General features: G+C 65.5%; 51 protein-coding genes and 1 tRNA gene (1 of these 52 cut by a window edge). 35 read left to right on the top strand and 17 right to left on the bottom strand.

Annotated features, from left to right (window positions below):
• The 4 genes from A9J21_RS04925 to A9J21_RS04910 form a co-directional block, all read left to right on the top strand.
• A protein-coding gene (locus A9J21_RS04925; RefSeq protein WP_066732465.1) for a molybdopterin-dependent oxidoreductase crosses the window boundary here: on the top strand, positions 1-1798 show its 3' portion. It extends 308 nt beyond the left edge of the window; the window shows 1798 of its 2106 coding nt (coding positions 309-2106); the start codon falls outside the window, past its left edge; the stop codon is at positions 1796-1798.
• Positions 1795-2937 (top strand): aminopeptidase, encoded by a 1143-nt coding sequence (locus tag A9J21_RS04920; RefSeq protein WP_066732464.1) that lies wholly within the window; start codon positions 1795-1797, stop codon positions 2935-2937. Before A9J21_RS04925 ends, A9J21_RS04920 begins: the two co-directional genes overlap by 4 nt.
• Positions 2938-2988: 51 nt before the next feature.
• Complete coding sequence (locus tag A9J21_RS04915; RefSeq protein WP_197497457.1) at positions 2989-3657, top strand: TetR/AcrR family transcriptional regulator; 669 nt, start codon at positions 2989-2991, stop codon at positions 3655-3657.
• A gap of 194 nt (positions 3658-3851) precedes the next feature.
• Positions 3852-5534 (top strand): long-chain fatty acid--CoA ligase, encoded by a 1683-nt coding sequence (locus tag A9J21_RS04910; protein ID WP_066732460.1) that lies wholly within the window; start codon positions 3852-3854, stop codon positions 5532-5534.
• A 24-nt stretch (positions 5535-5558) separates the two neighbouring features.
• On the opposite strand, the gene A9J21_RS04905 is transcribed toward A9J21_RS04910, so the two are convergent.
• The 4 genes from A9J21_RS04905 to A9J21_RS04890 all read right to left on the bottom strand — a co-directional run bounded on the left by A9J21_RS04905 (position 5559) and on the right by A9J21_RS04890 (position 8993).
• Positions 5559-6032, bottom strand: coding sequence for a hypothetical protein (locus tag A9J21_RS04905; RefSeq protein ID WP_066732458.1), 474 nt, complete (start codon positions 6030-6032; stop codon positions 5559-5561).
• Positions 6029-6538 (bottom strand): MarR family winged helix-turn-helix transcriptional regulator, encoded by a 510-nt coding sequence (locus tag A9J21_RS04900; protein ID WP_066732457.1) that lies wholly within the window; start codon positions 6536-6538, stop codon positions 6029-6031. The genes A9J21_RS04905 and A9J21_RS04900 overlap by 4 nt, the downstream gene beginning before the upstream one ends.
• A gap of 92 nt (positions 6539-6630) precedes the next feature.
• A complete protein-coding gene (locus A9J21_RS04895; RefSeq protein WP_066732451.1) occupies positions 6631-7632 on the bottom strand; it encodes a tripartite tricarboxylate transporter substrate binding protein in 1002 nt (333 codons plus the stop codon).
• Positions 7633-7808: 176 nt separating this feature from the next.
• Entirely contained in the window at positions 7809-8993 is a 1185-nt protein-coding gene (locus A9J21_RS04890) for a porin (RefSeq protein WP_066732449.1), read from the bottom strand.
• A gap of 340 nt (positions 8994-9333) precedes the next feature.
• Between A9J21_RS04890 and coq7 the strand changes: the two genes are divergently transcribed.
• From coq7 to lpxC, 18 genes are all read left to right on the top strand, one after another.
• Entirely contained in the window at positions 9334-9957 is a 624-nt protein-coding gene (coq7, locus tag A9J21_RS04885; protein WP_066732447.1) for a 2-polyprenyl-3-methyl-6-methoxy-1,4-benzoquinone monooxygenase, read from the top strand.
• Between the two features lie 532 nt (positions 9958-10489).
• Complete coding sequence (mraZ, locus tag A9J21_RS04880) at positions 10490-10918, top strand: division/cell wall cluster transcriptional repressor MraZ (RefSeq protein WP_066732445.1); 429 nt, start codon at positions 10490-10492, stop codon at positions 10916-10918.
• A 7-nt stretch (positions 10919-10925) separates the two neighbouring features.
• Entirely contained in the window at positions 10926-11903 is a 978-nt protein-coding gene (rsmH, locus tag A9J21_RS04875; RefSeq protein WP_066732443.1) for a 16S rRNA (cytosine(1402)-N(4))-methyltransferase RsmH, read from the top strand.
• Positions 11900-12217: a cell division protein FtsL gene (ftsL, locus tag A9J21_RS04870; RefSeq protein ID WP_066732441.1), complete on the top strand. Its 318-nt coding sequence runs from the start codon at positions 11900-11902 to the stop codon at positions 12215-12217. Before rsmH ends, ftsL begins: the two co-directional genes overlap by 4 nt.
• Positions 12214-14031 (top strand): penicillin-binding protein 2, encoded by a 1818-nt coding sequence (locus tag A9J21_RS04865; protein WP_066732440.1) that lies wholly within the window; start codon positions 12214-12216, stop codon positions 14029-14031. The genes ftsL and A9J21_RS04865 overlap by 4 nt, the downstream gene beginning before the upstream one ends.
• Positions 14028-15575: a UDP-N-acetylmuramoyl-L-alanyl-D-glutamate--2,6-diaminopimelate ligase gene (locus A9J21_RS04860; protein ID WP_066732439.1), complete on the top strand. Its 1548-nt coding sequence runs from the start codon at positions 14028-14030 to the stop codon at positions 15573-15575. The genes A9J21_RS04865 and A9J21_RS04860 overlap by 4 nt, the downstream gene beginning before the upstream one ends.
• Complete coding sequence (murF, locus tag A9J21_RS04855; RefSeq protein ID WP_066732437.1) at positions 15572-16972, top strand: UDP-N-acetylmuramoyl-tripeptide--D-alanyl-D-alanine ligase; 1401 nt, start codon at positions 15572-15574, stop codon at positions 16970-16972. Before A9J21_RS04860 ends, murF begins: the two co-directional genes overlap by 4 nt.
• 12 nt (positions 16973-16984) lie before the next feature.
• Entirely contained in the window at positions 16985-18154 is a 1170-nt protein-coding gene (mraY, locus tag A9J21_RS04850) for a phospho-N-acetylmuramoyl-pentapeptide-transferase (protein WP_066732432.1), read from the top strand.
• Positions 18155-18202: 48 nt separating this feature from the next.
• Positions 18203-19714 carry a UDP-N-acetylmuramoyl-L-alanine--D-glutamate ligase gene (murD, locus tag A9J21_RS04845; RefSeq protein ID WP_066732430.1) on the top strand — a complete coding sequence of 504 codons (1512 nt, stop codon included), beginning with the start codon at positions 18203-18205 and terminating at the stop codon, positions 19712-19714.
• A complete protein-coding gene (gene ftsW / locus A9J21_RS04840; protein WP_066732428.1) occupies positions 19711-20952 on the top strand; it encodes a putative lipid II flippase FtsW in 1242 nt (413 codons plus the stop codon). The genes murD and ftsW overlap by 4 nt, the downstream gene beginning before the upstream one ends.
• Positions 20953-20980: 28 nt before the next feature.
• On the top strand, positions 20981-22051 hold the full coding sequence (gene murG, locus A9J21_RS04835; RefSeq protein ID WP_066732427.1) for an undecaprenyldiphospho-muramoylpentapeptide beta-N-acetylglucosaminyltransferase: 1071 nt from the start codon (positions 20981-20983) through the stop codon (positions 22049-22051).
• 10 nt (positions 22052-22061) lie between these two features.
• On the top strand, positions 22062-23477 hold the full coding sequence (gene murC, locus A9J21_RS04830) for a UDP-N-acetylmuramate--L-alanine ligase (protein WP_066732421.1): 1416 nt from the start codon (positions 22062-22064) through the stop codon (positions 23475-23477).
• Positions 23474-24457 (top strand): D-alanine--D-alanine ligase, encoded by a 984-nt coding sequence (locus A9J21_RS04825; protein ID WP_066732419.1) that lies wholly within the window; start codon positions 23474-23476, stop codon positions 24455-24457. The genes murC and A9J21_RS04825 overlap by 4 nt, the downstream gene beginning before the upstream one ends.
• 38 nt (positions 24458-24495) lie before the next feature.
• A complete protein-coding gene (locus tag A9J21_RS04820; protein ID WP_066732417.1) occupies positions 24496-25398 on the top strand; it encodes a cell division protein FtsQ/DivIB in 903 nt (300 codons plus the stop codon).
• Positions 25395-26627, top strand: coding sequence for a cell division protein FtsA (ftsA, locus tag A9J21_RS04815; protein WP_061955279.1), 1233 nt, complete (start codon positions 25395-25397; stop codon positions 26625-26627). The genes A9J21_RS04820 and ftsA overlap by 4 nt, the downstream gene beginning before the upstream one ends.
• A 197-nt stretch (positions 26628-26824) precedes the next feature.
• Complete coding sequence (gene ftsZ, locus A9J21_RS04810; protein WP_066732415.1) at positions 26825-28015, top strand: cell division protein FtsZ; 1191 nt, start codon at positions 26825-26827, stop codon at positions 28013-28015.
• A 398-nt stretch (positions 28016-28413) separates the two neighbouring features.
• A complete protein-coding gene (locus A9J21_RS04805) occupies positions 28414-28920 on the top strand; it encodes a peroxiredoxin (protein WP_066732413.1) in 507 nt (168 codons plus the stop codon).
• A 154-nt stretch (positions 28921-29074) separates the two neighbouring features.
• Positions 29075-29992, top strand: coding sequence for a UDP-3-O-acyl-N-acetylglucosamine deacetylase (gene lpxC / locus A9J21_RS04800; protein ID WP_066732409.1), 918 nt, complete (start codon positions 29075-29077; stop codon positions 29990-29992).
• Between the two features lie 74 nt (positions 29993-30066).
• Here lpxC and A9J21_RS04795 read toward each other — a convergent pair whose 3' ends face one another.
• The 3 genes from A9J21_RS04795 to A9J21_RS04785 form a co-directional block, all read right to left on the bottom strand.
• Positions 30067-30747, bottom strand: a complete 681-nt coding sequence (locus A9J21_RS04795) for a hypothetical protein (RefSeq protein ID WP_197497456.1) — start codon at positions 30745-30747, stop codon at positions 30067-30069.
• Positions 30748-30804: 57 nt separating this feature from the next.
• Complete coding sequence (locus tag A9J21_RS04790; RefSeq protein ID WP_066732406.1) at positions 30805-31977, bottom strand: M20 aminoacylase family protein; 1173 nt, start codon at positions 31975-31977, stop codon at positions 30805-30807.
• A gap of 253 nt (positions 31978-32230) precedes the next feature.
• The gene (locus A9J21_RS04785) at positions 32231-32734 is read right to left on the bottom strand and encodes a DciA family protein (RefSeq protein ID WP_066732404.1); all 504 of its coding nucleotides are present in this window, start codon (positions 32732-32734) and stop codon (positions 32231-32233) included.
• A gap of 106 nt (positions 32735-32840) precedes the next feature.
• On the opposite strand from A9J21_RS04785, the gene A9J21_RS04780 reads away from it, so the two are divergent.
• The 5 genes from A9J21_RS04780 to A9J21_RS04760 all read left to right on the top strand — a co-directional run bounded on the left by A9J21_RS04780 (position 32841) and on the right by A9J21_RS04760 (position 39595).
• The gene (locus A9J21_RS04780) at positions 32841-33785 is read left to right on the top strand and encodes a M23 family metallopeptidase (RefSeq protein ID WP_066732402.1); all 945 of its coding nucleotides are present in this window, start codon (positions 32841-32843) and stop codon (positions 33783-33785) included.
• Between the two features lie 243 nt (positions 33786-34028).
• Positions 34029-36821, top strand: coding sequence for a preprotein translocase subunit SecA (secA, locus tag A9J21_RS04775; RefSeq protein WP_066732400.1), 2793 nt, complete (start codon positions 34029-34031; stop codon positions 36819-36821).
• 137 nt (positions 36822-36958) lie between these two features.
• Entirely contained in the window at positions 36959-38185 is a 1227-nt protein-coding gene (gene argJ, locus A9J21_RS04770; RefSeq protein ID WP_066732517.1) for a bifunctional glutamate N-acetyltransferase/amino-acid acetyltransferase ArgJ, read from the top strand.
• Positions 38186-38254: 69 nt separating this feature from the next.
• Positions 38255-39145: an ATP-binding protein gene (locus A9J21_RS04765; protein WP_066732398.1), complete on the top strand. Its 891-nt coding sequence runs from the start codon at positions 38255-38257 to the stop codon at positions 39143-39145.
• 6 nt (positions 39146-39151) lie between these two features.
• The gene (locus A9J21_RS04760; RefSeq protein WP_066732394.1) at positions 39152-39595 is read left to right on the top strand and encodes an NUDIX domain-containing protein; all 444 of its coding nucleotides are present in this window, start codon (positions 39152-39154) and stop codon (positions 39593-39595) included.
• Between the two features lie 40 nt (positions 39596-39635).
• Here the strand turns inward: A9J21_RS04760 and A9J21_RS04755 are convergent, their stop codons facing one another.
• From A9J21_RS04755 to ispB, 8 genes are all read right to left on the bottom strand, one after another.
• The gene (locus A9J21_RS04755) at positions 39636-39827 is read right to left on the bottom strand and encodes a DNA gyrase inhibitor YacG (RefSeq protein ID WP_066732392.1); all 192 of its coding nucleotides are present in this window, start codon (positions 39825-39827) and stop codon (positions 39636-39638) included.
• A gap of 8 nt (positions 39828-39835) precedes the next feature.
• Positions 39836-40594: a cell division protein ZapD gene (zapD, locus tag A9J21_RS04750; RefSeq protein WP_066732390.1), complete on the bottom strand. Its 759-nt coding sequence runs from the start codon at positions 40592-40594 to the stop codon at positions 39836-39838.
• A 259-nt stretch (positions 40595-40853) separates the two neighbouring features.
• Complete coding sequence (gene coaE / locus A9J21_RS04745) at positions 40854-41477, bottom strand: dephospho-CoA kinase (RefSeq protein ID WP_066732388.1); 624 nt, start codon at positions 41475-41477, stop codon at positions 40854-40856.
• 88 nt (positions 41478-41565) lie between these two features.
• Positions 41566-42459, bottom strand: coding sequence for an A24 family peptidase (locus A9J21_RS04740; protein ID WP_066732386.1), 894 nt, complete (start codon positions 42457-42459; stop codon positions 41566-41568).
• Between the two features lie 15 nt (positions 42460-42474).
• A complete protein-coding gene (locus A9J21_RS04735; protein ID WP_066732384.1) occupies positions 42475-43740 on the bottom strand; it encodes a type II secretion system F family protein in 1266 nt (421 codons plus the stop codon).
• 137 nt (positions 43741-43877) lie between these two features.
• Positions 43878-45599 carry a type IV-A pilus assembly ATPase PilB gene (pilB, locus tag A9J21_RS04730; protein ID WP_066732382.1) on the bottom strand — a complete coding sequence of 574 codons (1722 nt, stop codon included), beginning with the start codon at positions 45597-45599 and terminating at the stop codon, positions 43878-43880.
• A gap of 328 nt (positions 45600-45927) precedes the next feature.
• Positions 45928-46004, bottom strand: a tRNA-Pro gene (locus A9J21_RS04725).
• 106 nt (positions 46005-46110) lie between these two features.
• Positions 46111-47040: an octaprenyl diphosphate synthase gene (gene ispB, locus A9J21_RS04720; RefSeq protein WP_066732380.1), complete on the bottom strand. Its 930-nt coding sequence runs from the start codon at positions 47038-47040 to the stop codon at positions 46111-46113.
• A gap of 507 nt (positions 47041-47547) precedes the next feature.
• On the opposite strand from ispB, the gene rplU reads away from it, so the two are divergent.
• From rplU to proB, 4 genes are all read left to right on the top strand, one after another.
• Complete coding sequence (rplU, locus tag A9J21_RS04715; protein WP_008647259.1) at positions 47548-47859, top strand: 50S ribosomal protein L21; 312 nt, start codon at positions 47548-47550, stop codon at positions 47857-47859.
• Positions 47860-47910: 51 nt separating this feature from the next.
• The gene (gene rpmA / locus A9J21_RS04710; RefSeq protein ID WP_066732378.1) at positions 47911-48171 is read left to right on the top strand and encodes a 50S ribosomal protein L27; all 261 of its coding nucleotides are present in this window, start codon (positions 47911-47913) and stop codon (positions 48169-48171) included.
• A gap of 204 nt (positions 48172-48375) precedes the next feature.
• Positions 48376-49473, top strand: coding sequence for a GTPase ObgE (gene obgE, locus A9J21_RS04705; protein ID WP_066732376.1), 1098 nt, complete (start codon positions 48376-48378; stop codon positions 49471-49473).
• 50 nt (positions 49474-49523) lie between these two features.
• On the top strand, positions 49524-50642 hold the full coding sequence (proB, locus tag A9J21_RS04700) for a glutamate 5-kinase (protein WP_066732374.1): 1119 nt from the start codon (positions 49524-49526) through the stop codon (positions 50640-50642).
• Between the two features lie 71 nt (positions 50643-50713).
• Here the strand turns inward: proB and A9J21_RS04695 are convergent, their stop codons facing one another.
• Positions 50714-51292 carry a CNP1-like family protein gene (locus A9J21_RS04695; RefSeq protein WP_066732370.1) on the bottom strand — a complete coding sequence of 193 codons (579 nt, stop codon included), beginning with the start codon at positions 51290-51292 and terminating at the stop codon, positions 50714-50716.
• Positions 51289-51990, bottom strand: coding sequence for an RNA pyrophosphohydrolase (locus tag A9J21_RS04690; protein ID WP_066732368.1), 702 nt, complete (start codon positions 51988-51990; stop codon positions 51289-51291). Before A9J21_RS04690 ends, A9J21_RS04695 begins: the two co-directional genes overlap by 4 nt.
• Before the next feature lie 196 nt (positions 51991-52186).
• On the opposite strand from A9J21_RS04690, the gene A9J21_RS04685 reads away from it, so the two are divergent.
• The 4 genes from A9J21_RS04685 to A9J21_RS04670 are packed head-to-tail and all read left to right on the top strand — an operon-like array spanning position 52187 to position 56440.
• The gene (locus A9J21_RS04685; RefSeq protein ID WP_066732366.1) at positions 52187-53908 is read left to right on the top strand and encodes a proline--tRNA ligase; all 1722 of its coding nucleotides are present in this window, start codon (positions 52187-52189) and stop codon (positions 53906-53908) included.
• A gap of 17 nt (positions 53909-53925) precedes the next feature.
• Complete coding sequence (locus A9J21_RS04680; protein ID WP_066732364.1) at positions 53926-54687, top strand: lytic transglycosylase domain-containing protein; 762 nt, start codon at positions 53926-53928, stop codon at positions 54685-54687.
• Entirely contained in the window at positions 54684-55619 is a 936-nt protein-coding gene (locus A9J21_RS04675) for a 2OG-Fe(II) oxygenase (RefSeq protein WP_066732362.1), read from the top strand. The genes A9J21_RS04680 and A9J21_RS04675 overlap by 4 nt, the downstream gene beginning before the upstream one ends.
• Complete coding sequence (locus A9J21_RS04670) at positions 55583-56440, top strand: AraC family transcriptional regulator (RefSeq protein ID WP_066732360.1); 858 nt, start codon at positions 55583-55585, stop codon at positions 56438-56440. The genes A9J21_RS04675 and A9J21_RS04670 overlap by 37 nt, the downstream gene beginning before the upstream one ends.
• Positions 56441-56459 lie beyond the last annotated feature (19 nt).

Here is a 56459-nt window from a genome sequence, read left to right as displayed (position 1 = left end):
GATCGTGCCGTACAGCTACGCCGGCACGATGGGCCTGGTGCAGGGCGAAAGCATGGCCGCGCGGTTCTTCCACAAGCTCGGTGCGTCGCTGCTGGATCGCACGATCTGTGCCAGTGCCGGCGCCACGGCGCTGCGGTACACCTATGGCGCCAGCGTCGGCATGGACATGGAGCACGTGGTCGATGCCAGGCTGGTGATCATCTGGGGCGGCAACCCGATTGCGTCGAACCTGCATTTCTGGACCCGCGCGCAGGAAGCCAAGCGCCGCGGCGCCACGCTGGTGGCGATCGATCCGTACCGCTCGCTGACAGCCGAGAAGTGCCATCGCCATATCGCGCCGATGCCGGGCACCGACGGCGCGCTGGCGCTGGCGATGATCCACATCCTGATCCGCGACAACCTGCTGGATCACGACTACATCGCGCAGCACACGGTCGGTTTCGACGCGCTGCGCGAGCGCGCGATGGACTATCCGCCGGCCCGCGCGGCCGAGGTCTGCGGCGTGCCGGTGGAAGACATCGAGTGGCTGGCCGGCCTGTATGGCCAGCTGGCGGTCAAGGAACGCCAGCCCGTGGCGATCCGCCTGAACTATGGCGTGCAGCGCGTGCGCGGCGGCGGCCAGGCCGTGCGCGCCGTGGCGTGCCTGCCGTCGCTGGTCGGCGCCTGGCGCCAGCCGGCGGGCGGCCTGCAGCTGTCCACGTCGGGATTTTTCCCGGTCGATACGGCTTCGCTGCAGCGCCCGGACCTGCTGCCCGGCTGGCCCAGCCTGCCGCGCACCGTGAACATGAGCACGATCGGCGATGCGCTGCTGGACGACGGCACGCGCGGCAACGGCCCGAAGATCGAGGCCGTGGTGGTCTACAACAGCAACCCGGTGGCCGTGGCACCCGAATCGGCCAGGGTGGCGCAGGGCTTTGCGCGCGAAGACCTGTTCACAGTGGTGCTGGAGCACTTCCGCACCGATACGGCTGACTATGCCGATATCGTGCTGCCAGCCACCACGCAGCTCGAACACGTGGACGTGCACAAGACCTACGGCCACGTCTATTTCATGGCCAACAACCAGGCCGTGGCGCCGCTGGGCCAGGCATTGCCGAACACCGAGATCTTCCGCCGGCTGGCCGCGCGCATGGGGTTTGCCGAGCCGTGCTTTGCCGATACCGACGAGGAAATCGCCAGCCAGGCCATCCTGCGCGACGACAAGCGGGCCGAGGGCATCAGCTGGGACACGCTGAAGGCGCGCGGCTGGCAGCGGCTCAATATCGATGCCGCGCCGTTCGCCAACGGTGGCTTCCCGACGCCCTCGGGAAAATGCGAGTTCTATTCGGAAGCCATGGCGCGCGACGGGCTCGATCCGCTGCCAGCCTATGTGGCGCCTTACGAGACCCCGTCGTCGGCGCCGGAACTGGCGGCACGGTATCCGCTTGCCATGATCTCGCCCCCGGCCCGGAATTTCCTGAACAGCTCGTTCGTCAACGTAGACAGCCTGCGCAACACCGAAGGCGAGCCGCACCTGGATATCCATCCGGTGGACGCTGCCGCGCGCAACATCGCCCATGGCGACCTGGTCCGTGCCTACAACGACCGTGGCAGCATGCAGGCGCGCGCCCGCGTGACCGATCGCGCCAAGCAGGGCCTGGTGGTTGGCCTGTCGATCTGGTGGAAGAAGCTCGCCCCGGATGGCAAGAACGCCAACGAACTGACCAGCCAGCAGCTGACCGACCTGGGCCGCGCGCCGGTCTTCTATGACTGCCTCGTGGAAGTGGAGGCGGTGCGGGCCGAGGCCCTGGCATCATGAACCGGTGGCCGGCCCGCCGGCGTCTGGCGGGCATCCTCGCGATGCTCGCCCTGGCGGTGCTGGCGGCCGGCTGCGACACGGTCGGCTATTACTATCAGTCGATCGGCGGCCACCTGGGCGTGATGGCATCGGCGCAGTCGCTGGACGATGCCATCGCCACTGCCAACGGTGCCAATGACCAGAAGCTGGCGCAGCGGCTGGAACTGGCGCGCCGCATCCGCGATTACGCATCGCGCGAACTGAAACTCCCCGACAACGGCAGCTATCGCCGTTACGCCAATTTGCACCGGCCCTATGTGGTGTGGAGCGTGTTCGCCACGCCCGAACTGTCGCTGGACTTGCGCAAGTGGTGCTTCCCGATCGTTGGCTGCATTACGTACCGGGGCTACTACAGCGAGAACGATGCCGATCACTATGCCCAGGGATTGCGTCGCGACGGGTTTGAAGCCTACGTGGCAGGCATCCCGGCCTATTCGACGCTCGGCTATTTCGACGATCCGCTACTCAATACCTTTGTCTACCAGCCCGAGGGCGAACTGGCCCGGCTGATCTTCCACGAGCTGGCACACCAGGTGGTGTACGTGCGCAACGACACCGCCTTCAACGAGTCGTTTGCCACGGCCGTGGAAGTGGCCGGCGTGGAGCACTGGCTGGCGCAGGAAGGATCGGCCGACGCGCGCGCCAGCTACAAGATCTATGACGGCCGGCGGCGCCAGTTCCGCGCGATGCTGCTCAGCACCCGCGACAAGCTCGTGGCGCTGTACAAGTCGCCGCTCGACGACGAAGCCAAGCGCCAGGGCAAGGCGCGCATTTTCGGCGAACTGCGACAGGAGTACGCGGCGCTGAAGGTCGAATGGGCCGGCTATACCGGCTACGACCGCTGGTTCGACCAGCCGTTGACCAATGCCCACCTGGCCGCCGTGGCCACGTACCAGCAATGGGTGCCGGCCTTTACCGCGCTGCTGGGGCAGTGCGGCGGCGACTGGGAGCGCTTCTACGCCGCCGCGCGCAAGATCGGCGACCTGCCGCCGGCCGAGCGCGACGCAGTGCTGCGCAAGCTGGCGCCGCCGGCCACCGAAGTCACGCCACTGACCGCGCGTGGCAACACCGGCGCCGTGGCCGATACGCCAAAACCCTGACGCGGGAGTTTCCCGATGGTGGCACGCGCCCCGCATGCGAAAATGGCGGCCATGTCTCATGCCCCCAAGAAAACCGGCAATCTGCCGCGCGCAACCGCCGCCGCCACGCTGAGCGACGACGGTCCCGCGCGCTCGCACGTGGCCGAACGCCAGGAAATGCGCCGCCGCCAGATCCTGGATACTGCCGCGCAGCTTTTCTACACGAAAGGCTATCCGGGCATGACGATGAACGACCTGTGCCGGGCGCTGGGCGTGACCAAGCCGGCGGTCTACTATTACTTCGCCGACAAGTACGAGATCTTCGACATCCTGTGCCGCGAATCGGCGCAGACCTGCCTGCCGGTGATTCGGGAAACGGCCAACCCGGCGCTGCCGGTGCGCGAGCGCCTGCACGCCTGCCTGCTGGAAATGGCGCGCCGCTGCGTCAGGTGCCATGTGGCGGCGGCGTTGAGCTTCCGCGACAACCAGTACCTGAAAGACGATACGGTGGAGTGGCTCAACAGCATGGCCCGCGAGTTCTACCGTGACCTGTACGTGCTGCTGGAGGAAGGGCGCGCCGCGGGCGTGTTCGCGTTTGGCGATGCACGCGTGACGGCCCATTCCATGGGCGGCGTCATCGGCTTCATGTACACATGGCATGAGCCGGGGCGCATGGACCCGGAGGCGCTGGCCCACGAGCTGGCGCAGAACATGATGAAGCTGGTGCTGCCGCCGGCTTGATCGGCGGCAGGGCTTGCGGTTTTCTCCGCCAGTTTCATCAGGGTATTCCCTCGATCCCCCAAGGGGTGGCGCATAATTCACGATTTCGACGGTCCAATTCGTGGAGGACTTCGTCTAACGGGTTGTCTTCACATGGGACACGCGTTTAGCATTCCCAAAAAATCGAACGACCATTCAGAAATTCAGGAGACGGTATGGAAAAGCTGTGGCTGAAAAACTATCCGGCAGGCGTACCGGCAGAGATCGACGCCAGCCAGTTCCGTTCGCTGGCCCAGTTGCTCGAGCATTCGTTCCGTACCTACGCCGACCGTCGCGCGTTCATCTGCATGGACCGCGCCATCACCTATGGCGAACTGGACCAGCTGTCGCGCCAGTTCGCGGCCTGGCTGCAGTCGCGCGGCCTGCGCCCCGGCGCACGCGTGGCCATCATGATGCCGAACGTGCTGCAGTACCCGGTGGTGCTGGCCGCCGTGCTGCGCGCCGGCTACGTGGTAGTCAACGTGAATCCGCTGTACACGCCGCGCGAGCTGGAGCACCAGCTCAAGGACAGCGGCGCCGAAGCCATCGTCATCCTTGAGAACTTCGCGGCCACGCTGCAGGCCGTACTGCCGGCCACGCCGGTCAAGCACGTGGTGGTAGCCAGCATGGGCGACATGCTGGGCGGCCTGAAGGGCAGCATCGTCAATTTCGTGGTGCGCAACGTCAAGAAGATGGTGCCGGCCTGGGAACTGCCCAACTGCGTGCGCTTCAACGACGTGCTGGCCGAAGGGCGCAGGATGGAACTGAAGCCCGTGAGCACGGGCCCGGATGACATCGCGTTCCTGCAGTACACGGGCGGTACCACGGGGGTGTCGAAGGGTGCCACGCTGCTGCACCGGAATATCGTGGCGAACGTGCTGCAGTCCGAGGCCTGGATGCAGCCGGCGCTTGCCAAGGGCGCCCATATCGACCAGGTGGTGACGATCACCGCGCTGCCGCTGTACCACATCTTCGCGCTGACGGTCTGCTGCCTGCTGGGCATGCGCAGCGGCGGCCTGAGCATCCTGATTCCGAATCCGCGCGATATCCCGGGCTTTATCAAGGAACTGCAGAAGTACAAGTTCCACATGTTCCCGGCCGTGAACACGCTTTACAACGCGCTGCTGAATCATCCGGATTTCGGCAAGGTCGACTGCTCGGGCCTGCGCGTCGCCAATGGCGGCGGCATGGCCGTGCAGGAAGCCGTGGCGAAGAACTGGCTCGCCAAGACGGGCTGCCCGATCATCGAGGGCTACGGTCTGTCGGAAACCTCGCCGTCGGCCACCTGCAACCCGACCGATTCCGACGCGTTCTCGGGCACCATCGGGCTGCCGCTGCCTTCCACCGAAGTGTCGATCCGCGACGACGACGGCAATGAACTGCCGCTGGGCCAGCCGGGCGAGATCTGCCTGCGCGGCCCGCAGGTGATGGCCGGCTACTGGAACCGCCCGGACGAGACCGCCAAGGTCATGACCCCGGACGGCTTCTTCAAGACCGGCGACATCGGCGTGATGGACGAGCGTGGCTACACGAAGATCGTCGACCGCAAGAAGGACATGATCCTGGTGTCGGGCTTCAACGTGTATCCGAACGAGGTGGAAGGCGTGGTCGCCGAATGCCCGGGCGTGCTCGAAGTGGCGGCGGTTGGCGTGCCCGACCAGCATTCGGGCGAGGTGGTGAAGCTGTTCGTGGTCAAGAAGGATCCGGCCCTCTCGGAAGCCGACGTGATCGCGTTCTGCAAGGACCGCCTGACCGGCTACAAGCGCCCGAAGTACGTCGAATTCCGCACCGAGCTGCCGAAGACCAACGTCGGCAAGATCCTGCGGCGCGAGCTGCGCGACAGCCGCAAGGCTGCCTGAGCGCTCAGGGCCGGGCGCCCGTCGTCAGCACTCGTTCGACGGCGCCATCTGCGGCTGGGTCGATCCATCGGGATAGATCAGCCGCACGCATGTGCCGGGTTCCAGCCCCGGCGCGGCCGGGCCGTTCACCTGGGCCACCGTGCCATCGGTGGTCCGGACCTTGTACTGATACAGGTCCATCTGCACGGGCGGAGGCGGCGGATTGAGCAGCCGCGACAGGTCTATCGAGAACCCCACGCCGACACCGCCACCACCACCCCCACCGCCAGCGGCCACGCCGCCCACTCCCATCCCGTAGCCGCCGTAGCTGCTGCCTTGCGGCACATCCACGCGTGACAGGAAGGTTTTCTCGGTCACATGGCCGAGCTTGATCGTGGCGTTGACCGGCGTGATCTGCGGGCCGGCCGGTGTGCTGCTGCATCCCGCGCCAAGCGTAGCCAGCGCGGCCGCGCACAGTGCGGGCACCCAACGGATTGCGGGAATTGCGATACGGGTCATGGCGTGGTCGTCAGGCTGGACTTGAGGCGGCCCAGTAGTCGGAAGAGGGCGCGCCGATCGGTTTCGGCAAGTCCGGAAAACATTTGTTCCACCCACATCTCGTGCGCGCGCGCCATGTGCGAGAACGCCTCGCGCCCCGCTGGCGTCAGGCGGATCAGATAGGCCCGGCGGTCCGTGGGCAGTGCCTCGCGCGTGACCAGGCCTTCCTCCTGCAGTTGGTCGGTGATGCCCGTGACATTGCCGCCGGTCACCATCATGCGGCGCGACAGTTCACCCATCTTGAGCCCTTCCGGGTGGCGGTCCAGCTGCGACATCAGGTCGAAGCGGGGCAGCGTCACCGCAAAGTCCTGGCGCAGGCGCGAGCGGATATCGCCCTCGATCAGCGTCGTGCAGGTCAGCAGGCGCAGCCAGAGCCGCAGCGCCTCGTGGTCCGATTCGCCGGCACTGGTTTCCAGGTCAACCGGGGTGTCATCGGCGGCGCTGCTGGCGGCGGAAGGAATGGGCATCGGGATCGGGGCAGCTCGAACATTTGATGCCTCAAGTATATGCGCTGCCCGGCGATCTCCCTATTGCCCGTAATTGCGGACGGCGGTGCCGGTCAGTCGACCTTGGCGCCCGAATCCTTGACGACCTTGGCCCATTTGACGGTCTCCGACCGGATCAGCGCGGCGAACTGCTCGGGCGTGTTGCCCACCGGGTCGGCGCCCTGTGCCATCAGCCGTTCGCGGACGGCCGGCGTGTTCAGGCTCTTCGCCACTTCCTGCTGGATGCGATGGATGATCTCCGGCGGCGTGCCGGCCGGCGCCAGCAGGCCAAACCACGAGCTGGCCTCGAAGTTGGGCAGGTTGGCCGCCTGTGCCACAGTGGGCACGCCGGGCAGGGCCGGCGATGGCTTGGCACTGGTCACGGCCAGCGCCTTGAGCTTGCCCGCCTTGATCAGCTGCATCGACGAGGGCAGGTTGTCGAACATCACCTGCATCGTGCCGCCGGACAGGTCGGTCAGGGCAGGGCCGCTGCCGCGGTACGGGAAGTGGACCATGAAGGTCTTGGTCTGCGTCTTGAACAGTTCGCCGGCCAGGTGGATCGACGTGCCATTGCCGCTCGATGCCATGTTGAGCTTGCCCGGATTGGCGCGCGCATAGGCAATCAGGTCGTTGACGCTATTGATCTTGTTCTGCTGCGCGAAGGCGGGATTGACCACCAGCACATTGGGCACCGCTGCCACCAGTGTGATCGGCGCGAAGTCCTTGATCGGGTCGAATGGCAGCTTGCCGTAGAGCGACTGGTTGATGCCGTGCGTGCCAACCGTGCCCATCAGCAGCGTATAGCCATCGGGGGCCGACTTCGCCACGATGTCCGAGCCGATGTTGCCGCCCGCGCCGGGTTTGTTGTCGACCACCACGTTCCAGCCCGGCAGCTTCGACAGTTCGGCCGATACCGCCCGCGCCATGATGTCGGTGGTGCCACCGGCCGGGAAGGGCACGACCAGCCGGATCGGGCGGGCCGGATAGGCATCGTTGGCCGTGGCCGTGGCGGCGGCCAGCGGGCCCAGGGCAACCGACAGGAGCAGGGCGAGGGTGCGCCGGCGAGGTTGATGCATGGCAATGTCTCCAGGTAAGGCGGCCGGGTGTTCCGGTCTGCAGGCCATTCTAGTCGGGCGCGCGCCACTTCGCGGATGAGGTGAAACCCGTTGAGACATTCGCGGCGGGCCATGAAAAAAGGCGCCCGGAGGCGCCTTGAAGAAAAGGAACAATGTCGAACTGCGTGAAGCTTCGATCAGAACTTGTGGCGGATACCCACTGCCACGCCAACCTGGCTGGTCTTGCCTTGTTCCAGCGGGTAGCCGTTGGCAAAGCTCACTGCCGAGGTATCGAAGTTCAGGCCCGAATTCTTCACGTAGCCGGCCGTCAGGTAGACGTCGGTGCGCTTCGAGAAGTTGTAGTCGGCCACGAAGCTGATCTGCCACGGGTTCTTGGGGTTGTCGGCCAGGAAGGCCGACGACGCGCGCATCGTCTTCACGTCGTCGTAGAAGTACGCCAGCGTCAGGCCCAGCGGCGCGGTCACCTGGTAGTTCACGCCGAACCAGTAGTAGTTGTCGCGCAGCAGCTCGGCGCCGGTGTTGTCGGTCGTGCGACCGTAGCGGTAGCCGGCCATCAGCTTGGCAGGGCCGACCGTGTAGCTACCGGCGGCACCCACCTTGCGCGAACGGCCAGGCTGGCCGATCGTGATCGTCGGGCGCCATTCGTCGTACGCCAGCGTCAGGCCCAGCGGGCCGCTCATGTACAGCACGCCGGCACCACCGCCCGCATTGTTGTTGAAGTTGCCCGGCGATTCGCCAGCGCCCGAGGCAGCCAGCGGCACCGGACCGATCGCGGCCACGCCCGTGCCGAAGCTCCAGTGCGCCTCGGCGGTTACCGGGCCGAACACGGCCGTGTACTTGACGGTGTTGTCCGAACGGAAGTTGGTGCCCAGCTGGGCCACCACCGGTTCGTAGATCGTTGCGTAGCCGGTCGGCGAGAAGTTCGCGAACATGTCGAACATGGTCGTGTACTGACGGCCCATGGTCAGACGGCCGTAGCTGTCGCTCTGCAGCCCCAGGAACGCCTGACGACCGAACAGGCGACCGCCTTGCTGCGATGCGCCGTTGTCGAGGCCGAAGCCGCTTTCCAGTACGAACAGTGCCTTCAGGCCGCCGCCCAGGTCTTCAGTGCCGCGCAGACCCCAGCGCGAGCCGGACAGGCCGCCACCGGTCTGCAGGCCCACACGGCTGCCGCCGCCGGGCAGCGAGGGCGGACGGCCATTCGGGCCCCACGTTGCGGGATTGGTGTTGAAGCCGGGTGCCAGGTTGTTGTTATATTCGATTGGCAGGTCGACGACGCCGTACAGGGTCACGCTGGTTTGCGCATTTGCAGCCGTGGCAAAAGCGCTCATCGCGGCAAGCGCGAGTAGCGATTTTTTCATGCTGGGTGATCTCCACTTAAGAATTATTAGTTGAAGCTATGCGGAAGGACCTCCTGTCAGCCCTCTTCATCCTTCCGTGCTTGACTTCCTTGGAAGCTGCCGACCACTCTAGCAAAGTCACTATTTTTTTGACCCTGTGGTAAACGTCTTGTCTGGTTTTCACAACTCAGGGTTATTGGGGACCCGGGCTTAGCGAAATCGCTTCATTGCAGGTGAATGCGCAAACCTGCACAAAATCGCACGGGTACAATGCGGGAAATCCCGGTGCGCCATCGAGGTAATGCTCTACTTGTCAGTGGGGCACGCGCGTATGGCGCCCGCAGACCTTCCATTGACACCTATGGATACGTTGATCCAAGAATTCGATGTCGCGCTGCGCGCGATTGCCGGCGCGACCCGCGCGGGCCGCGACAATCCCGCTGACCGGCTGACGCCCGATACGGAGCAGATGAGCGCAGAGGAACGCCGCCACGTGGCCGGACTCATGCGCATCAACCATGTGGGCGAGGTCTGCGCGCAGGCCCTGTACCAGGCGCAGAAGCTGACGGCGCGCAGCGCGCCGGTGCGCGCGCAGATGGATGCCGCGGCCCGCGAAGAGGAAGACCACCTGGCCTGGTGCGCCGAGCGCCTGCGCGAACTGGGCTCGCGGCCGAGCCTGCTCAACCCGCTCTGGTACGCCGGCGCCTTTGCCATTGGCGTGGTGGCCGGCCGGGCAGGCGACCGTATCAGCCTGGGCTTCGTGGCCGAGACCGAACGCCAGGTCGAGCATCACCTGACCGGGCACCTGGACCGCCTGCCGCCCGCCGATGGCCGCTCGCGCGCCATCCTTGAACAGATGCGCGACGACGAGATCCGCCACGGCGATGCCGCGCGCGATGCCGGCGGCGTGCCGCTGCCCGGCCCGGTGCGCGCACTGATGCGCGCCGCTTCGAAGATCATGACCACCACTGCCTATCGTATCTAGCGCCAGACGATCTGGCGCCGGCGACGAGGGCGCATTGCAAATGGCGACGGGCGTGCACGCATCGTTGCCATTTTCATTTTCGGACAACGGTTGATCGCTGCCTCTCACAGCTGTGGAAAACTGCCGCCAGCCCTTGTTTGGGCGGGGCTGGCGGCAAAACGTTGTATCCTTCCCGACGGCGTGGAACTGAATGCGATTCCCGCCATCGGCAGTCCTCCCTCAGATAGTTCTCAGGTGGTTTCTCTGCTTTCTTCCCCAAGTGCTTCATTTCATTAAGGATTCACTGTTGCGGTGCGTGAAGTTGACGCGCTAAGTCTTTGTTCTGATTAAAAAAACCCTGTTTTTTGCCCCATGACGAGCCTTGACCCGCCAAAATGCTTCCTCTAAAGTGGGAAATAGTGTGAGGAAGTGTATTTTTGTGTGAAATACCGCCCTGTCTCTGCGATGATTCGCATCTGACCGGACGGTTGCGGACAAGGACGAATCGACCTGCCAATGGCTGAAAAAGCCGGCGGTTACCGGGGGAAAGAGCTTGTTTCAGGGAGCATCGGCACTATCGCTCGATGCCAAGGGCCGGATGTCCATTCCGGCCAGGCACCGCGAAGCGCTGCAAACGCAGGCCGAGGGCCGGGTAACGCTGACCAAGCACCCGGATGGCTGCCTGTTGCTCTTTCCAAGACCCGAATGGGAGATTTTCCGCGGCCGCATCGCGGCGCTGCCAATGGATGCCCACTGGTGGAAGCGGATCTTTCTCGGTAACGCCGCCGACGTGGATATGGACGGCGCGGGCCGTGTGCTGATTGCACCGGAACTGCGCAGTGCAGCCATGCTCGACAAGGAAGTGATGCTGCTCGGCATGGGCAGCCATTTCGAAGTCTGGGATGCCGCAACGTATGCCGCCAAGGAACAGGCGGCGATGGCGCAAGGCATGCCGGACGCATTGAAGAATTTCTCTTTCTGAAGAGGTCATGACCCCTACCGAAACGCCGGGGACCACCGCCCTGCGCCATCGCACCGTGTTGCTGGACGAGGCCGTCGACGCGCTCGTCTGGCGGCCCGACGGCGCCTACGTGGACGGCACCTTCGGAAGAGGCGGTCACAGCCGTGCCGTGCTGGCGCGGCTGGGGCCGGCCGGCAGCCTGGTCGCGTTCGACAAGGATCCGGCAGCAATCGCAGAAGCGGGCACCATCAAGGATGCCCGCTTCTCCATTGAGCATGCGAGCTTTGCGGAGATGGGCGAACGGCTGGCCGGCCGCCCGCCCGTGGCTGGCGTGCTGCTCGACCTGGGCATCAGCTCGCCCCAGATCGACGAGGCGGCGAGGGGATTTTCCTTTCGTTTCGAGGGCCCGCTGGACATGCGCATGGACACCACGCGCGGCGTCACTGCCGCCGAGTGGCTTGCACAGGCGGACGAGCAGGACATTGCCAGGGTGATACGAGACTATGGGGAAGAACGGTTTGCTGTACAGATTGCAAAGGCGATTGTTGCTCGCCGGAGCGAACCCGGCGATGGCGGACCAGTCGCCACTACTTCAGAGCTTGCCGCGCTCGTGGCGAAAACCGTCAAGACACGTGAGAAGGGTCAGGACCCTGCGACCCGCACCTTTCAAGCTCTACGGATTCACGTCAATCAAGAGCTTGCGGACCTCGAAAGAGGCCTGAAGGCGGCGTACGAGCTGCTGCAGGTCGGAGGCCGCCTCGTGGTGATCAGCTTTCACTCGCTCGAGGACCGCATCGTCAAGCGGTTCATGCAGGCGCACGCCCATCCGGATCGCGATGCCGACCCGGCGCTGCGCCGTGCACCGCTGCGTGCGGCCGACCTGCCGCAGCCGACGATGAAGCTGCTGGGCCGCTTCAAGCCCGGCGCCCAGGAAGTGTCCGATAACCCGCGGGCTCGCTCGGCCGTGATGCGCGTGGCGGAGAAACTCGGAGGCCAGTCGGCATGAACCGTCTGACCTTCTTCCTGCTGGCCGCGCTGATGCTGTGCGCGCTGTCGCTCGTGAGCGCGCAGCATCAGGCCCGCACGCTGTTTGTGGCGCTGGAGCGCGCACAGTCAGAGGAAAAGCAGCTCGACATCGACTGGTCGCGCCTGCAGTACCAGCAGAGTTCGCTCAGCAAGAGCGCACGCATTGCCGATTCGGCGCGTGCGCAGCTCAAGATGGCGCCGGCCATGGCCGGACGTACCCAATACCTGCAGGGCGTGGTGCTGCCTGATACCCCGCCCGACGCCCAGCAACCCGCTGGGGGAGCCGCCAAATGAGCCTGGCCCGCCCGAGCCTGAACCGCGCCCGCGCCGGCAACAAGTCGCGTGGCGAAGCCGCGCGTCCGCGCACCGGACAGTTCTCGGCCAGCCCGGTGCTGGGCTTGCGCCTGCCGATGTGGCGCTCGAAGTTCGTGGTGTTCCTGATGTTCGCCGCGTTCCTGGCGCTGGCCGCGCGCGCGATGTGGATCCAGGGCCCGGGCAACCAGTTCTACGAGATGGAGGGCAAGAAGCGCTTCCAGCGTACGCTGGAGCTGCCCGCCACGCGCGGCAAGATCCTGGACCGGAATGGCCTGGTGCTGGCCACCAGCCTGCCGGTCAAGGCGATCTGGGCGGTGCCCGAGGACGTGCCCGATCTCGATCCGCAGCGCATGCGCCAGCTGGCCAAGCTGCTGGACATGTCCGAGAAGGACCTGCGCGCCAAATTCAACGAAGACAAGAGCTTTGTCTACCTGAAGCGCCAGGTGCTGCCCGATGCCGCCGACAAGATCGCCGCGCTGAAGATCGAAGGCGTGCACCAGACCCGCGAGTACAAGCGCTTCTACCCGGAAGGCGAGGCGATGGCGCACATCGTCGGCTTCACCAACGTCGAGGACAAGGGCCAGGAAGGCGTGGAACTGGCCCGCGAAGGCGTGCTGGCCGGCAGCCCCGGCGCACGCCAGGTGATCAAGGACCGCCTGGGCCGCGTGGTGGAGGATGTCGGCATCCTGAAGACGCCGCGCGACGGCCAGGACATGCAGCTGTCGATCGACGCCAAGATCCAGTACCTGGCCTACAACGAGGTGAAGGCGGTGGTGGAGCGCAACAAGGCCAAGGCCGCCAGCGCCGTGGTGCTCGACGCCCAGACCGGCGAGGTGCTGGCGCTGGCCAACTGGCCCACGTACAACCCCAACGACCGCAGCCGCCTGTCGGGCGAGCAGCTGCGTAACCGCGTGCTGACCGACACCTTCGAGCCGGGCTCGATGATGAAGCCGATCACCATCGGCCTGGCGCTGCAGCTGGGCCGCGTGACGCCGGCCACGACGGTGGTCACGACCGGCAAGTTCAATTTCGAAGGCGCCACGATCTCCGATACCCACAACTACGGCACGCTCACGGTGGGCGGCGTGATCCAGAAGTCGAGCAACATCGGCACGACCAAGATCGCGATGATGATGAAGCCGCAGGAGATGTGGGACATGTTCACCAGCGTCGGCCTGGGCCAGGCGCCGAAGCTCGGCTTCCCGGGCGCGGTGGCCGGCCGCGTGCGGCCGTGGAAGAGCTGGCGCCCGATCGAGCAGGCCACCATGTCCTACGGCTACGGCCTGTCGGTGTCGCTGTTCCAGGTGGCGCATGCCTATACGATCTTTGCTCACGACGGCGAGCTGATCCCGGTGTCGATGTTCAAGACCAATGGCCCCGTGACCGGCGAACGCATCCTGACGCCGCAGATCGCGCGTGAAGTGCGGGGCATGCTGGAAACCGTGACCGCCCCGGGCGGTACCGCGCCGGAAGCCCAGGTGATGGGCTATCGCGTGGGCGGCAAGACCGGTACCGCGTACAAGCACGTGGGCCGCGGCTATGACCGCAGCAAGTACCGCGCGTCGTTCATCGGCCTGGCGCCGATGTCCAACCCGCGCGTGATCGTGGCGGTCAGCGTCGACGAACCGACCGCCGGCAGCCACTACGGCGGTGCCGTGGCGGGCCCGGTCTTCTCGGCAATCACCGGCGGCGCGCTGCGCTCGCTGAATGTGCAGCCCGATTCGCCGATCCGGCAGCTGATGGTCACCGACAAGGTCCAGGAAAGCGAACCACCCTGGAGCGCCACGCCATGACGGCCAAGCCGCTGCTCCCGATCGAGGTGTCCACTCAGGCCAGCAACGCGCTGGCCTGGCTGCATTCGCACGCGCCAGCCGGTGCAAGGCTGACCGGCGACACCCGCCGCCTGCAGCCGGGCGATGTGTTCTTTGCCTATGTGCTGGGCAACGAGCGCCTGGCGACCGATGGCCGTCCGCATATCGACAAGGCCATCGCCGCCGGTGCGTCGGCCGTGATCTACGAGGCCGATGGCTTCGACTGGCCGCACGGCGACACCGTCCCGCACCTGCCCATGTCGCAACTGCACTGGCTGGCCGGCCCGATCGCGGCCGGCTGGTATGGCATCGGCGCGCGCAACCTGGCGGTGACCGGCATTACCGGCACCAACGGCAAGACATCGTGCGCGCAGTGGCTGGCGCGCCTGCTGCAGGCGGCCGGTACCCCGTGCGCGACGATCGGCACGCTGGGCACGGGCTTCCCCGATGCACTCCGGATCACCGGTTTCACCACGCCCGACGCCGTGCAGCTCCAGGCCAGCCTGGCGGAGCTGAGCGATGCCGGTGCGCGCGCCATCGCCATGGAAGTGTCGTCGCACGGCCTGGAGCAGGGCCGCGTGGCCGGCACCGGGTTTGGCGTGGCGGTGCTGACCAACCTGACGCAGGACCACCTCGACTACCACGGCACGATGGCCGAGTACGAGGCGGCCAAGGCCATGCTGTTCCAATGGGACGGCCTGCGCACCGCAGTGATCAACCGCGACGACGCCATGGGCGGCCGCCTGCTGGCGGGCAATGCTGCCGCCGTCAGCGCGCCACAGGTGATCGAATATGGCATCGATGGCAAGGCCGGCGCCACGGCGGCACGCGGCCAGTGGCTGCGCGCGACCGATGTGCGGGCCACGGCCTCGGGCACGGCGTTCCATGTCGATGGCAGCTTCGGCAGTGCCGATGTGACCACGCCGATGATCGGCGCCTTCAACGTCAGCAACCTGCTGGCCGTGCTGGGCGCCGCACTGGCGCAGGGCGTGGCCTGGGATGCCGCCATTGCCGCACTACGCAGCCTGACGCCGGTCGATGGCCGCGTGGAACTGTTCGGCGGCCACGACGCGCCGCTGGCCGTGGTCGACTACGCCCACACACCCGACGCGCTGGTGCAGACGCTGACCGCGCTGCGCCCGGTGGCCGATGCCCGCCAGGGCCGGCTCTGGTGCGTGTTCGGCTGCGGCGGCGACCGCGACGCCACCAAGCGCCCGCTGATGGGCGGCGTGGCCGAGCGCCTGGCCGACGATGTGGTGCTGACCAGCGACAACCCGCGCAGCGAAGATCCGCTCGACATCCTCGAGCAGATCGCCGACGGCATGCAGGACCGCAGCCGCGTGCGGCTGATCGAAGACCGCGCCGCGGCCATTCTTTACGCAATCAAGCACGCCGCCCCGGCCGACGTGGTGCTCGTGGCCGGCAAGGGTCATGAAGCCACGCAGGAGATCCAGGGCCGCAAGCGGCCGTTCTCGGACCGCGAACATGTACGCCTGACCCTGGGCACGCGGGGGGTGTCGGCATGAACGGACACCAGATGACGAATTTGCAGCAAGCCGCCGGCTGGATGGCCGGCGCACGTATTTCCGGCGATGCCACGCGCACGTTTGCGCGCGTGCATACCGACAGCCGTACCGTACAGCCGGGCGATCTGTTCGTGGCGCTCAAGGGCGACCGCTTCGACGCCCATGACTTCCTGCCCGATGTGGTGGCGCGCGGCGCCGCCGCCGTGCTGGTGAGCCGCGAGATCGACCTCGACGTGCCGGCGCTGATCGTGCCGGACACGCGCATCGGCCTGGGCGAACTCGGTGCCGGCTGGCGCCGCCAGTTCACGCCGCCGACGGTGGCCGTGACCGGCAGCAACGGCAAGACCACGGTCAAGGAAATGATTGCGGCAATCTTTGTCGCGGCCGTGGGCGAGGACGACCGGCTGGCGACGGGCGGCAACCTGAACAACGATATCGGCCTGCCGCTGACGGTGCTGCGCCTGCGCGCGCACCACAAGCTGGCGGTGCTGGAACTGGGCATGAACCACCCGGGCGAGACGGTCTACCTGGCCGGCATCGCCCAGCCGACCGTGGCCGTGATCACCAACGCCCAGCGCGAGCACCAGGAGTTCATGGTCAGCGTGGAAGCGGTGGCGCACGAGCACGCCAGCGCCATCGCCGCGCTGCCGGCCGATGGCGTGGCCGTGTTCCCGGTGGATGCCGAAAGCGGCGGCGAACATGCCGCGAACTGGCGCCAGGCTGCTGGCAAGCGCCGCGTGCTGGCGTTCGGCACCGATGCATCGGCCGATGTGCGCGCGACGGTGACGCTCGAAGACGGCGTGCAGGTGCTGCACGTGACGGCGCCAGGACAGACCTTCGACCTGCGGCTGCAGCTGCTGGGCGCGCACAACGTGCGCAACGCGCTGGCGGCAACGGCATGCGCGCTGGCGGCCGGCGTGGCGGTGGACGCGATCCAGCGCGGCATCGCGGGCTTCTCGGCCGTGAAGGGCCGCCTGCAGGTCAAGCACACGCCGGCCGGCACGGTGGTCATCGACGATACGTACAACGCGAATCCCGATTCCATGCGCGCCGCCATCGACGTGCTGGCCGGGTTTGCGGCCCCGCGCTTGCTGGTGCTGGGCGACATGGGCGAAGTGGGCGACCAGGGTCCGGCGTTCCACACCGAGATCGGCGCCTACGCACGTGAGCGCGGCATCGAGACGATGTGGACGCTGGGCGAGCTGGCCCCGCATGCCGTGCAGGCATACGGCCCGGGCGCGCGCCATTTTGCCGGTGCGGAAGACCTGGTGCAGGCACTGAAGGAAGACAGGGAGGGCGTGGTGGCTGGTGCAGCCGCCGTGCTCGTGAAGGGATCGCGCTTCATGCGCATGGAACGGATGGTCGATGCGCTTGTCGCATCACCTTCCGCTCACTAAGAAAGAAAGACGATGTTATTGGCACTGGCCCAGTGGCTGCAAAACGATTACAGCTTCCTGCGGGTCGTTAACTACCTGACCTTCCGCGCGGTGATGGCCAACCTCACCGCGCTGGTGATCGGCCTCGGTTTCGGGCCGTGGGTCATCCGTCGCCTGACCGAACTGAAGATCGGCCAGGCCGTGCGTACCATCGGCCCGCAGACGCACCTGGTGAAATCCGGCACGCCCACCATGGGCGGCGTGCTGGTGCTGATCTCGATCTGCGTGTCGACGCTGCTGTGGTGCGACTGGGGCAACCGCTTTATCTGGGTGGTGCTGCTGGTTACGCTGGGCTACGGCGCGGTGGGCTGGGTCGACGACTACCGCAAGGTGGTGTATCGCGACCCGCGCGGCATGTCGAGCCGCGAGAAATTCTTCTGGCAGACGCTGATCGGCCTGGTAGCCGCCGTGTATCTGGCGTTCTCGGTGACCGAGGCCAGCAACGTGCGGGTCTGGAGCCTGTTCCTGAGCTGGATCGAAGGCGGCATGTTCGCCGACGTGCCGTACAAGACCAACCTGATCGTCCCGTTCTTCAAGGAAATCAGCTACCCGCTGGGCGTCACCGGCTTCATCGTGCTGACGTACCTGGTGATCGTGGGCTCCAGCAATGCGGTGAACCTGACCGATGGCCTGGACGGCCTGGTGATCATGCCCGTGGTGCTGGTGGGCGGCGGCCTGGGCGTGTTCGCCTATGTGATGGGCAACGCGGTCTACAGCAAGTACCTGCTGTTCCCGCATATCCCGGGGGCCGGCGAACTGCTGATCTTCTGCTCGGCGATGGCCGGTGCGGGCCTGGCCTTCCTCTGGTTCAACGCGCACCCGGCGCGCGTGTTCATGGGCGATGTCGGCGCGCTGGCTCTGGGCGGCGCGCTGGGCACCATCGCCGTGATCGTGCGCCAGGAAATCGTGCTGTTCGTGATGGGCGGCATCTTCGTGGTGGAAACGCTGTCGGTGATGCTGCAGGTCACGTGGTTCAAGTTCACCAAGAAGCGCTATGGCGAAGGCCGGCGCCTGTTCCGCATGGCGCCGCTGCACCACCACTTCGAACTGAGTGGCTGGAAAGAGACGCAGGTCACCGTGCGGTTCTGGATCATCACGATGCTGCTGGTGCTGATCGGTCTGTCGACGCTGAAGCTGCGCTGAGACGTCCCCGAAAAACTGAAGCTCTCTATATAAAGACAGGAAATCGAAGTGTTCGGCGTGTTGCAGAAACCTCATGTGCTGGTACTTGGCCTCGGTGAATCGGGGCTGGCCATGTCACGCTGGTGCGGCCTGAACGGCTGCCGCGTGCGCGTGGCCGACACACGCGAGGCACCCGCCAACCTTGCCTTCCTGCAGGCCGAGCTGACCGCGGCGCAGTTCGTGGGCGGCCCGTTCGCCGAAAGCCTGCTCGACGATATCGGCCTGGTGGCGATCAGCCCGGGCCTGTCACCGCTGGAAGCCGGAACGAAGGCGCTGCTCGATGCCGCCCAGGCGCGCGGCATCCCGGTCTGGGGCGAGATCGAGCTGTTCGCCCAGGCGCTGGGTTACCTGGAAGCCACGTCGGACTATGCGCCGCGCGTGCTGGCCATCACCGGCACCAACGGCAAGACCACGACCACGGCACTGACCGGCCGCCTGATCGAACGCGCGGGCAAGACGGTGGGTGTGGCCGGCAACATCAGCCCGTCGGCGCTGGACAAGCTGTCGGCCTGCATCGCCAGCGCCACGCTGCCCGATGTCTGGGTGCTGGAGCTGTCGAGCTTCCAGCTGGAATACACGTTCTCGCTGGCGCCGCACGCGGCGACGGTACTCAATGTCACGCAGGACCACCTGGACTGGCACGGCAGCATGGAAGCCTACGCCGCCGCCAAGGCCCGCATCTTCGGCCCGGCCGGCAAGGGCTGCGTGCAGGTGCTGAACCGCCAGGACAAGCTGACGCTGGACATGGCCCGCCCGGGTGCCAAGCCGGTGACCTTCGGCACCGACCTGCCGGAAACCGCGGGCAGCTACGGTGTGCTGCGCGACGGCGGCATGCCGTGGCTGATCGTGGCCGAGCCCGATCAGGAAGCCGATGCGGAGCAAAAGCCGCGCCGCCGCAAGAAGGACGGGGTGGCCGAGGAAGCCGTGCCGGTGCGCCACAAGCGCCTGATGCCGGCCGACGCCCTGCATATCCGCGGCCTGCACAACGCCACCAACGCCATGGCGGCGCTGGCGCTGTGCCGCGCCATCGACCTGCCGCTGAACGCACTGCTGCATGGCCTGCGCGAGTATCGCGGCGAGCCGCACCGCGTGGAGTGGGTTGCCACCATTGATGAGGTCGAGTACTTCGACGACAGCAAGGGCACCAATGTGGGCGCCACCGTGGCCGCGCTGAACGGGCTGGACAAGCGCGTGGTGCTGATCGCCGGTGGCGAAGGCAAGGGCCAGGACTTCTCGCCCCTGGCCGCGCCGGTGACGCAATATGCACGCGCCGTGGTGCTGATCGGCAAGGACGCCGGCGCCATCCGCGACGCGCTGGCTGCCACAGGTACGCAGATCGTTGACGCCGCCTCGCTGGAAGAGGCCGTCGAGAAATCGGCGGGGCTGGCCGAGTCGGGCGATGTCGTATTGCTGTCGCCAGCCTGTGCCAGCCTCGACATGTTCCGCAATTACGTGCATCGCGCGCAGGTGTTCCGCGGCGCGGTGGAAGAACTGGCCCTGTCCCGGGGGATCATGCCATGAGCGACTCGCAGGTCAAGCGCAGCGGATTCATTGGCGCCACCATCGGCAGTGCCTGGGGTGGCCTGCGTGACGCGGTGTCGGGCGTCAAGCCGACCCGTTCGCGCATGATGGAGTACGACCAGCCCCTGCTCTGGGTGGCTATCGTGCTGCTGACGTTCGGCCTGGTGATGGTCTATTCGGCATCGATCGCGCTGCCCGACTCACCGCGCTACGCCAACTACCGCGAGGTGCATTTCCTGGTGCGCCATGCGTTCGCGCTGTTCATCGGCCTGTCGGTGGGGCTGGCGGCGTTCCAGGTGCCGGTCAAGGTGTGGGACAAGTACGCGCCCAAGCTGTTCATCATCGCGCTGGTGCTGCTGGTGCTGGTGCTGGTGCCGTTTGTGGGCAAGGGCGTGAACGGTGCGCGGCGCTGGATTCCACTGGGCGTCATGAACTTCCAGCCGTCGGAACTGATGAAGCTGGCCGTGGTGCTGTACGCGGCCAACTACACGGTGCGCAAGCAGGAATGGATGCAGACGGTCAGCAAGGGCTTCCTGCCGATGGGCGTGGCCGTGGTGGTGGTGGGCATGCTGCTGCTGCTGGAGCCCGACATGGGCGCGTTCCTGGTGATCGCGGCCGTCGCCATGGGCATCCTGTTCCTGGGCGGCATCAACGGCAAGCTGTTTGCCGGGCTGGTGGGCGTGGCCGTTGGTGCGTTCGCGCTGCTGATCACGGCATCGCCGTGGCGGCGCGAGCGGATCTTTGCCTACCTGAACCCGTGGGAGGAGAGCAACGCGCTGGGCAAGGCGTATCAGCTCACGCACTCGCTGATCGCCTTTGGCCGTGGCGAATGGACCGGCGTGGGGCTGGGCGGCAGCATCGAGAAGCTGCACTACCTGCCCGAAGCGCATACCGACTTCATCCTGGCGGTGATCGGCGAGGAATTCGGCTTTATCGGCGTGCTGGTGATGATCGTGCTGTTCTACTGGCTGGTGCGCCGGTGCTTCAACATTGGCCGCACGGCGCTGCAGCTCGACCGCACGTTTGCCGGGCTGGTGGCGAAGGGCATCGGCGTCTGGGTCGGCTGGCAGACCTTCATCAACATGGGTGTGAACCTGGGCCTGCTGCCCACCAAGGGGCTGACGCTGCCGCTGGTGAGCTACGGCGGTTCGGGCATCTTGATGAACTGCGTGGCGCTGGCGATTGTCCTGCGGATTGATTATGAGAATCGCGTTCTGATGCGCGGAGGAAAGGTATGACCGCGTATCGCATCGCCAGGGGTATCGCATGACCGACCGCACCCTTCTCGTCATGGCTGGCGGCACCGGGGGCCACGTGTTCCCGGGGCTGGCGGTCGCGCGCGCCTTGCGCGACGAGGGCTGGCGTGTGGTCTGGCTGGGCAATCGCTCGGGCATGGAAGCCACGCTGGTGCCCCGGCACGACATCCCGATGGAGTACATCCAGTTTGGCGGGCTGCGCGGCAAGGGGCTGCTGACCAAGCTGCTGCTGCCGCTGAACCTGCTGCGCGCGTTCTGGCAAAGCATCGGCGCGCTGCGCCGCGTGAAGCCCGACGTGGTGCTGGGCATGGGCGGCTACATCACGTTCCCGGCCGGGATGATGGCGTCGCTGCTGGGTCGGCCGCTGGTGCTGCACGAGCAGAACTCCATCGCCGGACTGGCGAACAAGGTGCTGGCCAAGGTGGCGGATCGCGTGCTGTGCGCGTTCCCGGACGCGTTGCCGGACAGCGAATGGACCGGCAACCCGGTGCGCGCGGAACTGGCGGCGATCCCGGAACCGGAGTCGCGCTACGACCATCGCACCGGCCCGCTGCGCATCCTGGTGGTGGGCGGCAGCCTGGGCGCGGCGGCGCTGAACGACGTCGTGCCGAAGGCGCTGGCCTTGCTGCCAGAGGCCACCCGGCCGACGGTGAGGCACCAGGCCGGGGCCAAACAGATCGACCAGCTGCGCGCGAACTACGTGGCGGCGGGCGTGGCGGGCGAGACCGTGCCATTTATCGACGACATGGCGGCGGCCTATGCCGACGCCGACCTGGTCATCTGCCGCGCTGGCGCGATGACGGTCTCGGAAGTGGCGGCCGCCGGCGTGGCCGCGCTGTTCGTGCCGTTCCCGCACGCGGTGGACGACCACCAGACCACCAACGCCAGGTTCCTGTCGAAGCAGGGCGCGGCGTTGCTGGTGCAACAGAACGCATTGACCGCGGAGGGCCTGGCACAAACGATCGCCGGGCTGGACCGCGGCCAGTTGAAGGACATGGCGCGCGCTGCGCGCAGCCTGGCCAAGCCTGAGGCAACCCGGCGAGTCGCCGAGATCTGCCGTCAGATGGCAGGCGAAAAATGAAACGGAAGCAATGAAGCATATCGTCAAGAACATCCACTTCGTAGGAATCGGCGGGGCCGGCATGAGCGGCATCGCGGAGGTCCTGCTGAACCTGGGCTACAAGGTCTCGGGCTCCGACATGGGCAGCAACGCTGCCACGCGGCGCCTGGCCTCGCTCGGCGCGCGCGTGTGCCACGGCCATGATGCCGCCAACGTGGAAGGCGCCAATGCCGTGGTCGTGTCGACGGCCGTGACCAACGACAACCCCGAAGTGCTGGCCGCCCGCGCCAAGCGCATTCCCGTGGTGCCGCGCGCCGTGATGCTGGCCGAACTGATGCGCCTGAAGCAGGGCGTCGCCATTGCCGGGACGCACGGCAAGACCACCACCACCAGCCTGGTGGCGTCGGTGCTGGCCGAGGGCGGGCTCGATCCGACCTTCGTGATCGGCGGCCGCCTGAATTCGGCCGGCGCCAACGCGCGCCTGGGCACCGGTGACTTCATCGTGGCCGAGGCCGACGAGTCGGACGCATCGTTCCTGAACCTGTTCCCGGTGATGGAAGTCATCACCAATATCGACGCCGACCACATGGACACGTACGGGCACGACTTTGCCCGTCTGAAGCAGGCGTTTGTGGAATTTACCCAGCGCCTGCCGTTCTACGGCATTGCCGTGCTGTGCGTGGATGACCCGAACGTGCGCGAGATCATGCCGTTCGTATCCAAGCCCGTGGTGCGCTACGGCTTTGCCGAGGACGCCCAGATCCGCGCCATCAACGCCCGCGCGGTGGACGGCCAGATGCATTTCACGGTGCTGCGCCAGCTCAATGGCCACGCCGAACCGCCGCTGGACGTGGTGCTGAACCTGCCCGGCCTGCACAACGTGCAGAACGCGCTGGCCGCCATCGCCATCGCCACCGAACTGGAGGTGCCGGACGCCGCCATCGTCAAGGCGCTGCGCGAATTCCACGGGGTGGGCCGCCGCTTCCAGCGCTACGGCGAGGTTGCCACGCCCGACGGCGCCGGCACGTTCACGCTGGTGGACGACTATGGTCACCACCCGGTGGAAATGGCCGCCACGCTGGCCGCCGCACGCGGCGCGTTCCCGGATCGCAGGCTGGTGCTGGCCTTCCAGCCGCACCGGTTCACGCGGACGCGCGACTGCTTCGAGGATTTCGTGAAGGTGCTTGGCACCGTTGATGCGCTGCTGCTGGCCGAGGTGTATGCCGCCGGCGAGGCGCCCATCGTGGCCGCCGACGGCCGTGCACTGACCCGCGCGCTGCGGGTTGCCAACAAGGTGGAACCCGTTTTTGTGGAACAGATCGAAGACATGCCCCAGTCGATCCTGGATGCAGTGCGACCTGGCGATGTGGTCGTAACCATGGGTGCCGGCACGATCGGTGGCGTACCGGGACAGCTGGTGTCGCACCAGGCGGGAGGTCAGCAATGAGCTTCGTGGCCCATCCCAATATCGATCCGAAGTCGCTGGGCAAGGTTGGCGTGCTGCTGGGCGGCCGTTCGGCCGAGCGCGAGATCTCGCTGATGTCCGGCAACGGCGTGCTGGCGGCACTGAAGTCGCGCGGCGTGGACGCCCATGCCTTCGATCCTGCCCTGCAGTCCGTGGCCGAGCTGGCAGCCGCCGGGTTCGACCGCGTCTTTATCGCGCTGCACGGCCGTTACGGCGAGGACGGCACGATGCAGGGCCTGCTGGAGCAGCTGGGCGTGCCTTACACGGGCAGCGGCGTGCTGGCGTCGGCGCTGGCCATGGACAAGCAGGCCACCAAGCGCCTGTGGATGACGCACGGCCTGGCCACCCCGCGCTTTGCGATGTTGTACGCCAATACCGATTTCGACGCCGTGGTGCGGGATCTGGGCCTGCCGCTGATCGTCAAGCCGGCGCGCGAAGGGTCGTCGATCGGCCTGACCAAGGTCACCGAAGCCGGCCAGATGCGCGAGGCGTTCGAGAAGGCGGCGGGGCTCGATGCGGACGTTATCGCCGAGACTTTCATCGATGGCGACGAGCTGACCTGCCCTGTGGTGGGAGAGGGCGCAACGGCCGAAGCGCTGCCTGTTATCAAGATTGTCGCGCCCGAGTCGAACTACGACTATCAAAATAAGTACTTTACTGACGTTACCCAATACCTGTGCCCGTCAACTTTGCCGGAAGCGCTGGAGAACGAAGTACGGGCTTTGGCCGTCGAAGCGTTTCGCGTGCTGGGTTGCCGTGGCTGGGCCCGCGCCGACGTGATGCTGACCCGCGACGGCCGCCCGCACCTGCTCGAAATGAACACGTCGCCCGGCATGACCGGCCATTCGCTCGTGCCGATGGCGGCGCGGGCGGCTGGCATCAGCTACGAGGATTTCGTGATGCAGGTGCTGGCCGCCGCCACGCTGGACCTGCATCCGAACGAGCACTGGAAACCCGAATAACCGCAACACCAACCGGCTGACTGCCCGACCAAACGACCATGTGGCACAACGCGCGCCTGCTCAACCTGATCGCCTCAGCGCTCTATGCGCTGGTGGCGCTCATGGCGCTTGGCGCCGGCCTGCTGTGGCTGGCGCAACGGCCCGTGTTCGCCATCACCCACGTGGAACTGACGTCGCTGGACGGCAGCCAGCTGCGCCACGTGAACGCGCCGAGCGTACGGGCCAACGCGCTGAACAAGCTGTCGGGCAACTTCTTCACGCTGGACCTGAACGCCGCGCGCCAGGCATTCGAGTCCGTGCCCTGGGTGCGCCATGCCAGCGTGCGCCGCGAATGGCCGAACGGGCTGGCGGTTCAGGTGGAAGAGCACGAGGCGCTGGGCACGTGGGGCGGATCGGACAGCGGCCGGCTGATCAATACCTACGGCGAGGTCTTCGTGGCCAACACGGCCGAAGCCGAGGAAGACGCGCAGCTGCTGGCGCTGGACGGCCCGCCGGACAGCGAGGAAGACGTGGTCGAGAAACTGGAGACCATGCGCGAGTGGTTCAAGCCGCTCAAGGTAGAACCGCTGGCGGTGGCCCTGTCCGGCCGCTATGCCTGGCGGGCGAAGTTGTCCAACGGCCTGGTGATCGAGTTCGGGCGCGAGCAGAACGACGAGGATCGCGCCTCGATGGAAGCGCGGGTCAAGCGCTTCGTGGCGTCGTGGCCGCAGTTGACCCAGCAGTGGGGCAAGCAGATCGAGTACGCCGACCTGCGCTATCCCAACGGTTTTGCCATCCGCACAGCCAGCGTGCGCTTCCTGACCGATGCGCAGGCGCAGGCCGCGGCCAAGGCAGCGGCCAAGGCGGCAGCGGGTGCGGCAGGTTCCCAGGCGGCTTCGGCCGGTAACACCAACAACAATCCGACGCGACTCAAGAGTAAGAACGCGGAGAAAACTCGATGAGCAAGGAATACAAGGACCTTCTGGTCGGTCTCGACATCGGCACCTCGAAGGTGGCGGCCGTGGTGGCGGAACTGCGCCCCGACGGCAGCTATGAGGTCATCGGGATGGGCCAGTCAGAGTCCAAGGGTTTGAAGAAGGGGGTCGTGGTCAACATCGAGGCCACCGTGCAGTCGATCCAGCGGGCGCTGGAAGAGGCCGAGCTGATGGCCGATTGCAAGATTGCGGAGGTGTTCACGGGCATTGCCGGCAGCCATATCCGCAGCTTCAACTCCAGCGGCATGGTGGCAATCAAGGACAAGGAGGTCACGCAGACGGACGTGGCCCGCGTGATCGAGACCGCCAAGGCGGTGAACATCCCGACCGACCAGCAGATCCTGCATATCCTGACGCAGGAATTCATCATCGACGGCCAGGAAGACGTGCGCGAGCCCATCGGCATGAGCGGCATCCGCCTGGAAGTGAAGGTGCATATCGTCACGGGCGCGGTCAGCGCGGCGCAGAACATCGTCAAGTGCGTGCGCCGCTGTGGCCTGGAAGTGCATGACCTGATCCTGCAGCCGCTGGCGTCGAGCCTGGCGGTGCTGACCGAAGACGAAAAGGAACTCGGCGTGGTGCTGGTGGATATCGGCGGCGGCACCACCGATATCGCCATCTTCAGCGAAGGCGCGATCCGCCATACGGCCGTGATCCCCATCGCTGGCGACCAGATCACCAACGACATCGCCATGGCGCTGCGCACGCCGACGCCCGATGCCGAGGACATCAAGATGCAGTACGGCATTGCCAAGCAGGCGATTGCCGACCCCGAAGACATGATCGAGGTGCCCGGCGTGGGCGATCGCGGCACGCGCACGCTGAGCCGCCAGGCGCTGGCCGCCGTGATCGAGCCGCGGATCGAGGAACTCTATTCGCTGGTGCACCAGGTGGTGCGCGAATCCGGCTATGAGGAACTGCTGTCGTCGGGGGTGGTGATCACCGGCGGCACGGCGATGATGCCGGGCATGGTCGAGCTGGGCGAGGACATTTTCCTGAAGCCGGTGCGCGTGGGCGTGCCCGAATACCGCGGCAACCTGCACGAGGTGGTGAAGAGTCCGCGCTATTCGACCGTTATGGGTCTGCTGCAGGAAGGTTGCGTGCAGCGCATGCGTGGCCGCAAGGTGGCCGTGCAGAGCGGCCAGGTGAAACAGGTGTGGACGCGCATGAAGGAATGGTTTGTTGGCAACTTCTGAGCCGCAAGCGTGTCAGGACTTTTTTAAGTGTGACGATCTTGTTGCAGTCAGCCGAACGGATCGTGACACGTTGAGCAGGTCAAGCAGTTTTTGTTGGTTTATTGGCTAGTAGTTCTTTGATGGTTTCTTGTTCAGGAACCAAGGGTTGCGGCGGGGAGGCCGCAGCGTTTGGGGACTGATTTTTCTCGGAGGCAGTGATGGACTTTGACATGATCGAAACGGAGATTCAGGACGGCACCATCATCAAGGTGGTGGGCGTGGGCGGCGCGGGCGGCAATGCCGTGCAGCACATGATCAGCCGTGGCGTGCAGGGCGTGGAATTCATCTGCATGAACACCGATGCCCAGGCGTTGAAGCGTTCGACCGCTTCGCGCGTGCTGCAGCTTGGCAATTCCGGGCTGGGCGCTGGCGCCAAGCCTGAAGTGGGCCGTAACTGTGCCGAGCAGGCGCGCGAGCAGATCGCCGACTCGCTGCGTGGCGCCCACATGGTCTTCATCACTGCCGGCATGGGCGGCGGTACCGGTACCGGTGCCGCGCCGATCGTGGCGCAGGTGGCCAAGGAAATGGGCATCCTGACCGTGGGCGTGGTCAGCAAGCCGTTCGACTTCGAAGGCGCACGTCGCGCCAAGGTGGCCGAACATGGCTCGGGCGAGCTGGAATCGTCGGTGGACTCGCTGATCGTTGTCCTCAACGAGAAGCTGTTCGAGGTGATGGGCGACGACGCCGAGATGGACAAGTGCTTCCAGTGCGCCGATGACGTGCTGCACAACGCCGTGGCCGGTATCGCCGAAATCATCAATGTCGATGGTCTGGTGAACGTCGACTTCGAAGACGTGAAGACGGTGATGGGCGAGCAGGGCAAGGCCATGATGGGCACGGCAACCGTGTCCGGCGTGGATCGCGCCCGCCTGGCCGCCGAGCAGGCTGTTGCCAGCCCGCTGCTGGAAGGCGTGGACCTGTCCGGCGCGCGTGGCGTGCTGGTCAACATCACGGCCAGCCGTTCGCTGAAGCTGTCGGAAACCAAGGAAGTCATGAACACGATCCGCAGCTACGCCGCGGAAGATGCGACCGTGATCTTCGGTACGGTGTACGACGACTCGATGAGCGATGCCCTGCGCGTGACCGTGGTGGCGACGGGCCTGGGCCGTTCGGCCAAGAAGCAGCAGCCGATGACGCTGCTGAAGACCGGCACGGACAACATCCCGGTGCAGATGATGGCGGGCCTGACGGCTGCGCCGGCCCATGCATCGCCGGACTACAGCAACCTGGATACCCCGGCGGTGTGGCGCAGCTCGCGTGAGTCGGCATCGGCCCACGTGGCGGCGCTGCAAGAAAAGGGTGTGGATACGTACGACATCCCGGCCTTCCTGCGCAAGCAGGCGGACTAAGTTGGGAACCGGCAGGGCAGCGGCAACCGCCGCGCGCCTGACAGGCTGCCAGAGGTCCGTCACGCATCGCCTGGGCGCTCCCTATCCGCCCGGCGTTTGCCTGGACTGACGCAACCCGTCAGCGCGTGCGGCTGCGCCGCGCCACGCCGCATGTTGTCCGTCGCATCCCGTTGCCGGGCAGGCAGGCCATCGGCCGCCTCCCCGGACTGGTTTCCCGCCCCCGGCGGCGGGATGTCTCCGTCCGCGCGGCGCGTTTACCCAACGCGCCGCGCGGCGTTTTGAATCCCAGGTATTTCCTGCTGCACCCGCATGCCGCGCCGCTTGGTGGCGGCGGCATCCGCCCCTATGATGCAGGCAGGTTTTCGATCCACAGCAGACACGCTAGAGGACTGTTCAAAATGATCGCCGTTGGCCAGCGCGTCCCCGACGCCACGTTGTACGAATTCTTTGAAACCGAGACCGGCGGCTGCGCGCTCGGCCCCAATGCCTTCCCGGTGGCCGATCTCGTCAAGGGCAAGAAGATCGTGGTGTTCGGCCTGCCCGGCGCGTTCACGCCTACCTGCTCGGCCAAGCATGTGCCGGGCTTCGTCAAGGCCAACGACCAGCTGCGTGCGGCCGGCGTGGACGAAGTGTGGTGCCATTCGGTCAACGACGCCTTCGTGATGGGCGCCTGGGGCCGTGAGCAGAAGACCGACGGCAAGGTCCGCATGATGGCCGACGGCGCTGGGCAGTGGGCCAAGGCGCTGGGCCTGGACCAGGACCTGAGCCAGCGCGGCCTGGGCGTGCGCGCCAAGCGCTATGCCATGGTTATCGACGACGGCGTGGTCACCCACCTGGCCGTCGAGGAACCCGGCGAATTCAAGGTCAGCAGCGCCGAAGCCATTCTGGAAGCGTTGCGCGCCTGACACGAAGCGTGTCAATGAAAGTGATGTATTGGGCGTCTCATTAACAATGCATAACACCCGGACACAAAGTGGTGCAGCGCAATACATCCAGAAATGGTAGTATCGCGTTATTGGAAATTACGCCCAATAGCTTTTAATAATAGTTGAGGCCGTCATGCTCAAACAGCGCACTATCAAATCCGTGGTGAAGACGGTCGGCATCGGTTTGCACTCGGGTCGCAAGGTGACGCTGTCGCTGAGGCCGGCCCCCGCCGATACCGGCATCGTCTTTACGCGCGTCGATCTGCCGGAAGCGGTGGAAATTCCCGTGGCCGCCAGCGCCATTGGCGATACCCGACTGGCGTCGGTCCTGCAGAAGGACGGCGCCCGCGTTTCGACCGTCGAGCACCTGATGTCGGCTTGCGCCGGCCTGGGCATCGACAACCTCTACGTCGACGTCGACGCCGAGGAAATCCCGATCATGGATGGCAGCGCGGCTTCGTTTGTGTTCCTGCTGCAGTCGGCAGGCATCGAGGAACAGCCGGCGGCCAAGCGTTTCATCCGCGTCAAGAAGGCCGTGGAAGTGCGCGAGGGCGACAAGCTGGCGCGCCTGGAGCCGTTCTTCGGTTTCAAGCTCGCGTTCACGATCGACTTCCGCCATCCGGCCGTCGACAAGACCGGCCAGACGTTCTCGATCGACTTTGCCGATACGAGCTATGTCCGCGAAATCGCGCGAGCCCGCACCTTTGGCTTTGCCCACGAGGTGGAAGCGCTGCGCGAGATGGGCCTGGCCCGTGGCGGCAGCCTGGATAACGCGATCGTGCTCGACGAGCACCGCATGCTGAACAACGAGGAACTGCGCTACGGCGACGAGTTCGTTCGCCACAAGATCCTCGATGCCATCGGCGACCTGTATGTGGTGGGCCATCCGCTGATCGGCGCGTACATTGCCCACAAGTCGGGTCATGGCCTGAACAACCAGCTGCTGCGCGCACTGCTGGCCGACCAGGAAGCCTACGAGATCGTGACCTTCGACAAGGTCGAGGAAGCGCCGACGGCCTTCCTGCCGCAAGTCCAGCCAGCCTTCGCCTGAGCGTCGACAGACGGATCTGACAGCACGCAAAAAGCCCCCGTTCGAAAGAGCGGGGGCTTTTTGTTGGGCCGGAGTCAGGCAGGCAGGGGCTTCGCCGGTTTGGGTCCCGCAACGGCCAGCACGATCCCCAGTGCGACACCAAGCACCGCCGCAAACAGGATCTGGGAATCGGGCGGCAGCAGGAAGGTCAGCCCATGGGCGGGTATCCAGAACAAGGGAATGGTCTTCTTGAATACAAAGCCCCATTGCGTCTGCCAGTCGAGTGCCTTCAGGTGTTCCACGACGGCGATCGGCCGGCACAATGCCCGCAAGGATCCCTGATATCGGGCGATATGCATGTCAGTGATCTTGTGGGCGGTCATCATCACTGGCGAGAACGTCAGGTTCATCAGGGTGCTGATAATCAGTGCGCCCGCCAGCTTCAGCATCGTGAACCCGCCTGCCATGGCCGCGACGATGCCATCGATGCCCAGGTATTCCGCAAAATAGGGGGATCCGACGGCAAAGACCTTGAAAGCCATGCTGATAAAGAGGCCGAGAATTCCCCAGACCACCATTCTCGGCACCATGCCGAATCCCTTTTCCAGATAACGGCCGGTGCGAATGCGCTGCCCGATGACTTCGCCCAGCGTCGCCAGGATGCCAAACTTGATAAACGCCATCACCATGCCGTGCTGCCCATTGAACGTCTTGTAGGCAGCGAGCCATTCGGGGAAAACGGCAAACGGCAGAAGCATCAGGCAGAGCAGCGCCACCAGCGCCAGGTCCTGTGTTTTCATCGGAAGCGCCTCTGAATCCGGGCTTGGCCCGGGTTATTTGAGAAAGCGCTCGGTCATGGCGCACCAGTATGCGGCGGCAGGCACCAGGCATTTGTCGTTGAAGTCGTAACCCGGGTGATGCACCATGCAATAGCCCGGGTCGTCGCCGCTGCCGATCAGCATGTAGCTGCCGTTCGGGTTGGCCTCCAGCATGAAGGCGAAGTCCTCGCTGCCGGGCAGTTGAGGCGCATCGGTATGTACCTTGTCCATGCCGAACACATCGCGCGCCACCTCGGCGGCGAACTCGGTGGCCTGGTCGTCATTGACCAGCACCGGGCTCCCGTTCACATGCATGACTTCGGCGGTGGCGCCAAAACTCTGGGCCTGCATCTGGGCCAATTCGCCAATCCGCTTGAGCAGCAATGTGCGGACGGTGGGATTCAACGAGCGAACGCTCAGTTTCATAAGCGCCTTGCTGTTGATAATGTTTGGCGCCTCCCCGGACTGGATGCTGCCGATGGTGATCACAGCCGCTTCAAACGGCGAGACATTGCGCGAGACAATGCTCTGCAGCGCCGTGCCGACATGGCAGGCAACCAGCGTGGCATCGATGGTTTTCTCGGGAATCGCGCCATGGCCGCCGACGCCGGTGATTTCGATATGGAGCGTATCGGACGACGCCATGAATGCGCCTTTCCTGAAATAGAACTCGCACTCCTTGAATCCCGGCATGTTATGCATCGCGAAAATGGCATCGCAGGGAAACTGCTCGAACAATCCGTCATGCACCATGACTTTTCCGCCGTAGAGCAATTCTTCTGCGGGCTGGAAAACCAGATGCAGCGTACCGTCGAAATTCCGGGTTTTTGCCAGATACTCCGCGGCGCATAACAGGATGGCAGTATGTCCGTCATGGCCGCAGCCGTGGAATTTGCCGGGGACGGTGCTGCTCCATTCCTTTTGACTGTTTTCGGTCATGGGCAATGCGTCCATGTCGGCGCGGATGCCCAGGCGCTTGCTGCCGGTGCCGACCTTCAGTGTGCCGACCACCCCGGTTTTAGCTAAACCGCGATGCACTTCGTAGCCCCAGCCTTCCAGCATTTCTCCTACGAGATCACTGGTCCGGGTTTCCTCGAAACCGATTTCCGGATGCTGGTGGATCTGTCGTCGAATGCGGATGAACTTGTCCTCGCTTTCGGCAATGGCTTTCAGAATGCTCTGGTACATGGTGCTTCTCCTTTGAACGATGCAAAGGGTCGTGATGTACGCCCGAGGCCATTCTATGGGCCGGAAGGATTTGTCAAATTGCTCGACGTCATGCTTTTGCCCGCGGCAAACATGACGTGCACGGCAGGACCGGCATTTTAAAAATGCGGGGAAATATCAGGATCTGCGATGTCCGCCGTATTTGCGCCATCGACGCAAATAGCGTGGATTCTCGTGAAGCGGAAAAATGAAACGCTTCAGGAATTTCGCGGCTTCAGCGATGACGCGCCAGCAATGCCTGGACGGCATCCTTCAGCGGTGAATCCTCGAGGTCGTGCGCCAGCGCGTCCATGCTCTGCAGCCCGGCCTGCGACAGGTTCTGCGTGCGCGGCTTGCGCTCGGCCGGACCGGTGTCCCAGTCGCCGCGGCCCACCTCGGGTTGTACCCGCACACGGATTGAAGTAACCTGCGAGCCTCGTTGTTGCAGCCGGGAAAGCAATGTGGGCACCACTTGCCTGACCCGCGCGGCGGCCGCTCCATGGGCGGCCAGCAACAGCAGCGTCTGCTCTGCCTGCGGGCCCCGGTTGTCGGTCTTGATGCCGCCCACCGCAATGCCGCTGCGCAGGGCGGGAGGCAGCAACGCGAAGACTTCCGCTTCCAGTGACGCCAGTTGCCGCGCGGTCTGCATCAGCGCGGAAACCGGCCCGGACTTCGCCAGCCAATCGTTGAGAGGCTTGGCGTTCGGGGTCTGGAGAGCGTGGTGGGTGAACAAGCGCATGCGCGCATTCTAGCGCGCAATCCTTGCCCGTCCGAGAGCCGGGATGCGATGCCTGCATGCGCGCCGGTGCCTTCTGGCGCCGTCCTTAGGGAATTGGGGAACGGTCATGCAAATCATCGTGCTGCATCCGCGCGAGCCGCGGGTGTTTCGCTTTCAATTGACGCGGGCGCGCGTCGTGCTCTCAGGCCTGGTGCTGTGCGCACTGGTGGCGGCGGCTTCTTCGGGGCTGACCTGGCTGCTGGCCCGTAACGCATCGGCGCCGGAAGTCACCCGCCACGCGCGCGACAACGCCTTCCTGCGCGAGAACCTGGCCGTGATGGCCGCCCGCCTGGGTGAACTACAGGCCCAGATGGTGCGCCTCGATGCGCTCGGCGAGCGCGTGTCCGGCCTGGCCGGCATCTCCCCCCGGGATTTCGATTTCCGCCATCGCCCGGCACGCGGCGGCCCGGCCAGCCCGGCCCTGTCCAGCGACCTCACGATGCCCGAACTGCGCGACGAACTGGCGCGGCTGGGCCGGCAGGCCGACCATCGCGCCGACTATTTCGACGTGATCGAAACCGCACTGATGGACCGCCAGATGCGCGAGCGCCGTCAGCCCAGCGTGCTGCCGGTAGCGTCTGGCTACGATGGATCGGGCTTCGGCACGCGCATCGATCCCTTTACCGGCCGCCGGTCGCAGCACGATGGGGTGGACTTCGTCGCGCTCGCCGGCACGCCGATCGTGGCTGCCGCCGGCGGGGTCGTGGTGGCGTCGGAATGGCACCACGAGTACGGCAACATGATCGATATCGACCATGGCAACGGCCTCAAGACCCGCTATGCCCATGCATCGAAAGTGCTGGTAAAGGCAGGTGACCTGGTCCGGCCGGGCCAGCTGATTGCACGGGTGGGCAGCACGGGCCGGTCTACCGGTGCGCACCTGCATTTCGAGGTTCACGTGAACGGCGTGCCCCGCAATCCGGGCGGTTTCCTGACCGCCGCGGCGCCCGCACCGGCCCAGGCGCCCCTGGCTGCAGCCCCGGTGCCGACCGACCGGACGGCCATCCGCTGATGGTCACGGATCGCCGTGGGGCCACGAGGCCGGAACATTGAAGCCGGCGCGCCTGTCCCAACCTGCTGCACAGGCCGCCAGTCAAGGGGGCCGGGCTGTTGTACCTGTACAGAATCCGTGCTGGCGACAGGTCCGGTCAGGACATCGGCACATGATAAACTCGGCGTTTTGCGCCAATCTACCCATTCCTCGCGCGGGTTTGGCGGGTCTCGTACCGGTCTGCCGCGCAGGTGAAAGCACTCGATGATCACGGGCCTTCTCAAGAAAGTCTTCGGCAGCCGCAATGAGCGGCTGATCAAACAATATCGCCGCACGGTTGCGCAGATCAACGCGCTCGAGCCGAAGTTCGAGGTGCTTTCGGACGACGAACTGCGTGGCATGACGGAGACGTTCCGCCAGCGCCATGCCGGCGGCGAATCGCTCGAATCCCTGCTGCCCGAAGCGTTTGCCGTGTGCCGCGAAGCCAGCAAGCGCGTGATGAAGATGCGCCACTTCGACGTCCAGATGGTTGGCGGCATGGTGCTGAACGACAACAAGATCGCCGAAATGCGTACCGGCGAAGGCAAGACGCTGACCGCCACGCTGGCCGTGTACCTGAATGCGCTGACCGGCAAGGGCGTGCACGTGGTGACGGTGAACGACTACCTGGCCCAGCGCGACGCCGAGTGGATGGGGCGCCTGTACAACTTCCTGGGCCTGTCGGTGGGTGTGAACCTGTCGCAGATGCCGCATGACCAGAAGCAGGTGGCCTACAACGCCGACATCACGTACGGCACGAACAACGAGTTCGGCTTCGACTACCTGCGCGACAACATGGTCTACGACCCGTCGCAGCGCGTGCAGCGCCCGCTGCACTACGCGATCGTCGACGAAGTGGACTCGATCCTGATCGACGAGGCGCGTACGCCCCTGATCATCTCGGGCCAGGCCGAGAACCAGACCGACCTGTACCAGCGCATGAACGGCATTCCGAAGCTGCTCGAGCGCCAGATCGGCGAGGAAAAGGCCGACGGCACGGGCGTCGAGAAGCCGGGCGACTACTACGTGGACGAGAAGGGCCATCAGGTCTACCTGACCGAGGCCGGCCACGAGAAGGCCGAGCAGATCCTTGCCGCGCAAGGGCTGATCGGCGAGGGCGAATCGCTCTACGCGCCGCAGAACATCACGCTGATGCACCATCTGTACGCCGCCCTGCGTGCACAAAGCCTGTTCCATCGGGACCAGCACTATGTGGTGCAGAACGACGAAGTGGTGATCGTTGACGAATTCACGGGCCGCCTGATGACGGGGCGCCGCTGGTCCGACGGCCTGCACCAGGCCGTGGAAGCCAAGGAAGGCGTGACGATCCAGCAGGAAAACCAGACGCTGGCGACGATCACGTTCCAGAACTACTTCCGCATGTACGAAAAGCTGGCCGGCATGACCGGTACGGCCGATACGGAAGCGTACGAATTCCAGGAAATCTATGGCCTGGAAGTGGTGGTGATCCCGACCAACCGCCAGGCACAGCGCAAGGACCTGCAGGACCAGATCTACAAGACGTCGAAGGAACGCTACGACGCCGTGGTGCGCGATATCCGCGATTGCTACGAGCGTGGCCAGCCGGTGCTGGTGGGCACGACGTCGATCGAGACGTCCGAGTACCTGTCGGACCTGCTGAACAAGGAAAAGCTGCCGCACCAGGTGCTGAACGCGAAGCAGCACGAGCGTGAAGCCGAGATCGTGGCGCAGGCGGGCCGTCCGAAGATGATCACGATCGCCACCAACATGGCCGGTCGCGGTACCGACATCGTGCTGGGCGGCAACGTCGAGAAGCAGTCGGGCTTCATCGAGGCAGATCCGAACCTGTCGGACGCCGAGAAGGCCGCGAAGATCGAGCAGCTCAAGGGCGAATGGCAGTCGCTGCATGAACAGGTCAAGACATCGGGCGGCCTGCATATCGTGGGCACCGAGCGCCATGAGTCGCGCCGGATCGACAACCAGCTGCGTGGCCGTGCCGGCCGCCAGGGCGACCCGGGCTCGTCGCGCTTCTACCTGTCGCTGGACGACCAGCTGCTGCGCATCTTCGCCGGCGACCGCGTGCGCGCGATCATGGAACGCCTGAAGATGCCCGAGGGCGAGCCGATCGAGGCCGGCATTGTCACGCGCTCGATCGAATCGGCGCAGCGCAAGGTGGAAGGCCGCAACTTCGACATCCGCAAGCAGCTGCTGCAGTACGACGACGTTGCCAACGACCAGCGCAAGGAAATCTACAAGCTCCGCAACGACGTGCTGGAAGCCAAGGACGTCGGCGACATGGTCGCGAACCTGCGTGAAAGCGTGATCGTCGAGATGTTCCGCGATTACGTGCCGGCCGAGAGCATGGAAGAGCAGTGGGACATCGCCGGGCTGGAGCAGCGTCTGCGCGACGACTGGAGCCTGGACGTGCCGCTGGCGAAGACCATCGAGGGCGCACAGAGCATCGAGGACGAGGAGCTGCTGAACCTGATCCTGAAGACGGCGCGCGAGACCTACGACGCCAAGGTGGCGCAGGTCGGCCGCGATTCGTTTGCCGGCTTCGAGCGCTCGGTCATGCTGCAGAGCATCGACACGCACTGGCGCGAGCACCTGGCCGCGCTGGACCACCTGCGCCAGGGCATCCACCTGCGCGGCTACGCCCAGAAGGATCCGAAGCAGGAATACAAGCGCGAGTCGTTCGAACTGTTCGCCCGCCTGCTGGACGTCATCAAGAACGAAGTCACGCGCGTGGTGTTCAACGTGCAGATCCAGTCGCCGGAGCAACTGGAGCAGGCGTCCGAGGAAATCGAGGAAGGCCTGTCGCACCTGGCCAACGTGCAGTACAAGCACGATGAATTCGCCGAGGGTGGCGAGCCGGTGGAAGAGGTTTCGCACCGCAGCAGCACCGCCGCAGCCGCGATGGCCGCGATGGCGGGTAGCGATGTGGCGCTGGCCGGCATGCCCAAGGTTGGCCGCAACGACCCATGCCCGTGCGGATCGGGCAAGAAGTTCAAACAGTGCCACGGCAAGCTGAGCTGAAGCCAGCCCGTCACTGCCGGTGACGCGCCGACGCGGCGCGGCACCGACCGAATCCCTGGACATGCCCGCTTGAGCCTGCCGCTCAAGCGGGCATGTTCATCAGGTGCATCACACAATTTGCAGCAAAGGAAACGAACATGCCCGTGAACTTGCCCCTGCCGCAGGCAGAAAACCTGAAATCCGTTGCTGGCGTCGAACTCGGCTGGGCCGAGGGCGGCATCCGCAAGGCCAATCGCAAGGACGTGCTGGTGGTGAAGGTTGCCGAAGGCAGCACGGTGGCGGGTGTCTTCACGCAGAACCGCTTCTGCGCTGCGCCGGTGCAGGTTTGCCGTGAGCACCTGGCTGCCGGCGCGGGCATTCGCGCGCTGGTGGTCAATACGGGCAATGCCAATGCCGGCACCGGCGAGCCGGGCCTGGCTGCGGCTCGTGCCACGTGCGACGCACTGGCGAAGCAACTCGGCATCGCCGCCAACCAGGTGCTGCCGTTCTCGACCGGCGTGATCCTGGAGCAATTGCCGGTGGATCGCCTGACCGCGGCGCTGCCCGCGGCCATCACCAATGCGCGTGCCGACAACTGGCTGGCGGCTGCCGAATCGATCATGACCACCGACACGCAGCCGAAGGCCGCATCGCGCACGGTGCAGATTGACGGCAAGACCGTGACCCTGTCGGGTATCAGCAAGGGCGCCGGCATGATCCGCCCGAACATGGCGACGATGCTTGGCTTTATCGCCATGGACGCTGCCGTGGCGCAGCCTGTGCTGCAGAAGCTGGTGTCGCACGCGGCCGACCATTCGTTCAACAGCATCACGATCGATGGCGATACGTCGACCAATGACTCGTTCGTGCTGATCGCCTCGGGCAAGTCCGGCGCCAGCGTGACCAGCGCCGAAGGCGCGGCCTTCGAAGCGCTGCGCGACGCCGTGACGTCGCTGGCCCAGGAGCTGGCCCAGATGATCGTGCGCGATGGCGAAGGCGCCACCAAGCTGATGACGATCCGCGTGGAAGGCGGCAAGGATGTGGCGGAATGCCGCCAGATTGCCTATGCCGTGGCCCATTCGCCGCTGGTCAAGACCGCGTTCTATGCGTCGGACCCCAACCTGGGCCGTATCCTGGCTGCCGTCGGCTACGCCGGCGTCAACGACCTCGATGTGGACCGCGTCAACCTGTGGCTGGACGACGTCTGGGTGGCACGCGACGGTGGCCGCAACCCCGAATATCGCGAGGAAGACGGCCAGCGCGTGATGAAGCAGGCCGAGATCACGGTGCGTATCGCGCTGGGCCGCGGCAATGCCGAGGCCACGGTATGGACCTGCGACCTGTCGCACGACTACGTGTCGATCAACGCCGATTACCGTTCGTAAGTCGTAAAACTTTCAAGTTTTCGCCTGTCGTCTTTCGTATCCCGCCTTTCGTCTGAGAAGAAGCGCCCCATGTCCGACCTTGCTGCCCGCCTCGACAACTTCCTTGCCCGCCTTGAACAATGGCTGCCGCCCGAACTGACCGCAGCGGACTGGAAGGAGGCGGTGGCATTCCGCTGGCGCAAGCGGCAGAGTCTGTTTGGCAACATCGGCTATCTGCAGGCGATCCGCCAGCTGCCGCCGATTCACCTGACCGACCTGAAGAACATCGATCGCCAGAAAGACGCGATCGTGGCCAATTCGCGCCAGTTCGTCAAAGGCCTGCCGGCCAACAACGTGCTGCTGACCGGCGCACGCGGCACGGGCAAGTCGTCGCTGATCAAGGCCATCCTGAACGAATTCGTGCAGGACGGGCTGCGCCTGGTGGAAGTGGACAAGGACGACCTGGGCGACCTGGGCGATATCGTCGAGAAGCTGGCTTCGCGCCCGGAGCGTTTTGTGATCTTCTGCGACGACCTGTCGTTCGAGGATGGCGAGTCGGGCTACAAGTCGCTGAAATCGGCGCTCGACGGCTCGGTGGCCGCGCAATCGGACAACGTGCTGATCTATGCCACGTCGAACCGGCGCCATCTGCTGCCCGAGTACATGAAGGACAACGAGACCTACCAGCACACGTCAGATGGCGAGATCCATCCGGGCGAGGTGGTGGAAGAGAAGATTTCGCTGTCCGAGCGCTTCGGCCTGTGGCTGTCGTTCTATCCGCCGAAGCAGGACGAATACCTGGCGATCGTCGGACACTGGCTGTCGCACTTCGGCTGCACGCCGGCCGATATCGAGGCGGCGCGCGGCGACGCGCTGGTCTGGGCGCTGGAGCGCGGCTCGCGTTCAGGCCGGGTGGCCTGGCAATTTGCGCGCGACTGGGGCGGCAAGCATGGCAAGCCGTTTGTGGCTGACAAGGAATAACGGGCGATGACGGCGCAGATGGAAACCGTGACGACGGCCGACGGGCAGACGCGCAAGGTCACCGAGGTGGCCGTGGGCGTCATGGTCCAGCCCGATGGCCGCTTCCTGCTGGCACAGCGCCCGGCGGGCAAGCCGTACGAAGGCTACTGGGAATTCCCGGGCGGCAAGCTGGAACCGGGCGAATCCGTCGAGGACGCGCTGGCGCGCGAACTCCACGAGGAACTGGGGCTCGACATCCTGCGCAGCGAACGCTGGCACACGCTTGAACATGATTACCCGCACGCCTATGTGCGGCTGTATTTCTGCAAGATCACCGATTGGCGCGGCGAGCCGGTCGGCAGGGAAGGCCAGGCGTTTTCCTGGCAGGCAGTGCCCGTGGACGTCGGGCCGTTGCTACCGGCGACAATCCCGGTTGTCGACTGGCTGGCGCAGGAATCCAGCGCCAGCTGAATGCAGGTAAACAGGCCCGGCCAAGCCAGGCGGCGAGTCTTCAGTCTTCCTCGTCCGCCGGCAGGTCTGGCGATGGCGTTTCATCCGGCTTGCCGCCGATGACGTATTTCTCGGATGCCCAGGCGCCCAGGTCGATCTGCTTGCAGCGATCGGAGCAGAACGGGCGGAACTTGTTTTCCGGCACCCAGGCAACATCCTTGCCGCAGGTGGGACACTTGACGACGGCTGGCATCGCGGACTTCAGAAGTTACAGAGTTTGAGCAGGAAGGGGATGTCCGCGTCGACCGAGCGCGGCCGCATGTCGCCGTCCTGCTGGGTAAAGCGCACCCAGAGCATGTACTTGTTGGCGCTCATCTCGGGAATGAAGGCCAGCAGCGATTCGTCCAGGTACACCTGCATCAGCTGGTAGCTGCGGCCAGACAGCATCTGCTGATAGCTGCCGCCCGTGGCGATGACCTTGCCGCTCTGGCCCGACTCGCGCAGCAGGCGCAGCACGATGGTCGCACCCATGCGCAGCGAGGTCAGCGGCCGGGCCCACTTGAGGATATCGGCACGGCGGTCTTCGGCGGGATGGTGTTGCCAGGCGTAGTACGCCGGCAGGTCGAACTCGCAGGTGCCGCCCGGAATGATGGCGCGGCTGCGGATGCTGGTGAGCCACTCGTTGTCGGTCAGCAACTGACCGGCCTTGCCAACGGTCTGGCTCAGCGCGGCAATGCCCTGTTCGACTTCGGTGACGACGGCCACCAGCGCATCCTGGTCGATATGCGGATTGGCACGCAACGGCGCCAGGGCCTGGCGCTGGCGCTCCAGTTCCTTGATCAGGTCGGTCTTGAGGTCGGCACGGCCGGCCACGTCGATGATCTCGAAGATCGTGGTGATGGCAACGTGGTGCTGCAGCGGATGTTCCTGCCCGAGGAAATAATCCAGCCGATCGAACAGGTCTTCCAGGCGCAGGAGCGTCCTGATGCGTTCGTTGAAAGGATATTCGTACAGGATCAAGTCGTTATCCGTGCTGCGCGCCGAATGGCGGTTCGTAGGCGAGGGCGCCCGGCGGTCATGCCGCCGGTTTCTCTGCGCACGCTGGTGGCCCAGTCGTGGGGCAGAGGCCGGGAGCCGTCACTCGGTGCTTTTTCCCCGGCATGTTTCAGCGCATTCTATGCGAGTCGGAGCCCAAGGACAAATCGAAAGTTCCCCGGACTGCCCAGACCGGACAGCGCCGGCGCCGCGATATACCCAACCGGGTGATCCTTGGGTCGTCTCATGCGCCGGCCGGACTCGCCGACAGGCGGCGATACAGCGCATCGAGACGCGCCACCTGCGGCGCGAGTGCTTCGGGCGGGCCATCGTTATCGATCACGTCATCGGCCACGGCCAGGCGTGCCGCCCGGGTGGCCTGCCTTTGCATGATGGCCAGCACCTGGTCACGCGTGAACCCGTTCCGGCCCATGACCCGCGCCACCTGCGTTTCTTCCTGGCAGTCGACCACCAGAACGCGCCCCACGCGCGCGCGCCACGTGCCCGATTCCACGAGCAGCGGCACCACGTAGATCAGATAGGGATGCTGGCCCGCAGACCGGACGGCGGCGGCGCGCGCTTCGGTCAGCTCGCGGATCAGGGGGTGGGTGATGCCTTCGAGCCGGGCTTTGGCGGAAGGGTCGGAGAACACCAGCGCGCGCATCGCGTCGCGGTCCATCGCGCCATCGGATCGCAGGCAGCGCGGGCCGAAGGCTTCCACCAGCGGTGCGATGGCCGCGCCACCGGGCGCGGTGATCTCGTGGGCGAGCAGGTCGGTATCGATCAACGCGGCACCGCGCCCGGCAAACATGTCCGCGACGCGGGTCTTGCCGGAGCCGATACCGCCAGTAAGGCCGATTTCCAGCATGGGGGCAGGCAGGGGAGTCATAGGCGAATGGTGCCCCAACGATACCAGTTTTGACTGCCCTGATTGCGAAGCCGGCGGTCTGGCGATCCTAGTGGCCCGCGATCAGGCCCAGCGGCAGCACGTCCGGGCCCAGGAACAGCACGATCAGCCCGGCCCCGGCAATGTACGGGCCGTACGGGAACGGCGTCTCGCGGCCCTTGCGCTGGACCACCAGCATCAGGCCGCCAATGACGGCGCCAACGATCGACGACATCAGAATCAGCGCCGGCAGCGCCTGCCAGCCAAACCAGGCGCCCAGCGCGCCCATGAGCTTGAAGTCGCCATGGCCCATGCCGGCCTGTCCGCGCACCAGCGTGAACACCAGGTTGACGGTCCACAGCACCATGTAGCCAGCGGCGGCACCGATCACGGCGTCGGCCAGCGGCGCAAACCAGCCCTGCAGGTTCAGCAGCAGGCCCAGCCACAGCAGCGGCAGCGTGATCTGGTCAGGCAGCAGCTGGGTATCGGCGTCGATCAGGAACAGCGCCACCAGGGCCCAGATCATGACGATGGCCGCCAGGGCCTGTACGGTCGGGCCAAAATGCCACATCGCCAGCGCGGTCAGGGCCCCGCTTACGGCCTCCACCAGCGGGTACCGGACGCTGATGGGCGCCTTGCACGACGAACACCTGCCGCGCAGGAACAGGTAACTGACGACCGGGACGTTCTCCCAGGCTGCGATCTGGTGCCCGCAGTGCGGGCAGGCCGAGCGCGGCACCATGAGGTTGTAGCGCCCGGGATGCGGCAGCGGCTCGTCGCGGAGTTCGGCGATGTAGTTGGCCTCTTCGTAATCCATCATCTTCGGCAGGCGATGGATCACGACATTGAGGAAACTGCCTACGAGCAGACCCAGCAGGCCGGCCGCGACGATCAGGAAAGGCGCCGGCAGCGCCGCCAGCGAATCGAGCGTGGCGGCGCCGGCCGGTCCAAAAACTGCATGCATGCGAAATACCTGTTGTTAGACCACCTGGCCAAGCTTGAAGATCGGCAGGTACATGGCGACCACCATGCCACCGATCAGCACGCCCAGGATCACGATGATCAGCGGCTCGATCAGGCTGGAAATGGCGGCCACGGCGTCGTCCACCTCACGCTCGTAGAATTCCGCCACCTTCAGCAGCATGTTGTCCAGCGCACCCGATTCCTCGCCGATCTGCGTCATCTGCAGCACCATGTTGTCGAACAGGTGCGTGGCCTGCATGGCGTTGGTCAGGCTGGTACCGATGCGCACGGCCTGCTCGATTTCACGCGTGGCATCGTAGTACAGCCAGTTGCCGGCCGCGCCGCCAACCGACTCCATCGACTCCACCAGCGGCGTGCCGGCCGCGAACATCGTGGCCAGCGTGCGGGTCCAGCGAGCGACCACGGCCTTGCGGAACAGGCTGCCGAAGATGGGCATCTTCAGCAGCATCTTGTCGTGCCAGCGCTGGACTTTTTCTGACTTCTTGCGGGCCCGGAAGTAAAAGATGATCGAGAAGACCGGCGCGCCGACGATCAGGTACCAGTACGCGACAAAGAAATCGGACATGCCGATCACCACCTGCGTCGGGGCAGGCAGCGCCGCGCCAAAGCTCGAGAACACGCCCTTGAAGGCCGGGATCACGAACAGCATCAGCACCACGGTCACGGCAAAGGCCACGGTCAGCACGGCGATCGGATAGATCATTGCCGACTTGATCTGGCTCTTCAGCGCGATGCTCTTTTCCATGTACAGCGACAGGCGCTCGAGCAGTGCATCGAGAATACCGCCCTGTTCACCGGCATCGATCAGGTTGCAGTACAACGCGTCAAAGTACTTCGGATGGCGTCGGAAGGCCTGCGCCATGCTGCTACCGGCCTCGATGTCGAAGCGGATGTCGTTCAGCAGCTGGGTGAAGTTCGGGTTGGAGTGGCCGCGCGCAATGATGTCGATCGATTGCAGCAGCGGAATACCGGCCTTCAGCATGGTCGACAGCTGGCGGGTGAAGTACGCGATGTCCTTCTCGGTAATCTTCTTGCCGCGCGCCGCCTTGCGCTTCTTCATCTTGACGACGGTCAGGCCCTGCTTGCGCAGGGTGGAGGTCACCTCCGCCTGGCTCTCGGCCCGCTGCTCGCCCTTGAAGGCCTTGCCCTTGCGGTCCTTGGCCTCCCACTCGAAGATGTATTGCGTGGGCGCCTTCCGCCCTGTCCTGGCCCGTGACGGCGCTGCCGTCCGGGCGCCCGCCGCTGGTGCGCGCGTCGCCATGATTTGACCCCCGAAATAATGCTATTGCTATTGTTTTTGAGCACCCACAACCCGATGCGGATGCCCGTTTGCGCGGCCGGCTTCATGCCTTGCACTGTCCCGGCCGCGCGCCTGGTCAGTACCGCCTTGATCCGTTGCTAGGAGTTCGTGGTCGCCAGCACTTCTTCCAGCGACGTGACCCCCTGTTTTACCTTCTGCAGGCCGGCTTCGCGCAACGATAGCACGCCCTCTTTACGGGCCTGTTCGGCGATCTGCAGGGCTGTGCCATGCGACAGGATGATCTGCTGCATGGCTTCCGAGATGGGCATGACCTGGTAGATACCGCAACGCCCCTTGTAGCCGCTGCCGTTACAGCGCTCGCAGCCTACGGGGTGGTAGGGCTTCCAGCTGCCATCGACATCGGCTTCCGTAAAGCCGGCATCCAGCAGCACCTGCGGCGCCAGTTCGCTGGCGCGCTTGCACGTGCAGAGCCGGCGGGCCAGGCGCTGCGCGGTGATCATCAGCACCGACGACGCAATGTTGAATGGCGCCACGCCCATGTTCATCAGGCGGGTCAGCGTGGTCGGTGCATCATTGGTGTGCAGCGTGGACAGCACCAGGTGGCCCGTCTGGGCGGCCTTGATCGAAATGTCGGCGGTTTCCAGGTCGCGGATTTCGCCGACCATGATGATGTCCGGATCCTGCCGCAGGAACGACTTCAGCGCGGCCGCGAAGGTCAGGCCCGCCTTGTCGTTGACGTTCACCTGGTTGATGCCCGGCAGCTGGATTTCCGCAGGGTCCTCGGCCGTGGAGATATTGATGTCGCCCTGGTTCAGCATGTTCAGGAACGTGTAGAGCGACACGGTCTTGCCGCTGCCGGTGGGGCCGGTGACCAGCACCATCCCGTACGGGCGCTTGATGACCTCGAGCAGCAGTGCCTTCTGCTGGGGCTCGTAGCCAAGCTGGTCGATATCGAGCTTGTCGGTGGACGAATCCAGAATCCGCATCACGATCTTCTCGCCGAACAGCGTCGGCAGGGTCGATACGCGGAAGTCGATCGCCTTCTCGATGCTCTCCTTGCTGTCCTTGTCCTTGGGCACGGAGATCAGCAGCTTCATCCGGCCGTCCTGCGGCACGCGCTTTTCCGAGATGTCCAGCCGCGACAGCACCTTGATACGGGTGGCGATCTTGTCGCGGATGTCCAGCGGCGGGCGGGCAACTTCCTGCAGCACGCCGTCCACGCGGAACCGGATGCGGTAGAAGAACTCGAACGGCTCGAAATGCAAGTCGGACGCGCCGCGATTGAAGGCTTCGTTCAGCAGCTTCTGCAGGAAGCGCACCACCGGGGCGTCGTCGATCTCGTTGCCCGGGCCCTTGCGCGCGGCGGCCGCGGCCGACGGGTCGTATTCGATCATCTTCTGCGCGGTCGGCGTGACCGGCGAGATGTTCTTGAGCGTGCCAAGCGCCTCGCTGGCGGCCCGCACATGCTTCATGAGCTTGTCGTGCTCGACTACGACCGTTTCCACCGGCAGGTTCATCTTCTGCCGGATGGCCTCGACGCCGGCCTGGTTGGCCGGGTCGGACATCGCCACGATCAGCCGGTTCTCGCGCCGGCCCAGCGGCAGCAGCCGGTGGGCGTGGAATTCGCGGTTGCCGGCCAGCGCCGGCGGCACGCGGCCGAGGTTGTATTGCGACAGGTCGAGCAGCGGCAGCTGGTATTTGTCGGCGGCAAAGATCGCCACGTCGTGGGCGGACATCGTGCCGCTGCCAATGATCTCGTCGATCAGCTGCATTTTCTTTTCCCGTGCCGATTGCTCGAGCTGGGCGAGCAGCGCCGGTGCGATCCGCCGGCTCTGGGCAAGCGCAAGACCTAGTGTCATGGCGAAATACGATGCAAGGTGCGCAGGCTGCCGAAGGCTGGTCGGAAAACGGCGGGCGGCGCGGTTGACAGCGGCGGGACGGCACAGGGCGCGGGTCCCAGGATCGGGGCAGTTTGCCGCCGGGGTCACTTTTTGTAAAGCTGGCTCGCGTGCGCGTTGGCGTTTGCGCGACACGGCTGCAACCCTACTTGCGCGGGGGACGGAAACGGAGGTGGTTCGGCCGGGCGGGGCGAGGGGAAAGGCGGAGGACAAAAACAAAAAAGCCGCACATCGCTGTGCGGCTTCCTGCTGATACCTGTGATGTGCGGCGGTGCCGTACATCGAAATCTGGTCGGGGTGAGAGGATTCGAACCTCCGGCCTCTACGTCCCGAACGTAGCGCTCTACCAGGCTAAGCTACACCCCGATTTCTGTTGCCGGCTGACATTGCGTCGTCAGCAGCAAAGAACAAAATTCTAGCGGCGTTTCCTGAGGTTGGCAAGCACCATCTCAAGAAAAAGTGCTGGCCGCCGTCAGCTCTGTCGCTGCAGCGAGAATGCGCACAGTTCGATCAGCGTGTTCTTGAGCGGCGAATCCGGGAATTGCATGGCGGCCTGCTCGGCGGCTTCGGCCTCGTGGCGGGCGGCCGCAAACGTTACCTCCAGCGCCCCGCTGGCGTGGATGGCCGAGAAGACGGCGTCGAAGTGTTCGGTGCCGCCTTGCACGATGGCGTCGCGCGCCAGTTCCCGCTGTTCGGCCGTGCCATGCTCCAGCAGGTGCAGCAGCGGCAGCGTGGGCTTGCCTTCACGCAGGTCGTCGCCGGCGTTCTTGCCCATCTGCTCGGCGCTGGCCGTGTAGTCGAGCATGTCGTCGATCAGCTGGAACGCCGTGCCGATGCGTCGGCCATACTCGGCGGCGGCTTCCTCCATGGCGGCGTCGGCGCCGGCCAGCACGGCGCCCAGTTGCGCCGAGGCCTCGAACAGCTTGGCCGTCTTGTACCGGATCACCTGCAGATAACGCTCTACCGTGACGTCGGGGTCGTGCATGTTCAGCAGCTGCAGCACCTCGCCCTCGGCAATCACGTTGGTGGCGTTGGAGAGAATCTCCATGATGCGCATGCTGCCGGCGTCCACCATCATCTGGAAGGCGCGCGAATAGAGGAAATCGCCCACCAGCACGCTGGCGGCGTTGCCGAACACGGCGTTGGCCGTCTGGCGGCCGCGCCGCAGCTCGGATTCGTCCACCACGTCGTCGTGCAGCAGCGTGGCCGTGTGGATGAACTCCACCACGGCGGCCAGTTCGTGATGGCGGTGGCCCTCGTAGCCGAACGCGCGTGCCGACAGCAGCAGGATGACCGGGCGCAGGCGCTTGCCGCCCGCGCTGATGATGTATTCGCCAATCTGCTCGACCAGCGGGACTTCGGACGACAGGCGACGGCGGATGACGGCGTCAACGGCGCGCATGTCGGCAGCGACCGGGGCAAGCAAGGCAGTGGCGGAAGACTGGGACAAGATGAGATCACCGTTTCGCAAAACCGGTGGATTATATGCGATGCAGGTGTGACTATGGCCGTCGTTGGAGTGCGATGGAAGGGAATGTCAGACGTGCCGCCGTGCGGGCGTCGGCCGGGGCACGCGCGCATCTATAATGCCGTCATGGACAAGCCCCATGCATCCCGACGGCATGTCCGCCGCACAGCCTGGTGGGTGGCGTTCGCTGCCCTGGCCGGGTTCCTGCTGGCCGACCTGACCTGATCCCGCACGCAAGCGGGAAGTGCGCTGCCCGCCCCAGCAGGCAGCCCGGCGGGCTATCTTCTTGTTTTCTTTGCGCTTTTCCGTAAACCGGATTATAATTTGCGGTTCCTTCGGTCGCGCTTCATGCGCGCACCGTCTGCGGCGCACGAAACGGCGCCGGCTCCGGGTCTCCCGGAGCAGCATTCATCGTTTCAATCAACATCGAGAGGTTCGACAATGTACGCGGTCGTAAAAACCGGCGGCAAGCAATACAAGGTTGCTGCTGGCGAAAAACTTAAAGTAGAACAGATACCGGCTGACATTGGCGCAGAAATCACGCTGGACCAGGTGCTCGCAGTGGGCGCCGGCGACCAAATCAAGTTTGGTACGCCGCTGGTGAGCGGGGCTTCCGTCAAGGCTACCGTTATCGCCCAAGGTCGTCACGACAAGGTGAAGATCTTCAAGATGCGCCGTCGCAAGCACTACCAGAAGCGTCAGGGCCATCGTCAGAATTACACCGAACTGCGCATCGAAGCCATCGTTGCCTGAGCCCCGGCTCGGACACAGGTTTCATCGCATAAGGTCAACAGGAGTTAAGACATGGCACAGAAAAAAGGCGGCGGCTCTACGCGGAACGGACGTGATTCGGAATCGAAGCGTCTGGGCGTGAAGGTGTACGGTGGCCAGGCCATCAACGCCGGCGGCATCATCGTTCGTCAACGCGGCACGCGCGTGCACGCTGGCGACAACGTGGGTGTTGGCAAGGACCACACCCTGTTCGCGCTGGTGGACGGCCACGTGCAGTTCGCCGTCAAGGGCGCTGCCAAGAAGCAGCAAGTCAGCGTCGTTCCGGCGGCCTGATAACAGCCTTTGCAGCACGAAAGGCCCCGCAGCACATGCGGGGCTTTTTTTATTTTCGGCTCGCCGGCAAAACGCTTCTGGCGTCGTTGCGCGGCCTTGCCGTAACATTTGTATTATCTGCGGCCACGCGCCCTGGCCAGAACCGCTTCGCTTCGTTTCCCTGGCGTTTCGCGGGCGCAGCCAGATCCTCATCGGAAGACCAACATGAAGTTCATTGACGAAGCCCGTATCGAAGCGATCGCCGGCAATGGCGGCAACGGAAGCGCTTCGTTCCGGCGCGAGAAATTTGTGCCCTTCGGTGGCCCCGATGGCGGTGACGGCGGCCGTGGCGGCAGCGTGTTCGCGCAGGCCGACCGCAATATCAATACGCTGATCGACTTCCGCTACGCCAAGAAGCACGTCGCCCGCAATGGCGAGAACGGCCGTGGCTCCGACTGCTATGGCGCCGCCGGCGAAGACGTCACGCTGCGCATGCCGGTGGGAACGCTGATCACCGACATGGATACCGGCGAGGTCATCGCCGACCTGACCGAGCACGGCCAGCGCGTCTGCCTGGCCGAAGGCGGCATGGGCGGCTGGGGCAACCTGCACTTCAAGTCGAGTACCAACCGCGCGCCGCGCCAGCAGGTCGACGGCAAGCCGGGCGAGCGCCGCATGCTCAAGCTCGAACTGAAGGTGCTGGCCGACGTTGGCCTGCTGGGCATGCCCAACGCGGGCAAGTCCACGTTCATCTCGCATGTGTCGAACGCCCGCCCGAAGGTGGCGGACTACCCGTTCACCACGCTGCATCCGAACCTGGGCGTGGTCCGCGTGGACCATGAGCAGTCGTTCGTGGTGGCGGACATTCCCGGCCTGATCGAAGGTGCCGCCGAAGGTGCCGGCCTGGGCCACCAGTTCCTGCGCCACCTGCAGCGAACCGGCCTGCTGCTGCATATCGTCGATATCGCACCGTTCGACGAGAACGTCGACCCCGTTGCCGAGGCCAAGGCCATCGTCAACGAACTGAAGAAGTACGACGAGACCCTGTACGAAAAGCCGCGCTGGCTGGTGCTGAACAAGCTCGACGTGGTGCCCGACGACGAGCGCGCCACGCGGGTGAAGGATTTCATCAAGCGCTACAAGTGGAAGGGCCCGGTGTTCCATATCTCGGCGCTGACCGGCGAGGGCTGCCGCGAGCTGGTCTACGCGATCAAGGACCACCTGGCTGCGCTCAAGGCTGAAGAGGCCGCGGCGCTGGCAGAGCCCGACATCCGCCTGGATGACCGGCTGCACAACGTCGACCGGGGCGACGAGCAGGCGTAAGCTGTCACACCCCAACACAATAACCACGGCTCGGAGACAGGAAACCCGTCATGCAATCGGTCATCGCCCAGGCAAAACGTATTGTCGTCAAAGTGGGTTCGAGCCTGGTCACCAACGACGGCAAGGGGCTGGACCACGACGCCATTGCGCGCTGGGCGGCCCAGATCGCCAAGCTGCGCGGTACCGGCAAGGAAGTGGTGCTGGTCAGTTCGGGCGCAATCGCCGAAGGCATGCAGCGCCTGGGCTGGTCGCGCCGGCCGAAAGAAATCCACGAACTGCAGGCGGCCGCCGCCGTGGGCCAGATGGGCCTGGCACAGGTCTACGAAAGTCAGTTCGGTCGTTATGGCATCCGCACGGCGCAGGTGCTGCTGACCCACGCCGACCTGGCCGACCGCGAGCGCTATCTCAATGCGCGCTCCACGCTGCTTACGCTGCTGAGCCTGGGCGTGGTGCCGATCATCAACGAGAACGACACCGTGGTCACCGATGAAATCAAGTTCGGCGACAACGACACGCTCGGTGCGCTGGTCACGAACCTGATCGAAGGCGATGCGCTGGTGATCCTGACCGACCAGCGTGGCCTGTACACGGCCGATCCGCGCAAGGACCCGAATGCCGAATTCGTCGACGAGGCGCTGGCCGGCACGCCGGAGCTGGAAGCCATGGCGGGCGGCGCGGGCACGTCCATCGGGCGCGGCGGCATGCTGACCAAGATCCTGGCGGCCAAGCGTGCCGCCAAATCCGGCGCCCATACGACGATTGCATCGGGCCGCGAGCAGGATGTGCTGGGCCGCCTGGCGGCTGGCGAGGCCATCGGCACGCAGCTGCTGGCGCCCACGGGCCGGCTGACCGCACGCAAGCAATGGATGGCCGATCACCTGCAGCTGCGCGGCCGCGTGGTGATCGATGCCGGCGCCGTCGAAAAGCTGACGGCCGGCGGCAAGTCGCTACTGCCCATCGGCGTGACGGAAGTGCAGGGCGAGTTTGCGCGTGGCGAAGTGGTGGCCTGCGTCGACGATACCGGCCGCGAAGTGGCGCGTGGCATCACCAACTATTCGAGCGCCGAGGCCCGGCTGATCGCGCGCAAGCCGTCTTCCGAAATCGAGACGGTGCTGGGCCATCTGAACGAGCCCGAGCTGATTCATCGCGACAACCTCGTGCTGGTCTGACAACGGCCCGGCGCCCATGAAAAAAGGCGAGTCCCATTGGGTACTCGCCTTTTTTTTGCCCGGAGGGCTGGTCAGCGGCTGGGCGCGTAGGCCTTCAGGTCGCGGATCATCTGTTCCGGCTTGCCGGCCACCGTGCGGCCCTCGCAGAAGTAGTCCGTTGCCAGCGTGGCCGCGTAGGCGTTGCGGGCGCGGGTCTGCATGCGGATCCACAGGTCACGGTCCTCGCCCAGGTTCGGCACCCATTCCGTGGCGCCCTTGGGCAGCGTGGCGTAGATGCGGCGCTCGAACGCGTCGCAGCGCATGCCTTCGTAGCTGACGTTGCGGCCGCCGCCGGCACTGGTGATGACCACCGTGTAGCGCACCACGCGGTCGGGGCCGACCGAAATCGACTTCGGATCGACCATGAACCGGAAGTCGGACGAATCGTTGACCGAGAACGGGATCAGGTCCGCGTCCTGGGGCAGCGCCGGCAGCGCCGCCTGCACTTCCTTGAACGGCCGGTCCTCGAAGGGATTGATGAAGCCGCTGTCGGACGCCTTCTGTTCTTCCTCGGGCATACCCTTGCCAGTGGTCTTGCAGCCGGCAAGCGCCAGGCAGGCTGCCGCCAGCAACAGGCCGGAGCGAAGGCCCCGGCCGCTGAAACTAGTCATCCATGACTCCGTTTGTTGGTCGCCGGCTGGTCCGGCGAAAGAGTGGTCTCGGGCACGATGGCCGCCGCATCCAGGGTCGCCGTGTCACCGGTGGCGTGGTCGCTGTCGGCCGTGGCTGCCTGCAACGCCACTGGCGCGGCTTCCGGCTGCCGGTGCGGACGCGCGCCTTCGCCATGCCGGCCGTGCCCCATATGGTGATGCCCGTAAGGGCTCAGCGGCACGCGGCCACGGTTCAGGAACCGCGACAGTTCGGTCAGCGCCAGCTGGTAGACGTCGCGCTTGAATTCGATCACGGCGTCCAGCGGCACCCAGTAGTCGCTCCAGCGCCAGGCATCGAATTCCGGATGGTCACTCGCGCGCAGGTGGATGTCGCAATCGCGACACACCATGCGCAGCAGAAACCAGATCTGCTTCTGGCCCTTGTAGTGGCCGCGGATCTCGCGGCGAATGAACTTGTCCGGCACCTCATAACGCAGCCAGTCGCGCGTGCGACCGACGATCCTGACGTGCTCCGGAAGCAGCCCGACTTCTTCTTGCAGCTCGCGGAACATGGCCTGTTCCGGCGTCTCGCCGTACTTGATGCCACCTTGCGGAAACTGCCAGGAGTGTTCGCCGATTCGCTTGCCCCAGAAAACCTCGTTACGTGCGTTGATGAGGATGATGCCGACGTTCGGGCGAAAGCCTTCACGATCGAGCATGACTGCACCTCGAATCCTTTAGAATTACGTCGATTATAAGGGATGCGCGCGCATCGGCCCGACCCCGGGAATGCTGGTTTTCCCGACCAGATGGGCAGTTTCAGGCGCGTCCCCCCGTGAACCGAAAGTCCTTTGCTGCCGTCCGGCGGCGCGGCCGATCCGGCCCGCCACGACCAGCCTTACGAGAATCCAACGGATGAAAGCCTCGCATTTCTTCATTTCCACCCTCAAGGAAGCCCCCGCAGACGCGGAAATCGTGTCGCACAAACTGATGATGCGGGCCGGCATGATCAAGAAGCTGGGCGCCGGCATCTACAGCTACATGCCGGTGGGCCTGCGCGTGATCCGCAAGGTGGAGAACATCGTTCGCGAGGAAATGAACCGCGCCGGCGCCGTGGAACTGCTGATGCCGGTGGTCCAGCCGGCCGAGCTGTGGCAGGAAACCGGCCGCTGGGACAAGATGGGCCCCGAGCTGCTGCGCCTGAAAGACCGCCACGAGCGCGATTTCGCGCTGCAGCCGACCTCGGAAGAGGTGGTCACCGACATCGCCCGGGGCGAAATCCGCAGCTACAAGCAGCTGCCGGTGAACTTCTACCAGATCCAGACCAAGTTCCGCGACGAGCGCCGTCCCCGCTTCGGCATCATGCGCGGCCGCGAATTCACGATGAAGGACGCCTATTCGTTCGACCGTGACGTCGAGGGCCTGAAGGTCTCGTACAAGAGCATGTACGACGCCTACCAGCGCATTTTCACGCGTTTCGGCCTGGAATTCCGCGCGGTGGCGGCCGATAACGGCGCCATCGGCGGCTCGGGCTCGCACGAATTCCATGTGATTGCCGACACCGGCGAAGACGCCATCGTCTACTGCCCCACGTCGGAGTACGCGGCCAACATGGAAGCCGCCGAGGCGCTGCCGCTGACGGCCCAGCGCGCCGCGCCGGCCGAGGACCTGGCCAGGACGTCGACGCCGGGCAAGGCCAAGTGCGAGCACGTGGCCGAATTCCTGGGCATGCCGCTGGACCGCACGGTCAAGTCGATCGTGCTGGCCACCGATGGCGATGCCGGCGCGCAGATCTGGCTGCTGCTGATCCGTGGCGACCACGAACTGAACGAGGTCAAGGCATCGAAGGTGCCGGGCCTGGCCGAATTCCGATTCGCCACCGAGACCGAGATCGTCGACGCCTTTGGCTCGCCTCCGGGCTACCTGGGCCCGATCGGCACGAAGAAGCCGGTCAAGGTGGTGGCAGACCGCACCGTGGCCAACATGAGCGATTTCTGCTGCGGCGCCAACGAGCGTGATTACCACTACACCGGCGTGAACTGGGGCCGCGACCTGCCCGAGCCGGCCGTGGCGGACCTGCGCAACGTGGTGGCGGGCGATGCCTCGCCGGACGGCAAGGGCACGCTGGAAATCTGCCGCGGCATCGAGGTGGGTCACGTCTTCATGCTGGGCACCCGCTATTCGGAGTCGATGAATGCGGTGTTCCTGGACGAAACGGGCAAGAACCAGCCGATGCAGATGGGCTGCTATGGCATTGGCGTCACTCGTATCCTGGGCGCGGCCATCGAACAGAACTACGACGAGCGCGGCATCATCTGGCCGGCTTCCATCGCCCCGTTCGCGGTGGTGGTGTGCCCGGTGGGCTATGACCGCAACGAAGCGGTGAAGGCCGAGGCAGACCGCATCCATGCCGAACTGCTGGCAGCCGGCGTGGACGTGATCCTGGACGACCGCGGCGAGCGCCCGGGCGTGATGTTTGCCGACTGGGAGCTGATTGGCGTGCCGCACCGCGTGGTGGTGGGCGACCGTGGCCTCAAGGAAGGCAAGGTCGAATACCAGGGCCGCCGCGATGCGCAGGCCACCCCGGTGGCCGTGGCCGACGTGGTGGCGCACGTGCGCAACCTGCTGTCCAGCTAAGCGACGGTCGAAGCGTCATGCGCGCCGCTGGCCTGCCGATGTCCCGCCGCTGGGCTGCCGCCCTGGCTGGCGGCGTGTTTTGTGCCGTGTTGTCCACGGCAGCCTGCGCCGGCGCGCAGAAGGAAGAGGCGCTGGCCGATTCCGTGCGGGGCGCGCTGGCTGCGGCGATTGCCGATAACCGGCCGGTGCGTCCGACGTTTGCGTCCGGCGGCGAGAAGCTTGGCTACCTGAAATGGCTGGGTGAGATGTCGCGGCGGCTGGAATCGCGGATGCCCGATCCGCAGACGCGCGTCGAACTGATCGAAACGGTTTATTACGAAGCCAAGCGGGCCGGACTGGAGCCGTCGCTGGTGCTGGGCCTGGTGCAGGTGGAAAGCGGATTCCGCAAGTACGCCATCAGTTCGGCCGATGCTCGCGGGCTGATGCAGGTGATGCCGTTCTGGGTACGCTCTATCGGTGACGGTGACACGCGCAAGCTGTTCCACCTGCAAAGCAACCTGCGCTACGGCTGCACGATCCTGCGCCACTATCTGGATCGCGAGAACGGCGACCTGTTCTTGGCGCTGGGCCGTTACAACGGCAGCCGTGGCCGCCCCGAATATCCCAATGCGGTGCTGGGCGCCTGGAAGCGCTGGCAGTATTCCGAGGCCACGGTCACGATCGCCGGCGACCCCGACGGCGCGGCGCCCGCGGCCACGGCGCCGGCACGCCGCACGCTGCCGCCCGAATCGCCTGCGCGTAACCCGTTCTCGCCGCAGCGGCTGGCGAATCCGTCATGACACGTGAGTCCCGCGCAGGGTATCGCGCCACGTCCCCCGAACTCGAACTATGGCTGAAGCGCCATATCGAGCAGGGCTTCGATGCCGAATCGCTGGTGCTGTCGATGTTGCGGTCGGGCTACGACGCCACGTTCGCCCGCGATACCGTCAATGCCGCGCTGGGCCACCGCCCGCCGCCCAGGCAGGCGCCGGCACCCGCGCCGGTAGTGACCCGGCGGGCGGGCCAGCCTGCGGCGTCGGCAGTTCCGGCTGCCGGGGCTGTGGCGGCTGCAGCGTCCACACCGGCCGCCGGCAGCAACGCGTTCCGCCACGAAGGGCGCGAGATGCCGATCCTGTTCGCGCTGGAGGCGCCGCGCATCCTGCTGCTGCAGAATCTGCTGGATGGCACCGAGTGCGACGCGCTGATCTCGCTGGCGCGCGACCGCCTGCAGCGCTCGCCCGTGGTGAATCCGGACACCGGCGATGAAAACCTGATCGACGCCCGCACCAGCATGGGCGCGATGTTCCAGGTTGGCGAGCATGCGCTGATCCAGCAGATCGAGGCCCGTATCGCCGCCATCACAGGCTTGCCGGTCGAGCATGGCGAGGGCCTGCAGATCCTTAACTACAAGCCCGGCGGCGAGTACCAGCCGCATTTCGATTTCTTCAATCCGCAACGCCCCGGCGAAGCGCGCCAGCTGCGCGTGGGCGGCCAGCGCGTGGCTACGCTGGTGATCTACCTGAACAGTCCGCCGGCCGGGGGCGCCACGGCGTTCCCGCGGGTTGGTCTGGAGGTGGCGCCGGTCAAGGGCAATGCGGTGTTCTTCCGCTACAAGCAGCCCGACGGCACGCTCGACGACCGCACGCTGCATGCCGGACTGCCCGTGGCGTCCGGAGAGAAGTGGATTGCCACCAAATGGCTGCGCGAGCATCCGTATCGCAGCCGGGGCTGAGCCGCTTCTGGTTCGACCCGGCGCTGCCCGTGGTCGAAAGCCGGCGCGCCTGCGATAGCCAGGCCGCCTACCTTCCGCATACGCATCCCACGCTGTCGGTCGGCGCCGTCGACGGCGGCGCCAGTGTCTTCGGCCATGACCAGCGCAACGTCCGGCGCGATACCCGGCTGGCGCCGGGCGCAGTGGTGTGGGTGCCCGCCGGCTGCGTGCATGCCTGCAACCCGGTGCCCGACGGGCGCTGGAGCTACCAGATGATCCATATCGACGCGGCATGGGCCGATGCGGTGCTGGACGAGGCGGGCCGGGCCCGCGTGCGGCGGGTCCACGTCACCGATGATGCTGCGCCGTACGCGCTGGTCTGCGCGCTGAACGCGATGCTGTTTTCCGATGCCGAGGTGGTGGAAAAGGAGGCGGCGCTGGTGGCATTCGTGGGCGACATGCAGGCCTGGCTGGCGAAGGATGGGCCGAATGGGCGCGGGCAGGGCATGCCGGCAGATCGGTTGCCTGCGGACGGCCCGCTCGATCGCGTGACCGCGCTGCTGCACGACCGCCATGGCGACGCACTGCCGCTGGCCCAGCTGGCCGAGGTGGCGGGGATGAGCCGCTATCAGTTGATCCGCCATTTCCGGGCGCGGATTGGCATGACGCCGCATGCGTTCCAGATCGATATCCGCATCCAGCATGCGCGCCGGCTGCTGCGCCGTGGCCATGCCCCGGCCGATGTAGCCCAGCAGCTCGGGTTTGCCGACCAGAGCCACTTTCATCGCGCATTCCGCCAGCGCGTGGCGCTGACCCCGCGCGCGTATCAGCGGCTGGGCTAGCTGGACTCCGGGGCCTCCA

Source organism: Cupriavidus sp. D384, from assembly GCF_001652915.1.
Lineage (GTDB): Bacteria > Pseudomonadota > Gammaproteobacteria > Burkholderiales > Burkholderiaceae > Cupriavidus.
This window is presented reverse-complemented; position numbering and strand designations above follow the sequence as displayed.

What these genes read in the sequence shown, in the direction of transcription:
- lpxC (WP_066732409.1), top strand. Translation starts at nt 29,075, where the DNA reads ATGCTCAAACAGCGCACTATCAAATCCGTGGTGAAGACGGTCGGCATC.
- A9J21_RS04755 (WP_066732392.1), bottom strand. Translation starts at nt 39,827, where the DNA reads ATGCCAGCCGTCGTCAAGTGTCCCACCTGCGGCAAGGATGTTGCCTGG.
- rsmH (WP_066732443.1), top strand. Translation starts at nt 10,926, where the DNA reads ATGACCCCTACCGAAACGCCGGGGACCACCGCCCTGCGCCATCGCACC.
- rpmA (WP_066732378.1), top strand. Translation starts at nt 47,911, where the DNA reads ATGGCACAGAAAAAAGGCGGCGGCTCTACGCGGAACGGACGTGATTCG.
- pilB (WP_066732382.1), bottom strand. Translation starts at nt 45,599, where the DNA reads ATGACACTAGGTCTTGCGCTTGCCCAGAGCCGGCGGATCGCACCGGCG.
- A9J21_RS04790 (WP_066732406.1), bottom strand. Translation starts at nt 31,977, where the DNA reads ATGTACCAGAGCATTCTGAAAGCCATTGCCGAAAGCGAGGACAAGTTC.
- A9J21_RS04905 (WP_066732458.1), bottom strand. Translation starts at nt 6,032, where the DNA reads ATGACCCGTATCGCAATTCCCGCAATCCGTTGGGTGCCCGCACTGTGC.
- secA (WP_066732400.1), top strand. Translation starts at nt 34,029, where the DNA reads ATGATCACGGGCCTTCTCAAGAAAGTCTTCGGCAGCCGCAATGAGCGG.
- proB (WP_066732374.1), top strand. Translation starts at nt 49,524, where the DNA reads ATGCAATCGGTCATCGCCCAGGCAAAACGTATTGTCGTCAAAGTGGGT.
- ispB (WP_066732380.1), bottom strand. Translation starts at nt 47,040, where the DNA reads ATGCGCGCCGTTGACGCCGTCATCCGCCGTCGCCTGTCGTCCGAAGTC.
- A9J21_RS04825 (WP_066732419.1), top strand. Translation starts at nt 23,474, where the DNA reads ATGAGCTTCGTGGCCCATCCCAATATCGATCCGAAGTCGCTGGGCAAG.
- A9J21_RS04860 (WP_066732439.1), top strand. Translation starts at nt 14,028, where the DNA reads ATGACGGCCAAGCCGCTGCTCCCGATCGAGGTGTCCACTCAGGCCAGC.
- argJ (WP_066732517.1), top strand. Translation starts at nt 36,959, where the DNA reads ATGCCCGTGAACTTGCCCCTGCCGCAGGCAGAAAACCTGAAATCCGTT.
- A9J21_RS04890 (WP_066732449.1), bottom strand. Translation starts at nt 8,993, where the DNA reads ATGAAAAAATCGCTACTCGCGCTTGCCGCGATGAGCGCTTTTGCCACG.
- murF (WP_066732437.1), top strand. Translation starts at nt 15,572, where the DNA reads ATGAACGGACACCAGATGACGAATTTGCAGCAAGCCGCCGGCTGGATG.
- A9J21_RS04680 (WP_066732364.1), top strand. Translation starts at nt 53,926, where the DNA reads ATGCGCGCCGCTGGCCTGCCGATGTCCCGCCGCTGGGCTGCCGCCCTG.
- A9J21_RS04915 (WP_197497457.1), top strand. Translation starts at nt 2,989, where the DNA reads ATGTCTCATGCCCCCAAGAAAACCGGCAATCTGCCGCGCGCAACCGCC.
- A9J21_RS04895 (WP_066732451.1), bottom strand. Translation starts at nt 7,632, where the DNA reads ATGCATCAACCTCGCCGGCGCACCCTCGCCCTGCTCCTGTCGGTTGCC.
- A9J21_RS04760 (WP_066732394.1), top strand. Translation starts at nt 39,152, where the DNA reads ATGACGGCGCAGATGGAAACCGTGACGACGGCCGACGGGCAGACGCGC.
- A9J21_RS04805 (WP_066732413.1), top strand. Translation starts at nt 28,414, where the DNA reads ATGATCGCCGTTGGCCAGCGCGTCCCCGACGCCACGTTGTACGAATTC.
- A9J21_RS04920 (WP_066732464.1), top strand. Translation starts at nt 1,795, where the DNA reads ATGAACCGGTGGCCGGCCCGCCGGCGTCTGGCGGGCATCCTCGCGATG.
- A9J21_RS04740 (WP_066732386.1), bottom strand. Translation starts at nt 42,459, where the DNA reads ATGCATGCAGTTTTTGGACCGGCCGGCGCCGCCACGCTCGATTCGCTG.
- A9J21_RS04910 (WP_066732460.1), top strand. Translation starts at nt 3,852, where the DNA reads ATGGAAAAGCTGTGGCTGAAAAACTATCCGGCAGGCGTACCGGCAGAG.
- ftsZ (WP_066732415.1), top strand. Translation starts at nt 26,825, where the DNA reads ATGGACTTTGACATGATCGAAACGGAGATTCAGGACGGCACCATCATC.
- mraY (WP_066732432.1), top strand. Translation starts at nt 16,985, where the DNA reads ATGTTATTGGCACTGGCCCAGTGGCTGCAAAACGATTACAGCTTCCTG.
- obgE (WP_066732376.1), top strand. Translation starts at nt 48,376, where the DNA reads ATGAAGTTCATTGACGAAGCCCGTATCGAAGCGATCGCCGGCAATGGC.
- coaE (WP_066732388.1), bottom strand. Translation starts at nt 41,477, where the DNA reads ATGCTGGAAATCGGCCTTACTGGCGGTATCGGCTCCGGCAAGACCCGC.
- rplU (WP_008647259.1), top strand. Translation starts at nt 47,548, where the DNA reads ATGTACGCGGTCGTAAAAACCGGCGGCAAGCAATACAAGGTTGCTGCT.
- A9J21_RS04735 (WP_066732384.1), bottom strand. Translation starts at nt 43,740, where the DNA reads ATGGCGACGCGCGCACCAGCGGCGGGCGCCCGGACGGCAGCGCCGTCA.
- A9J21_RS04765 (WP_066732398.1), top strand. Translation starts at nt 38,255, where the DNA reads ATGTCCGACCTTGCTGCCCGCCTCGACAACTTCCTTGCCCGCCTTGAA.
- A9J21_RS04900 (WP_066732457.1), bottom strand. Translation starts at nt 6,538, where the DNA reads ATGCCCATTCCTTCCGCCGCCAGCAGCGCCGCCGATGACACCCCGGTT.
- A9J21_RS04820 (WP_066732417.1), top strand. Translation starts at nt 24,496, where the DNA reads ATGTGGCACAACGCGCGCCTGCTCAACCTGATCGCCTCAGCGCTCTAT.
- A9J21_RS04685 (WP_066732366.1), top strand. Translation starts at nt 52,187, where the DNA reads ATGAAAGCCTCGCATTTCTTCATTTCCACCCTCAAGGAAGCCCCCGCA.
- A9J21_RS04690 (WP_066732368.1), bottom strand. Translation starts at nt 51,990, where the DNA reads ATGCTCGATCGTGAAGGCTTTCGCCCGAACGTCGGCATCATCCTCATC.
- coq7 (WP_066732447.1), top strand. Translation starts at nt 9,334, where the DNA reads ATGGATACGTTGATCCAAGAATTCGATGTCGCGCTGCGCGCGATTGCC.
- ftsL (WP_066732441.1), top strand. Translation starts at nt 11,900, where the DNA reads ATGAACCGTCTGACCTTCTTCCTGCTGGCCGCGCTGATGCTGTGCGCG.
- A9J21_RS04865 (WP_066732440.1), top strand. Translation starts at nt 12,214, where the DNA reads ATGAGCCTGGCCCGCCCGAGCCTGAACCGCGCCCGCGCCGGCAACAAG.
- A9J21_RS04675 (WP_066732362.1), top strand. Translation starts at nt 54,684, where the DNA reads ATGACACGTGAGTCCCGCGCAGGGTATCGCGCCACGTCCCCCGAACTC.
- A9J21_RS04780 (WP_066732402.1), top strand. Translation starts at nt 32,841, where the DNA reads ATGCAAATCATCGTGCTGCATCCGCGCGAGCCGCGGGTGTTTCGCTTT.
- murC (WP_066732421.1), top strand. Translation starts at nt 22,062, where the DNA reads ATGAAGCATATCGTCAAGAACATCCACTTCGTAGGAATCGGCGGGGCC.
- ftsA (WP_061955279.1), top strand. Translation starts at nt 25,395, where the DNA reads ATGAGCAAGGAATACAAGGACCTTCTGGTCGGTCTCGACATCGGCACC.
- A9J21_RS04785 (WP_066732404.1), bottom strand. Translation starts at nt 32,734, where the DNA reads ATGCGCTTGTTCACCCACCACGCTCTCCAGACCCCGAACGCCAAGCCT.
- murG (WP_066732427.1), top strand. Translation starts at nt 20,981, where the DNA reads ATGACCGACCGCACCCTTCTCGTCATGGCTGGCGGCACCGGGGGCCAC.
- ftsW (WP_066732428.1), top strand. Translation starts at nt 19,711, where the DNA reads ATGAGCGACTCGCAGGTCAAGCGCAGCGGATTCATTGGCGCCACCATC.
- A9J21_RS04695 (WP_066732370.1), bottom strand. Translation starts at nt 51,292, where the DNA reads ATGACTAGTTTCAGCGGCCGGGGCCTTCGCTCCGGCCTGTTGCTGGCG.
- A9J21_RS04670 (WP_066732360.1), top strand. Translation starts at nt 55,583, where the DNA reads ATGGCTGCGCGAGCATCCGTATCGCAGCCGGGGCTGAGCCGCTTCTGG.